Origin of the sequence: Microseira sp. BLCC-F43 (assembly GCF_041929235.1) — a bacterium.
Lineage (GTDB): Bacteria > Cyanobacteriota > Cyanobacteriia > Cyanobacteriales > Aerosakkonemataceae > Microseira.
In genome coordinates this window covers 1-57,671 of the sequence record NZ_JBHFNP010000302.1, presented here as the reverse complement: position 1 = coordinate 57,671, position 57,671 = coordinate 1, and the positions used below count along the sequence as shown (strand labels likewise).

The following is a 57,671-nucleotide window of genomic DNA, read 5'->3' as shown; positions in this document are numbered from 1 at the left end:
TAATTCGCGCATTCATTTTGGTATTTTCCCCAAGCTTTATGGCAATTTACTTTCTCATTTTGCCCGTTGGCTTTCTCATTTCAGTAATTCGCGCATAGGCCACATTCCTCACCATCAACTGTCACATAGACAGTCGCAGCTAGTAAAAGTGAATGATTGGGCAGACTTTTAATTATATAAATACTCAGCTATCAGCCTGAGTCTGAGAATCAAACTTTGGCATAACGCTGGATATGCCCTCTGAAAATCTCCATTTTGAATCAGTAAAAATTGCGGAAAAAATCCGATTGTTTGAACGGCATTTATAGGGATAAAATACAATATTAGGCATGGGTAAAGTTTTGGATTGGGGTTATGTTTGTTGGTTTATACTTTTCGCCAAATCGCCAATTGTTAAATATTCTTGCTGTGAAACCTGACTTGAACCTTTAATCAAATCGGCTGGCTTTTCCCCAATCATAATTGTGGGTGCATTCGTGTTTCCCGAAGTCAGGGTTGGCACCTGACTCACGGTATTGCGCCAAATTTTCTGGGTCGCCGTGGGAGCAATTTGGGATAATGTACCATCAGCCGCCACCGCAAAACAGAAAGCCGCAACATTCCCGGTGTTCATGGGAATGGCAGTTCATGCAATATAAAGATCGTAGGTGCAGAAAGCCGGTTTTTCTCGCTCAATAATATCTCTAACTAACCGTTCGTCTATTTGCTGACCTGGGTCGTGACGCAGGCGGACAATAAAGTGAAACGGACGCCCACCCCCTAGCATCGAATCAACGCCGGTAATAGTTTTTCCTAACACAAACCCTTGAGTAAAAATCTCTTCTATGCTTATGTGCTTTTCGGCTTCCGGTAAATCTTCATCTAACGGTAAACCCGTGTAAAGATGCAGGTAAAAACGCAGACCTCGGCGCGTTCCGTGCCAGCGATAAAGTTCTACGGCATTGCGAATGAGACGGCGTTGATGTTTGGTTTCCCAACGAGGATCGATGGGCCAAGCGACCCAATGTGCTAGAAAAGGTAACAGGGTTTCGGGTGCGGTTAAAGGGTCTAAATATGCCCATAAAACGTCTATTGTTTGAACGGCAGGGTCGAATGCTTGCTCGAAAATATTGAGAAAGCGGGCTAAAAAGTCGATTTCGCGGTAAATTCCGGGTAAAAAATTGACGTAGGAACTGCTGGGACGAACGAAGAGGTTAAAAACTGGACAGGCTAGGAGTTGCCGCTGGTTTTCTACTTCTGCGTAAACATACAATTGGGTTTCGTACTTAAGATTTAAGCGCGATCGCGTTTGATTCAAAGCAGATTGATTCTCAAAAAAATCTTCAGGAATTTGGAAGTACAGCGTTTTATCTACTTTTTGATTTGGGGCAATTTCTTCGGCTTCTTCCTGATACCAACTGCACCAAGATTGGGGAAAATCTCCCTCAATTTCTAGCCGCCACCGCAGCGGATGACCTGCCTTATTTTCCAACTGTACTAACATTTCCCCTGGTTCTCCTGGAAAAACCACCAGGTTGTTGGTAATTTGTTCTTCTTTACTATTCCCGGCAAAGCTTGCTATTGCAGAGGTGTCTGTTGCCTGGGGGGGTTGCATCGAGGCAAGTTTTATTGCTAAGGTTGGACGGTAATTGGATTGGGTCATTGCTAATTGCTAATTGCTAATTGCTAATTGCTAATTGCTAATAGGGGACTGGTGATTGGTATTTTCCATTACCGATTACCGATTACCGATTAGCAATTACCTATTACCTATTAATCAAAAAATTGGATGTTATGACCTGAATTTAGTTGACTATTTTCTGGTTTAGCCCAAGAACAGAGCAATCCTAAAGAACCTGGATTAATTATCGATTGGGGCGTGTCTTCGCGAAACCATTCTTCGCCGTATTTCCGCAAGTCAAATAGTTCTACCATGCCTAAATATCGCACCCCTGGAATTTTCTGGCACAAGGCAACAATATCGGAAGGATAGACGGGACGACCTAAATCCCAACCTTTTCCTTCGATTCCGCCAGTAAGAGGATTGAGAAAGCGATATAAAGTAACTAGCAATTGATTGCGGATTTGTTCTTGAGCGCGCGGGTTGTTATAGTTTCGATCGATGATAACTTCAGTTCTGACGCTGACGCCGATATATTCGGGTTCTTGTAATTTTACCTGCACTCCCAATGGTTTGCGGTCTTGCATGTATTCCATAATTGCTGTTTCCAATTGAGAGTTAAGTTTAAAATACTGCTCCGGGTTCATTCCTTGGCGAAAATCAATTGTATCGGTATTGAATTGGGGAACAATTAGGAGCGTGACTCGACCGGGTGCGGCATTAATTGGATCGGTGAGACAATGAGCGCGAGCGACGGATCTGGATGCTTTTTTGGCGACGTTCTCAAAGTCTTCTGGGGTGACGGCAGATTCGCGAGTCCGCAATATTTGCGGCACTCTAATTACTGCTTGATCTAACGATTCGGGGTCGATTCCTCCGATGGCGGCGTGATAATTTATAACGCTTTTAACGTAAGGAATTGCTTGTTTAATCACCGTTAGTTTTTCTGCTTGAACGTTGCCGCGACTTCCCCCACCTGTGCGGTAAGCAACCATATAAATTTCTGCTCCTGGTGGGGGAACTTTGCCGTATTGTCGTTCTAGTGCTTCGTTGAAGTTATCGGTGGCGTAGGGTTGGATATTGGATAAGTTTCGCGTTTCTGTGCTATCTCGCCGGACGATTCTTCCGGCGGGTTGGATTTGCGATCGCTCTCTAGTTCTCTGCTTTAATTGTGCCGGTTCTCGAATCAACGGGCCAAATTGAATCGTACCAGTTTGCGAATCTATAGTATAGTGTTCGTCCTCCGGACCAGAGTCGGCAAAATCGGCAACTTCTTTCCAATCTTTGGGTTGACCGTTAATCGGTATTACCCGAATATGTTCGCCTGATTTTCGCTCTAAAACAGGTTTCCCTTGCAATTGAAAAGATTGTCCCGGTTTTCCATCGCTGACTCCCAGGAATTCCTCTTCAATACGTATACATTCGCTGGCATTTACTGCACCGCCAATCGAACGAATGTTGATCCCAACAATACTGGGAGAACTGCTATAACTTGGCTGTAATTCTTTAGGACTTGTGTAAACGCAACGTATCCAATGACCCTGATATTCAGTGCCGAAATTGGTGCTAGGCCATTGTTGGGGTAAGTGTAGCACAACATCGGCGCCGTCGATTAAAGGATTGGTGCCAAGCTGTCCTACTTCACTAAAACTGAATCCTTTTGTTTTATCGTCTTCTCTTTTTCTTAATAAAATATTTGGTTGCCATTTTTCACCGTTCCAAGCTTCCCACCTCAAAGGAGGGTCATCGGGATCAATCCCAGTTGTTCTAGCAGCTTCGCCTCTAAAAGTAATAGCGATTACATTTCCTATAATTGGGCTTTCTGGGTCTTCTTGCAAGACTAAATAAAAGCAGTTACCGGGAGTGGATTGCTCGAATAGCAGGGTTTCTTCTAGAGTCCACCATTGATTGTTTAAGGGGGTGCGATTTCGCAAATTTTGCGGTCTATCTTCTTCGGTATAACCTGTCAGAAAGTGGCTAATTTTAGGATTGCCAATAACCAATTCCCGCTCTGTACTGAAAATAATTGCTTCTTGGGTTTCGGTTCGCACCGTCGCGACTTCAGTCGAGTCAGGAATTCTCATCGGTTCCCGTTGAGCTTGAGTGAGATAAAATGTCAGTTCGCACCAAGCAGGTGCGGGAGGTTGCAGGCGAATTCCCAACAATTCTAGAAACGCGACGTAATTGCGACGGGGAACTTGATTGAACCGCATTAACATTTGGTCGGTTAACCAAGAAAACAGTTCAATTAAAGTTATTCCCGGATCGCCTGGGTTATGATTTGTCCATTCCGGACAGTAGCGAGGAATGCGAAGGATGCATTCTTCTACTAAATCATCAAAACTGCGGTCGTCGAGATCGGATTTCGGTAATTTGGGTAAAAAATCAAAGTCCATAATTTATATCATCCACTATAAAACTTCTCCGCCTCCCCGCGTCTCCCCATCCCCCCGTCAGTTACTTTTCTTCTGGTGCTAAATAAAAGGGATAAACCAAACTTCGAGTATCGGGACTATTTTTAGGTTGATAAACGATCTCAATATCTACTTTACCCCTGATTGGGTCGGGGTCGGCACGCACTTCTTTGAGGATGATGCGCGGTTCCCACATTTCCAAAGCTTCTTCTACGTACAGGCGGATTAGCATCAGGGTTTGAACGTTCATCGGTTCAAATACTAATTCTGACAGACGAGAGCCAAAGTTGGGGCGATACACCCGTTCCCCCAAATCAGTTCGCAGGATAATGATGATAGATTCTTCGATATTTGGCGTACTCGCACTGAGTTGGATGCCACCCTGTACGTTGACTTGTATGGGAAATGCTAACCCGGCACCAATGTAGTCTTCCTGCTGATCGTAATAATCGTCTTCAGGCATAGGAGTTCGTTTTTTTTGCCTGGTGTATATTTTACTACAATGTTGCGTCTATGGCTAGTTGCTGGGGATTGGTTTTTGCGATCGCGTGCGGGGGGAGCTTTGTTTGTACAGGACTGACGCAAAAAAACAAAGGTGATAGGAAAGAAACCGGGTTTTTGGGTCCGCGTGCGTCAGTCCTGTTGTAGAAAAACTAGAACATCCTAAAGGTTGCCGCTACTGCGAATTAAGCTCTCCAATTCGTTTCTTTTTGGCGATGCCTCTAAGACAGTCTTTTTGGTAATTTTACCTGACTTATACAGGTTGTAAATCGATTGATTCATCGTACACATGCCGGAGAAACTACCTTCTTTCATCGGTGCTTCAGTTTCCTCAACTTCCCCGCGGCGGATAAAGTCTTTGATCGTATCTGTATTGAGCAAAATTTCGTGGATGGCGGCGCGTTTGCTATCAGTAGTTCGGACTAGAGATTGAGCGAGCGCAGCTACGAGGGACTCTGCGAGTTGAACGAGCAAAAGTTTTTGCTCATATGGTTCAAACATATTCAAGATCCGATCTATAGTTTTGACGGCACTGTTGGTATGGAGCGTACCAAATACCAGATGTCCGGTTTGAGCAGCTTGGAGGGCAGTGTTGACGGTGTGGCGCGCGCATTTCTCCCATTAAGATTACATCTGGATCTTCTCGCAATGCTGCCTTCAACCCCCGATTGAAATCCAGCGTGTGAATGCCTACTTCCCGCTGACTAAGAACTGATTTGTGGTCTTGATGGACAAATTCAATTGGGTCTTCGATGGTAATGATATGCTTGGGCATGTGTTTGTTAATGTAGTCCACCATTGCAGCTAAAGTTGTAGATTTGCCCGACCCAGTGGGACCTGTAACCAGAACCAAACCTTTTTGATAATGGCAGATATGTTGAAATACTTTAGGTAACCCCAGTGACGCAATGGTAGGAATTTTTAACGGAATCAACCGCAGCACCATTGCCGCTCCTTTCAGGGTATTGAATAGATTCAACCTCACCCGTGCAAATTCATAGCTGGCAGATCCATCAAAATCAAAAATCTCTTGAAACTGTTTCATTTCTGTTTCTGTTAAAACTTCTCGCACCCAGCTAAAAAACGTCGCTTCATCAGTTTTGGGATAAGAACTAACTTCAATTTCTCCTCGATTGCGAAAGCAGGGAACTTTACCCACACCCAAAGGTCGGTCAGAAAACCCTTTTTCATAAGCTTCTCGCACCAATTGTTCCAGGGTAGGTACGTTAGATTGAGGTTTTGCTGCAACTACCTGAATTGCCAGGTCTACCCGGTCACTATCCAGCATAATTGACAGATGGTAGCTTCCGGGCTGCTGTAAGGCGAGATCGATGCGCCAATTGCCTTCGCTGGTAACAGAGGGAGCAGTTACTTTGATTTGGTTGTCTATTGCCAGGATTGGGTGAGTGCCAGCATAGATCGGATCGGCACATCCAACCACAGAAAACCTCTGGAGTGCTTGAATCGGCAGAGTTGGAGCTTCGAGGATTTTGAGCATATTGGTTAATAGTTTGACGTTGCTATCTGTTTATATGTCTGAGAGTCGAGCAGATATGCAATCTCGCTGGCACAAAAGCTGGAAAATGCGTCAGACTGGGGTGTGTGTGTTCTGGGGGAGTTCTGGGAATACCGATCAAAACGCGAGTCAGGTGGAATAATTCAGGACTTACGCTCTTCGGAACCTATCACCAAAGTTTCTTGCTGCGATCTCTAGTTTCATAGAAACTTTGGTGTTTGCGTAAGTCCTATAATTCTGATTCGCTGTTCTCGATTCAAGTTGCGTGTACGGTTCGTGTGTCGTCGTTCGTAGTTCGCGATCGCTTAAACTAACCGCTTCGTTTTTTCACCAGATCGTCTCGCTTTTAACTTCTAGAGGTTATGACAGAACCCAACGTTACGCACAAATCCAGTTCTGAATATATGAGGGCAGAAAATATGCTGGATAAACTCCCTCCCGCCGCGAGACAATGGGCTGAAAGTTTGCCTTGGCATCAACGCCGCTACGTTTTATCTTTGTGTCATTTAATTTGTGCAGCAACTCCTGAAGTCCAAGCAGAATTTTTAGATTATTATACCGCCGATGGCTTGGTTGCCAGAACCCTGCGCGATCGCGATACTCAACACCGAGTCCAATGCTATCTAAAAGCCTTTCACATTCAAACCGAACTCAGCGAATCCCTGTTAAAAACCTATGTTAGACAGTTTTATATCCATTCGGCTCAAGATACGCGCCGCCAGCCAGAGCGATATTTAGAATCCGCGTTGCGCTTATCCAGCAATACCGAAGAACGAAATAGCGTTTTTAATTATATTTTGGGTTTTGAACTCTTTAAGATGATGTTTAAAATGAGTTGGTCGCAGCACGAAAGATTAGCTTCCCTGCAAAAATCTCCATCCCGATTTATTCAAGAATATATCAAACCCATTCAACTCGCTCATAAACTCAACAAAATAGTGATTCCCAAAAATGAAAAAGTATTTTTTGATAAACACTGTTATTTTATTCAAAAACCCAACGTCACCGATAAAAAGCTGACCGAGATAGTCATCGCTACCTTCACAACAGATACGGTGATTGATTTTGGTTTTTCTATTATTCGTCACCTCAAATCTTTAGTCTTCGACTACGAATATATTTTTCAAGCCGAACAAGAAAGCATTTTTACCTAATAGGTAATTGGTCAATTGGTAATAGGTAATTGGTAATGGATAATTGTCTGGTGATTCCACAGCCAAATAATCCACAGGACTGCCGCTCATATTCCGGGTTTCTATGAAATAAAACTTACGCAAGCGCGTTCCTATCACCAAAGTTTCTGCGTAGATCTCTGGTGACAAAGCGACGATTTTTCAGAGAAACTTTGGTGTTTGCGTCAGTCCTGATAACTTAACGCTCCGGCAAAAAACCGCCCTGAATTTCTATTCCTCGACTTTGCATTACCTGTTCAAACAAATCGGTTGGCAATGCTTGTTCCACTGCCCAAACACCGGGTTTGTTCAGTTTTCCATCGAGGATTAACTGAGCCAGCGTACCCGTGCCGCAACCTGCTGCTGCGGCTGCATTTTCATGGACTAAAGTTGAGCAATAACACGCCGGTTGACCGTTTTTAATCCCCGTGACTTGAGAGCGAATGGCGACGCCTATGCCGGTGAAGCGATCGCTTACTCCGGTCATCTTATAGCTAACATTGGCTAAAAACTCGATAACGGGGGGATTTTTCAGCCAGCTAGCGGGCCAAGTTTTAGCCACCCACCAGGTGAGATAATTGTAAAAATCGGGAACCGAACCGAATTTAGTAATAACCGTTTTGACCGGAAACGTATCTGGAAGCGTAAAAGTTTCCGGCATATCGTACCAGTAAACGCCAGTTTTCCCGTAGGGGGGAGGGAAGGTAACCGTTTCGCGCTCGCTATAAGGTTTCACTACTTGCCATTTGCTATCGCTCCAACATTCAAAGGGATTTTGCAACCCCAAAAATGTCGTCCGCATCACCGTAAGACCAGCCCCGCCAGACCCGGATACCACATAACTTAAATGGATGCGTTCCGCACTATCCAATTGCTCAACGTCGTGCCGCACCATACTATTAGAAATACCGGGGAAAATCCCCGTATTTACAATAGCCGTCACCCCGGCTTTTTCTGCCTCAGATTGATAGTTTAGTGCCTTGACAGTAAAAGAGCGGTGGTCGCTGACATCGAGGTAATGTACGCCATTTTCGATGCAAGTTTTGAGGACGATAGCATCGCGGTAGTGAAATGGACCAGCACAGTGGATGACGATTTGGGATTGGGCGATCGCTTCTTGCAACAATTCCTTATCTGCCAAATCCAACGCCAGAAACTGTACTTGCGACCCCAGATTAGAACTGACCGCATTTCCCGTTACTGGGTTTCTTCCAGTAATCGTAATTTCTGCCTGTGTATGATCGACCAAATCCGCCGCCACACTGCTGCCAATTCTGCCGCTTCCCCCAATAATTAAAACGCGATTTTTCATTGCTAATTGGTAATTGCTAATTGCTAATTGCTAATTGCTAATTGGTAATTGGTAATTGGTAATTTAATATTTCAGATTTTCAACTTAATTATTCAATGTGAAATCTTAAATTTGCCATCTGCTATTACCCATTACCCATTACCGATTACCGATTACCGATTACCCATTACATAATTCTAAACACCGATTCTACCGTCGATTTAATCGAATCGCGTGCATCCTTTAAAGCTTGGGCAATTGGTTGTTGCGCGTGCAAGAATACCCTAGCACAATTGCGTCCCGGCATTCCAGAAACCGAACCACCTGGATGCGTTCCAGCACCCGTGAGGAACAGTCCATCAATCGGCGTTTTGTAATTAGCAATTTCCGGCAATGGACGGAAGAATACCATCTGATCGAGAGTCATATCGATGTGATAGTAATTTCCGTTATAAGCGCCTAAACGCGCTCCTAATTCTGCCGGACTTTCGACGCGACGCGCAAAGGTTGCTGTCTTGACATTTGGCGCATATTCTGCTATTTTTTCAATCGCGCGATCGGCGACTTTATTTTTCAGTTCATCAGTCCAACCCGTGCCATATTGACCCGTTCCTTCTAAACCAGCAATTCGATAAGGGGCAAAAAATTCGATCCAAACTGTATGTTTGCCATCGGGTGCCATTGACGGATCTAACATCGTCGGTTGCACTAGATACATCGAAGGATCTTCGATGGGAATTTTACCAACTGCCGGGTCGCTGTGAGCAATTTCAACTTGCCGCACTGAGTCAGCAATTAACACCGAACCAATCAAATATTCATCTTTGTGTTCGTGATGCTCAAACCGCAGCGGTTCGTTCATTGCTAAGTCGATTTTGAGGATCGTCTCGTTATTATTAACAATGCGACGATCTAACCTTTCTCGCAAATCTGGATCGGCAGCATCCACATCGCTTTCATCCACCAATTGTAAGAACAAACGTCTGGCATCGATATTAGAAATTACGCCTTTTTCTGCGCGGTATTCCGTGCCATTTGCCACCCGAACGCCGACAGCTTTGCCATTATCAATTAAGACGCGTTCGACATGTTGGTCGGTGAGGATTTCTCCACCCAAGCTTTTAATTAATCTGACCAATGCTTCTACCAAAGCACCCGTCCCGCCTCTCGGTCTTGCCATACCGGGGTTGTGACGCATTGCCATCATAATTGCACCGATTCCCAGGGTTTTTTGGGAGGGAGGCGCGCCTAATTCAGCAGCTAATCTCGCTAGCGGTGCTTTGACAAATTCCTCATCAAACCACTCGTTAAGCATATCCTCGGCGCTGGTTAACATCGTGCGAACAAAGTCTAATGTTTTGTTGGGCGAACCGATGACCGAGAATAAATCTTTCAGCTTTTGAATGTCGTAATTGCCTGCAATATCGATAATCGATTTTGGCGGCGCGTTAAACATGGGAATCATTGCCCCTAACGCGCGCTGCCAAAATAGGGTGAACTCTTTGTATTTTTTGGCGTCGCGATCGCTATATCTGGCAATTTCCGCACAAGTTTTGTCCAGGTCGCGATGGGCTAAGAAATATTTTCCGTCTGGATGGGGACAAAAAACAACCGGGTCGCAGAAAAGATATTCTAATCCGTATTTTTCCAGTTCTAATTCTTCAACAACTGGTCCCAGGTGAATAAATTCGTGGTCGATGGCGCAGAGGTTGAATTTAAAACCGGGTGCTGACTCCGGCATGATTTCTTCAGTTGTAGCCGCCCCACCGGGAACCGAACGTTTTTCTAGTAATAAAACGCTATATCCGGCTTTGAGCAAATAAGCGGCGCAGACTAATCCATTATGGCCTGCACCAATAATTACAACGTCATAGGTTTGCATTTGTGTTGCTCCAGAGGATATTGTCTTTACTAGATCTTAAGAAGATCGAGAAAAGTAAAGGCTCTGTCGAATTGCAGAGATCGTTAATCAGACAATATCTATTTTCGCCCAATCTAAATTTTTTTTCCTACGCCCTACGTCCTATTTTCATGTGCCAAAGGGATGATATCGCGCCTGTAATGCCATCGCAAGCCAAGCAACCATTTTACCATCCCCGCCGCAGCTTGCGATCGCATACACTACCCCCTTCTACCCTATCCCAAGGATGCGCCGCCGCCCTTCTAACAAAAATTTTAAATTTATAATGAAGGTATTTGGCGCATGTAAGCTTCCACTTCCAGGGTTAAACTACCTTCTCCCACCACCATATTCTTGATCCTAAACGCCGAGCCTTCATATTCAAAATAAGGTAAATTCATCAGTTCTTTTGCCTTTTCCATGAAAGCTGCCGCTAATTCCAGTGTAATACCTTTTCCTTTGGTGCAGTAAAGCCCTTGCAGCAATACGGGATGTTCATCTGTACGTGGTATAGCACTTGCAGTGAAGGCAAGTTCTTCAGTTTTTCCCTCAGTTTGTAGCAGAAAGTCGCCGCTAAACATTATTTGGTTGTTACCTCGTAATTGCATCTCCATCTGTTGCGGTTTCAAAGTCACCAATTCATCATCCACATGCAAATCTATTGATGGCATCTTGCGGCGAACAAAGTCTGAATTCATCGCCCGGTTAAGATCGGCTTCTTTTAAGACAACGCGAATACTAGCATCAGTTGGGTGGTCTAATTCAACTTCGCCGCCAAAAAGAGAACCTAAAACATCGATGCCAATATTACTGGTGTGCAGTTCCATCTCCTGCACGCGGATATCTTTTTGTACGACTAAACCTTGTCCCACAACCGAAACCGAATCAGCCTTTCCCTGAACCATTTTCAGCAAATCGGTGCGGACACTTACATTAATATCCTCGACTCCCTCAAGTTGGCTAGTGATTCCTATCTCCGCTGCCTGAGAAAGCGCTTGCTCTTCTATTTTTAAATTGTTGTCTGTCATAATATTGATTTGAGATTTCAGATTTGAGATTTGAGATTTTGTATTTGGGAACCCCCCCTTATAAAGGGGGGGCAGGGGGGGATCGGATTTTGAATTCATGACTTACGCAAAGAAACCGGGTTTCTACAAAAAATCGTTGGTTTGGCAATCAGAGATTGTAGCAAGAAACCCGGTTTCTAAGAGCGCCGCGAGTTTTAGTTGTGTTCGTAGTAAGGACTTTAGTCCTGATTTATTAGGCTTTGAGGACTAAAGTCCTTACTACAAACAAATCTGAAATTACGATGATGGGAACTGCGTCACCAAAGCTTCTGCTTGCAGCGTTAGCTTACCTGGTTGCACGTCTAAATGCTTCAGGCGCAGCGACATGCCTTGTAGTTCAAAGTTTCGCAGATCTAACAATTCGCTAGATTGCTCTAACAAAGCTTGGGTAAGTTCTGGGGAGATTTCTTCGCCTTCGGCATATTGAACTTCTTCCAGGGATAGGCGATTTCCACCTTCGCGCATACGCGGAACTGCGGTAAAATAAACTTGCTTTGTTTCGCCGGTTTCTTGCATAAAAACATCGGCTTTTAGCGCAAATTTTCCTTCACCTGGTAAGCGAAATTCCACCTGTTTTGTGTCAAGGGTAATCGGTTGACCGTTGACATGTACCTTTTGGTTTTGCAGTTTTTCGCTGAGGAATTCTGAATTAAAGGCGCGGTCGATATCTGCTTCGGTTAAAACCACATAAGTTTCGGCTTCAGTGGGATGATTCAGTTCAATTTTGCCAAAAGCAGCGCTGAGGGGATTAATGGCAATATTATCGATATTTACCTTTAATTCTTCGGCGCGCAGGTCTTGTTGCATCACCAGACCTTTGCCTTCAATTGAAACTGATTCTAATTCCCCTTGAATTAGCTTAATCGGATTAGTCCGAATATCTACATTCAGTTCTTCGACTTCATCCAATTGACTGGCTAATCCAATTTCTGCGGCTTTTGAGATCGCCTGCTCTCCTAAATCTGGCATAAGTGCGTTATCTGCCCTATAAATACGTTGCCCTGATTGTTACTGTAAGTTGTCAGATAGGGACAGAGTATCTGTATAGGGACAGAATAAATTATTTGAGCGACAATCTATCTATCGAGGGGGGAATATGACAGCGTAAATAGGTAATCGGGCTTCAGGAGCAGAGGAGCAGAGGAGCAGAGGAGAAAAATTTTTTTAACAATAAAGTAGGGGCGGGTTTTACCAATAACCTTTGGCACTAACAGATAACTCGGTACTTACGCAACTTCTCTATATGTAGAGTGCGTTAACCCAGTGTAACGCACCATGTCCACTATATCTGGAGTTCCTGCGTAAGTCCTGTAACTGTAATAAACCCGCCCCCCGACTTGATATGAAATAGTACAACAAACAGAACTTATGCAGAAACCCGGTTTCTTAAAGAAACCGGGTTTCTTTCTTAAACTTGCACCGGAATTTTGACTGCTTTTCGCTGACGTGTTACAACCATTTTTAGACTGGTAGGCGGTGCTAAAGTGACGCCACGGCGGACGGGACGCACCGGACGGTTATCGGCGAGTGCGAGTTCCCAGGTAGACAAAATAGTTGCTAATACCAGTTTCATTTCATATTGGGCAAATGCCATGCCGATGCAGCGGCGATCGCTACCCCCAAAGGGAAAATATTCATAAGGTGAAAATTGCCGTTCTAAAAAGCGTTCGGGTTTGAAACGCTTTGGTTCTGGGTAGATATCTTCGCGATGGTGCGTTAAATAAACGCAGGGAGAAATCACCGTACCCGGTGCAAATTCATATCCCATTAGTTGGAATGGGGATTTCACAATTCTAGGGAAAATCACCATTGCGACTGGGTAAATTCGCAGCGTTTCTTGACAAACTGCGTTCAGGTAAGGCAGTTTGGTAACGGCATTGGGGTCTAACTCACCACCGAGGGTATCCAACTCTTTGTTCAGTTTGTCGCGAACTTCTGGTAAATTGTGAATCCAGTACAATGCCCATGCTAGGGAAGAAGCAGTGGTTTCGTGTCCGGCAAATAGCAGCGTCATCAACTCATCGCGCAACTCTTCATCGGTCATTGGCTGACCTTCTGCATCGCGAGCAGACATTAACAATGTCAGAATATCAGTTCGAGATGGATTTGGTTGCGCTCTGCGTTCCTCAATTTCAGCATAAAGTAGTTGGTCAATTTGTTGCTGTCTGCGGACAAAGTGTCCCCAAGGACTCCAAGCACCTAAATCTACTTGAAGCGACTCAAAAAACAGCAAGCTGGAACTGAGGGGAGAACTCACTGCATCTAGCAGCGATGTAAAAAGGTCTTTTAGTTGTTGATAACGCTGCCCCTGATTCATGCCAAATACGGCATTTAAAATTACCTGGAGGGAGATTTCTTGCATGGCAAAACGGACGGGGAAGGGTTCGCCGTTACGCTGCTGACCGATTAATTGTTCAGTCAGGTCACACATCAGCTTGCCGTAAGCTTTCATGCGTTCCCCGTGAAACGGAGGTGTCAACAATTGGCGCTGGCGTTGGTGGGTTTCTCCATCCAGCAATACGATTGAGTTATTTCCCACAATCGGTTGTAAGATGTAATTGCCCACACCAGATTCAAATAGTCTTGGATCTGCGGTCAAAAGCTCCTGAATTGCTTTTGGGTTGCTCAATAGCACGTAAGGTGGAATATTGCCCCAGCGCGCTGTAAACATCTCACCGTAGCGCGCAGCAGAGGTTTCGAGTTAATTTAAGGGGTTAGCGATCCACTGGAGTAGCTGTATAAATCGCGGCGTTGTTGGCCCATCGGGTAGTTTCATTGGTTTTGTTAAAAATCGTTACTTTCCTGAAACTAACCTAGCAAACGTGGTAGTGCGATCGCTCTTTTGTCAATATGTTTGAGCCAAGACAGGCTTCCCTGTAGATATTGCCTGTTCGATAATATCGGCGGCGCGGCTCACCCCGCCTGCTTGGCGAATGGCTTGTTGTAATCGGACTGCGTTGTTTTTATAAGAGTCTTCTTTTAGCTAAAACCGACAGAAGCCCCACGTCTGACCCGATAGGGCAGCGTGGGATGAATGGCGGGTGAGTTGACGACAGTCCTCTGACCAATGCCGGAGGCGAGGTCAGAGGACAGGTCGGAAACGAGCAAATCTTGTGTTATATTGTTTTATAGCAAACGCCGTATACTCTAATATGTTAAGAGTCGTCAAGGTCAGGTTGTATCCAAATAGCCAGCAACAACAGTTACTAGCGCAAGCTTTTGGCTCTTGTCGCTGGCTTTGGAATTATTGCTTGAATTTGATAAATCAAACATATAAAGAGACAGGTAAAGGGTTATCTGGATACGAAGTCAAAAAGATAATTCCCCAACTAAAAAAAGAGTATGAGTGGCTGTCGCTGACTTACTCGCAATGCTTACAGCAAGTTTGCTTAAATCTGGGAGTAGCTTTTAATAACTTCTTTGAAAAAAGAGCTAAATACCCTAGATTCAAATCTAAACACGGTAAGCAGTCAATTCAATATCCTCAAAACGTTAAAGTTGCTGATAGTTATGTATCCTTACCAAAAATAGGAGATGTATCGGCAATTATCCATAGACCAATTGAGGGTAAAGTCAAAACTGTAACCATTTCTAAAAACTGTTATAATCAATACTTCGCAGCCATTCTATTTGATGATGGTCAAGATAAACCGTTATCAAATGCAGAAGGTAAAGCAATAGGTATTGACCTGGGGTTAACTCACTTTGCTATTACAAGTAATGGGTCTAAGTTTGATAATCCTAGAATAATTACCAAACATGAGAAGAATTTAAAACTCAAACAGCAGCAGTTATCTAGAAAACAAAAAGGTTCTAAGAACCGGATTAAATCTAGAAAGAAAGTCGCTAGAGTTCACAGAAAGATTGCTAACTGCCGTGAGGATTTTCTCCACAAGCTATCTCGTAGGATAGTTAACGAAAATCAAGTTGTTGTTGTGGAAAATCTCAATGTGTTAGGTATGATGCAGAATCATAAACTAGCAAAATCCATCCACCAAGTCGGATGGGGGATGTTCTGCACCATGTTGAAGTATAAAGCAGAAGCAGAAGGGAAAGTTTATCAAGAAGTTGATAGATTTTTCCCTAGCTCAAAAACCTGTCATGTATGCCTCAATCAAGTTGGCAGTTTACCGCTCGATATCAGGAATTGGACTTGCGAAAGTTGTCAAACCAAACACGACAGGGATATTAACGCAGCTATCAACCTTCGTAATGAAGGACTACGAATTTTGACCTCTGGAACGGGGGATAAAGCCTGTTGTCCAGATGTAAGACGCAGCAGGGGAGGACGCAAGAAATCTACTACCGCGCTTTCTGTTGGGCAGGAAGCCCACACTTACCCGTAGGGAAGTGTGGGTAGTTCACCACTTGCTTGATGGCACTTTGGAGTGCGGCAACGTTTAAGCGTTTCAAAGGTATCACTTCTCCGGCGCCAGTTCTGGCAAGACGAGCGGCGATTCCAGGTTGTTCGTTAGTAATTGGAATCGCTACGATCGGCACGCCGCTGCTTAATGCCCCCACTGTGGTATTCATGCCCGCATGGGTGATAATCAGCCTCGAGCGTTCAATTAATTGCTGGTGGGGTGCAAACGAAACTACCAGCGGCTCTCCGGGTAGCTTTAAGTCTGATGCCTCAATGTTGGGATTTCCCAAAGAAATTACCAGTTGCACGTCTAATCCGATGCAAGCCTCAGCAATAGTATGAAAAATTTCCCATTTCCGGTTTTGTAAAGTCCCCAGTGAAGCGTAAATTAGCGGTTGACCCGTCAATTTTTCCAACGGAAAAGAAAGAGATCCGAAAGAAACGGGTTCTAAGCCAGATGCATCTTGAAACGGCCCGGTGTAATGGAAGCACCGAGATAAACCAACTCGCGGGAAATCAAACTCTGCTGGGATCTGGCAGATTTGAGCCAGTTCGGAGTAACCATTCTCGCGGCTGGAATAGGGGGGTAAGTTCCATTGCTGCCGCTGCCGGACAACTATATCCCAAACGGATTGCGTCAAGCGGTCGATCAGCAAGTTCCCTGCTTGGTTACGCAGACGCGCCCACCATGCTTCGCTGTAACTCCAATGGGTAAAAAATGGGGGAACTCCAGCTTCCTGGTTCACCAACAGCGCATTACAAACGGTGATGTAGGGAAGATTGAGGAAATCGGCAACCGTTCCACCTGCACGGGTGACCTGATCGATTAGCAACGCTTCCACACCGGCAGCTTTAACGGCTTCTGGCAATTCGAGGAAAAGCATCGCTGTTTCTTTTTGGATCGCACTGACTGTAAATTTCAACCCAGCCAGTCCGCTCATTTCACCCAACTGTTTATATTTTTGCTCCAAGGTTCCGGCAGGAATTGCATCTTTTCCAATTGTCGAGAAGTTTAATCCCGATTTCATCACCTTTGGTTGAACGTCGGGTATGCCAAATAGGGTGACGCAATGACCGCGTTTTTGTAATTCTCGACCCAAGACGCACATCGGGTTGAGGTGACCGATTGCTGGAGGACAGATAATACCAAAATGAGTCATAAACACCTCCCCACCATGAAAGTTTGGGTTAGGGAACAGCCTAGCAAAAAGGGGCGCGATCGCGCTTACTTTAGCTTCCCCAGCAGAAGCCTCTCGCTCACCCGAAGGGGAGCTACAGTGCGATCGCTTTGCCCCCAGATATAGCCGTTTTCATTCCGATAGCGATCGAGGTTCGAGGTAGGTTGGGTAACGCTTGCGCTCTACCCAACCTACATTTTTGCCGTGTTACGCTACCTTTCCGGCGGCTCAAACACAATCTCAAACACCGCCTGGGGAACATACCGCCGCAACGTTCGCACCTGGTCGTCCGCGTCTTGGCGATGGAAAAAACGAGCAATTTGGTGCGTTTTAGCACCCGGTAACAACCGCACAATTACCCAAGGTCGATGCAGTCTTTCTTGATTTCTGATGGTATTGAGATAGCCAGCAAGCACATATCCCTTGAGGTTCGCACTGACCTGCTCAATAAGCAAAGCAGCAATGCGCTGTGCTTCCTGTGCCTTCAGACACAACCCGGTTGCGTTAAAATCACCATCCGAGTAATTACTGATACAGCATAACAGTTGCGTAATGCAAAAGTCATGTAATGCTTGCTGATACTCGGAGGAGCGTTCGCACCAGCGATCGCCAATCGGTTCTACCATTATTAATGCCTCCTTTTTTAAGAGAGCCAGAAGCCAGCGTTAGCTCTAGGAAAGTTGGGCGCTGGCTTTTGACCTTTTAGCTTTAATAGCCATAATAGCATTAATTCTATCAATGTCATCAATGTTATTAAAAAACCGACGCAAAAGTGGCTCATAATAGGGATGAGGTTCACTGATGCTATCAATGCCAGGAAAAGACACAAATACAGTAATGCTGCGGGTGGAAGTACCCGAAACACTGCGAAATCGGCTGAAAGCGCAATCAGCCCGAATGCAAATTACGATGGGCGAGTTAGTCGAAAAGCTGATAGATGAGCCAATAACCCTCAGAGAGCTAGAGATAGAAACACTAAAAAGGCTGCAAAAGCAAGAATAAAGCGGAAATCACCTTTTTGATCCAGAAGACGCCAAGACAAATCTCAAGACGGATGGCAATCGCCAAGATCCCAGAAACCCGGTTTCTTTAAGAAACCGGGTTTCTGGGCTTTCCGAATCATTGAGGATGGCTATAGCCTAAGCTTAACCAGAAACGGCCTCAAGAGTTCGCGACTTCACCGGACGCTCGCCTTTTACCACCATCTGAATGCTACGATTCGGTGCTGAAACTAAGCCCCGGCGCGTCGGTAGAATCTCGCGATTATCTGCCAGTTCCAGTTCATAACGCGAGAGTATTTTAGCCAGTGCCACTTTCATTTCAAACAAGGCAAAGGCATAACCGATGCACCGCCTCGCACCACCGCCAAAAGGCAAGTACTCATAAGGTGAATATTGCCGTTCTAGGAAGCGTTCTGGCTTAAATTGTTTGGGTTCTGGATATAAATCTTCCCGCTGGTGAGTTAAATAAATCGAACCCATCAAAATCGTACCCGGTTCCAGGTCGTAGCCGCCGAGGGTGACAGGTACTTTCGGCACTCTGGGGAAGGTTAGCATCCCAACCGGATAAATCCGCAATGTTTCGCTACAAACAGCATTGAGATAGGGCAGTTTGAAAATAGCGCCTGGGTCTGGATTGTCGCCCAAACTATCGAGTTCTTGCAGTAATTTTTCCCGTACCGATGGTAGTTTATCAATCCAGTACAATGCCCAAGCGATCGCAGTTGCTGTGGTTTCGTGACCTGCCACCAACAGCGTCATCAACTCATCGCGCAATTCCTCATCGGTCATCGGTTCTCCCGCTTCATCCCGCGCCGCCATTAATAAGCTGAGGATGTCTGTGCGATTGGGATCGGGTTGCTCTCGACGTTGTTGCATTTCCTCGTAAAGCAGATTGTCAGTTTGCTGCTGACGGCGCAGAAAATTTCCCCAAGGAGTCAGCGGGCCTAAATCTCTTTGCAAAGCTGGAAAATAAAGCATCGCGGCGCTCAAGGGAACGCTCATCCCCTCCATCATTCCCACCAAAAGATGTTCGATCTGTTCGCCTCGCGCATCTTCATTCAGACCAAACACCGCTTTCATCATCACCCGCAGGGTAATCGCTTGGGTGGAACTCCGGACGCAGAAAGGTTTGCCTTGCTGCCACTGGTTCATCACTTGTTCGGTAACATCGCCAATCGTCTCACCGTAGGTTCGCATCCTTTCGCCGTGAAACGGAGGCATCATCAACTGGCGCTGGCGACGGTGGCGATCGCCACTCAATGCAATCACTGATTGTTTCCCCAGCAAGGGTTCCATAATCTCATTCAATTCGCCGGGGGCTTCAAACTCCTTAGTATCCTTTGTCAATATCTCTTGCAGCGCTTGGGGGTTGCTGACAAACACGACAGGTATCAAGCCGCCGCCAACCCGTGCCGTGAAGATGTCGCCGTAGCGTTTGGCACATTCTTCCATAAACTGCATCGGGCGCGCGATCCACTCGATCATTTGTAGCAGCGCTGGGGTTTTCGGGCCGGGTGGTAGTTTCATGGGTAAATTTAACCTAAATCAGAGCGGTTTTGCCTTAAATCTGGCACTATTATCTTCTGTCGTGCCACACCCAACCGGGTGGGGCTTTCCTCTGGGTCTGGAGCGGTAAAAAAATACTTATTTGCTCCTTACCATAATAATGCACAATTTCACCTTTAACTTAATTTATCTTTGTATTACTTATCAGTCATCAACTTTTGCAACATAAAAGTTGTAAAATTTTTGTTAAATTAATCGAGCAGCTACAGTTCTCTAGAGAGAGATTAAGGTAATAAGCATGACAGCAACAACACCAAAGGCAACGTCGGCGACTCCGAGTTTTTGCGAGGGAATTCAGTATTTTGGTGAAGCGATCGCAGATTTTGAGACGTATGGAAAAACACCAGTAATAGCAGAGGGCAGTGTAGCGATCGCAGACCCCACAGATGCATCTGCCGTTTACCAAACTTTACTTTATGCCGACGCCTTGCGCTATTTGACGCTGCAAATTACGGGAAGTAAAGCTTCTGGACACCCAGGGGGTTTTGCTTCGCAAGCGGAAGCTTACGCGGCGTTAGTCATGCTGGGTTACAAGAACATTATTACGGAAGTGGGACACCACGCACCGGGGTTTTATAGTGCGATGTTCTTGGATCGGTCGCTGGAGGACATGGGGATAAATACGGTGCAACAGTTGCGCGATCGCTTCCGGGAAAAACACGGACTCTTAGGACACCTCTCCGGTTACATTCCCGGTATTCTCGCACCCGCAGGCCCCCTGGGACAAGGGGAACACTTTGCCATGGCAGCTGCGTTACTCCACAAAGATAAGTTATTCCCCTTCACCGTCGGCGATGGTGGGTTAGGCGAACCCTATATTATGAGCGGTATGGCACATTTCCACACCGCCTATCCAGGAGTGACAAATTTCTTACCCGTGTTGGTTTGGAATGGATATTCTCAGGAACACCACAGCATGGTATCGCTCAAAACCAATGAAGAAATGATCGCCTATTGGCAAGGTAACGGTTTTGAAGAAGTTGTATTAGTCAATGCCAAAGATTTTGACGACCAAAATCAACCCGGCGATTACGTCGATAGTACTGCTTTTTCTTTCCAGCAACGCCTCGCTTTTACTAAAGCAGTTCTTGTCGGAATTAACCAAGGGGCGCGTTCTGCACTCAGCGGCAAATTAACCGCATTTATTATTAAACAACTCAAAGGTGCGGGTGTCCACGCACGGGGAGCAAAATCCCACAACCTTTATGCCAAAGATACCCTCGATAGTCCCCACATGATCGGCGCTTTGAAAACCCGTGCCTTGCCTGAATCAGCTTGGCAGTTAGTGCGGACAAATTGCGAACGCGCAGGTGGTGGACCAGCGGCGAAAACCGTCGTCACAGAATTTGAATTAACTCTGCCAGAATTAGGCCAATTGCCTTTAGAAGAATACGCCATTGGCGAAGAACATCCCAAAGTTTCCACCACAGCAATGGGGCGTTTGGTGGCACATGTAGGACAAACAGATCCTGGCTATTTAGTCACCAACGCCGACGGTAATGAAGCATCTGGAATTGCCAATATTAACCAAGCGCTGAAGATTATCCACCCGACAACTGATGACTTGTACAACCAAGCACCAAGGGGACAAGTTTACGAACCTTTGAGCGAAGATGCTTGTGCGGGGTTAGCAGCAGGTTTGGCGTTAATGGGTAGCCGTACTTTGTGGTGTTCTTACGAATCTTTTGCGATCAACGGGTTACCAATTTGGCAAACGGTAACGCAAGCAATGGCAGAATTGCGCCGTGCTACTCCGTCTACAATTACTTTATTTACTGCCGGGGCATTGGAACAAGGGCGCAACGGATGGACGCACCAACGTCCGGAAATTGAAGCGTATTTCGCGGCGATGATGCGGAACGGAAATGTATTTCCTTTATTCCCAACCGATGCAAATAGCATTCAAGTTTGTTACGAATGGGGTTTGAGTACAAAGAATAAGGGAGTTGTGATTACTGCGAGCAAATCTCCCCTGCCAATTCACACTACTTTTGAACAAACACGCCAAGCATTGCGCGACGGGGCCGTAATTTTGCAAGAAATCGATCCGCCACAACCGAATGGTGGAGTTGGCAAGAAAGTTGTATTTGCCGTCGTTGGAGATATGACACTGCTGCCAGTATTTGAAGCTGCCGCTTATCTGGAAACAGAAGAGATTGGCGTGCGAATTGTTTCTGTTGTCAATCCTCGGCGCTTATATCGTCCCAGCGATGTAGCTTGGGATACTTGTTCCGAACCCGATGGCGGCTTTTTAGATGATGCTAAATTTGAAGCATTGTTCGGCGGAGATGCCTTAATTGGCGTTACAGGTGGCGCTGCTGGAATGCTCGAACCTATCATGTTGCGGAGTACTTGCAAGCGCGATACTTTCGCTTGGAAGCGAGGAGAAACAACAGCAAGTGCTGGTGAATTGATGGCGTTTAATGGATTAACTGCTGAAGCGTTAACAAAACGCGCAATTGAGTTAGTGCATTAAACTGTTTAGGAATTGTCGCATTGTCGGCTGTATCTAATTTTATGCCCCTGCCTAGTTTCTTCTGGGTGGGGGCTGACTAAAAATTAGAGTGGAGTGCAGCTATGCGTCCTGATTTAGAGGAACTAGAAATTACTCGCGGAGAACTAAAAAAACTAACTGGTGTAGACGTAGAGGGAGATGGATGCGTGTGGTTAGTTTTTATTTTCCTGGTATTTGTTGCAATACAGCTTCTTTTGATTAATATTGGCTACTTTATTCAAATACCACCCCTACTATCAACAGTACTTGGATTTGCTATGTTTTCTTTGTTTTTGTGGGGGATTGTTTCTGCCTATAAGCAAACTCAAGGAAGTTTAAACAATTTACTCAAACAAGTTGAGAGGTATAATGCGGTCGTTAAAGTTATAGACGTTAGCGACCAGCTAGAAGAGGCGGGAAATTTAATAGAGCTTAGAAGCAACAGAGAAAAAGTGGTTGAATTACTTAAAATAGTCAGGGGACGATTGGTAAAATCTTTAAAAACCGAACGAATTATTCGCGAGAATAAGAATTTAGTTGAAAATAGTGAATTGTTTTTAGCTCAATTTACGGATTTAGAATCGGTGGATGCAACTGACGTTTCTAGTAGGGATGGTAAGTTAGTTAATGAGGTATTACAAATTTCAGCAAATGTACAATCGGAAATGAGGAAGTTACAGAAGCGAAGTTAAAACCAACACATCCGGGATTATAGAATTCGCGGCGACTGCAAGCAAGCTTTTGAAACCTGCTACGCCTTGTTGTGAATGCAATAGCCGCGACTTTATTCGTTAGGCACAGGAAGCGCGATCGCTATCTTCTCCACTGGAGTTATTGTAAGCGATCGCATTTGGGATACTTGTTCCGAACCCGATGGCGGCTTTTTAGATGATGCGAAATTTGAAGCATTGTTCGGCGGAGATGCCTTAATTGGCGTTACAGGTGGCGCTGCTGGAATGCTCGAACCTATCATGTTGCGGAGTAATTGCAAGCGCGATACTTTCGCTTGGAAGCGAGGAGAAACAACAGCAAGTGCTGGTGAATTGATGGCGTTTAATGGATTAACTGCTGAAGCGTTAACAAAACGCGCAATTGAGTTAGTGCATTAAGGTTGAGATAATGCCCCTACCTGGGTAAAACTAGGTAGGGGCTGACAATAATCAAAAAAGTAGATAAAATTTAGTTGTAAATATTTGATTTAATTTCCCAGGATAGGATTGTTGAGAAACGCGATCGCAAGCATAATGTCCAAAAGCAAGAGGTAAGAGAAGTTTTAAACAATTCTCCAACTATCCGATTTGTTGAAAAAGGAACCCGCAAAAATGAAAACGTTTATGCTGCATTGGGTCGGAGAAACTACAAGAGGAGATAGTTTGAATGGCACTAACAAAATTAACTAACTCTGGAGAAGTGGCGATTCCTCCAGAAATTATAGAATGGCTTAACCTAAAACCGGGCGACTCGATTGATTTTGCGATCGCGTCAGATGGCAAGGTTTATTTACAACCTGCCAAGATTGATGTAAAAGAATTATCTGGGATGCTGTATGAAGAAGGTAGAAAAGCTGTTTCTCTAGAAGAAATGGATGCGGCGATCGCTGAGTGTGCAGGAGAGTCAGCTTGAAAGGATTAGATACTAACGTAGTCCTGCGCTTTTTGGTGCGGGATGACGAACAGCAATGGCAAATTGCCGATCGCTACATCAATGAAGCTTTGCAAGCTAATGAACCTTGCTTGATTAACAATATTGTTCTGTGTGAAGTGGTTTGGGTTTTGCGAAGCAGATATAAACTAAGTCGAGAAAAACTCATTGACACGCTGGAGAATATATTAAAAGGTAATATTTTCGTGTTTGAGAATCGAGAAGCTATAGAATGGGTAATCGGGCAGATGAAATCTGGTAATGCAGATTTTTCTGACTACCTAATTACCAGAACCAACCAAATAGCTGGATGCCAGGAAACCGCCTCTTTTGATACTAAACTGGGTCAGGTAGAAGGGGTTAAATTGCTATGAGCTAAGGCGTTGATGAAAGGTGCGATCAAGTTAGTGCATTAAGGTTGAGGTGATGCCCATGCCTGGGTTATACTAGGTCGGGGCTAAATCAAAATAAGCATTTTTCATATTGAAAGGATAACGCTATGGATGGAGAAAATATCAAGAAAAAAGTTGAGGATTTAAAAAAGACGATAGAATATGGTATTGAATCTGGTAAAGAATTTATATCTTCGTCTTTCGGAGAATTGTTAGCTTCATTAATAGAAAAGCTACAGTTATCCCGTGATAAAAAGTTCGTCTTTCTTTTGGTTGGCAGAACAGGTGTAGGTAAATCTAGTACCGTAAATTCCTTGATGGGTAAGGAGATTGCCCAAGTAGGTAGTTACGATCCAACTACAATGGGAGTTGAATCTTACGATTCAGAAATAAACGGTATTGAGTTTACGATAATTGATACACCAGGTCTTTGCGATGATATCCCCGAAAAGGGAAATGACCAAAAGTATATAGAAAAGATCCGAAACAAAGTATCAGAAATTGATTTAATTTGGTTTGTAACCCGCCTTGATGACACAAGAGTTACTGCCGATGAAATGCGAGGAATAAAAGTGATTTCAGAAGTATTTACTCCAAAAGCATGGGAACACGCTGTTATTATTTTTACACGCGCAAACAAAGCAGATGATTATTTAGTAGATTTACGTGAGAGAACAAAGCGTATCCGAGATGAAATAGCTAAGTACACAGGTGCTGAGGTAGCAAGTAATATTCCATCAGTTGCAGTAGATAATAAAAGTACAACTACTCCCGATGGGAAGAAATGGCTAGAGGAACTTTATACAAAAGTCTTTGTAAGAATGTCAGAAAGAGGTACTATTCCATTCTTACTAGCAACGGCTTCAAGAATAAATATAGTATCGAATTATAGTGCTGCGTTAGCACAAGCTCCTAACTGGACTTTTTATGGTCAAGAAACGCAGAATGAACCAGTCGGAAGTAATGAAAAATCTTCATTTGAACAAGATGACTCTACAGGCAAAAAAAATAATTTCAACGAAGAACAAAAGCAAAAAGTTAAAAAAAAGATTTTTGATGTCGTTCCTATTCTGAAAGAAATAGGTGAAAAAATTGGTTACATAGTGGGGAAAATAGGTGGCGAAGTAAGTGCAGAGATTGGTGCTGTAGTTGGTAAAGAAATTGGTGGTGCAGTTGGTCATGCAGTAAATTTCATTTTATCGCTGTTTAGCTGATTTAAACAAAACATACCTGGTCAATACCATAGAAATTGGCTTGTCTAGTTGGGATAGATATTTGCTCATTACCTGGGCTGGGCAAACTAAAGCTATAATAAACAGAGTAAACCCTATCAATTACTTAAAAAATAGGTATGGATTTTGAAAAAACTTTTGGAACACCTGAAGCTAGGTATAAACATTGAGTGAAAATGATGAAATTTTAGTAACAGTCCTGAAAGGACATCTTGTTGTTGAAGCTTGACTTGTTAAAATTATTCAACTTAAGCTCTCTAACGCTCAACCCTGGAAATGGAGTTTTCCTAAAAAAGTGGAATGGTGTGTTGGCGAAGGATATTTATCAGATAAGGAGGGTGATGCTCTCAAAGATTTTAATGATATCCGTAATGATTTTGCACACATTCTTGGTCATCAACTGACGTTCGATAGAGTATTCACACTTGCTGAGAAGCTTGGTGATGCCGGATTTGATTTTTCGGATGAAACTATCTATTCTAACCGCCAGCTATCTGAAGAGTGGTATGGGATTGATGGTGCCATGATTGATATTCTGAACACTATTTTCTTTGACTTAGCTTGGTTGCTTGCAGAAAATGGTGGAACAGATTATAGCTGCGGATGAGGGATAACAACCCCAATGCACCGGAACTAAGTATACTTTGTTGCAATTGCGATCGCATTCCTGGAATACAACTGGAAAACTGGATTTTGTCTTAAAATCATTGAGGTTTGGGGTAGAGCGATCGCTCTCTTCTCCACTAGAGTTATTGTAAGCGATCGCTAGCCACAAGCTATGATAGAGCTAATATTTTACCCACACATAAGGATGGAACCATGAGTAACGCTCAAGAGATGGTTCGCGTCAGTCTAGAGATGCCTCCCGAACTTAACGAGGTATTGGAAGAACTTGCTAGTAAAATGGGTGGCAGTAAAAGCGATGTATTGCGGCAAGCGATCGCTTTAATCCTTCAGAAATTATAGAATGGCTTAACCTAAAACCGGGCAACTCGATTGATGCAAGCGATCGCGTCAGATGGCAAGGTTTATTTACAACCCGCCAAGATTGATGTAAGAGAATTATCTGGAATGCTGTAATTAATCACCCGTGCATTCTCAGCAATTTTCGTGCTAATAAACAGAGGAAATAATTAAATAAATTGAGGGACAAGTTAATTAAAATTAACATGCTGTGCCAGGGGTGGGGGATGCGCTCCGATTCAGAAACCGCCAGTTAAACAACCGAATTTACCAAAGCTTGTTACAATGAATGCATTTGAGTGGTGTCCTAACCGAAGGAGTGTTGATGCGTATTGCGATAGTTGGCTGCGGCTTTGTTGCTGACTATTACCTGAAAACGCTGCCAAACCATCCGCAGCTAAAGTTAGCGGGAGTAATGGATCGCAATAGCGATCGCGCCTCTAAGTTTTCCGCTTACCATTCGGTTCCCGTCTACGATTCCTTAGAAAAACTGCTTGCAGATGGCAGCGTTGATATTGTATTAAACTTAACAAACCCCAGGAGCCACTTTTCCGTATCTAAAGCTTGCTTAGAAGCGGGTAAGCACGTCTATTCCGAAAAGCCTCTGGCGATGGAATTTTCCGAGGCAGAGGAACTCGTCAACTTGGCAGAGCAAAAAGGTTTGCTGATTTCCTCAGCACCGTGCAGCATTTTGAGCGAAACGGCGCAGACGATTTGGCAGGCGCTGCGAGAAAATGTCATCGGAAAAGTTCGACTCGTTTATGCCGAAATGGACGACGGACTCGTTCACAGAATGCCTTACAAACAATGGCTCAGCGAATCGGGTACTCCTTGGCCTTATAAAGATGAATTTGAAGTCGGTTGTACCTTAGAACATGCAGGTTATTACGTCAATTGGCTGACTGCATTCTTTGGCCCAGCAGAAACAGTTACGGCTTTCTCATCATGCTTAATTCCAGATAAAGAAACCGATGTACCCTTGGACGTTAATGCTCCAGATTTTTCCGTTGCTTGCATTAAGTTTGCATCAGGAGTAGTGGCAAGATTGACGTGCAGTATCGTTGCTCCCCACGACCATGCGTTGAAGATTATCGGCGATGAAGGCATACTGGGGATCGATGATTGCTGGTACTATGGCGCTCCGGTTTACATTAAACGGATGATCGCCATCCGGCGGAAAACTTTTATCACCCCGTGGAAGCAAAAATATCCCCTGGTGAGAAAAGCGCCCAAATTTGGATATAAGGGGTCCCAACAAATGGACTTTTGTAGGGGCGTGGCAGAAATGGCAGAAGCTATTACCGAAAAACGCCCCTGTAGGCTTTCCCCTAGATATTGCCTGCACAACAATGAAATAGTGCTGGCAATTCAAAACGCTCTGGAAACAGGCGCGCCTTACAAACTTTCATCGTCTTTTGACCCGATTGCGCCCATGCCTTGGGCAAAATCTTAATTTAATTCACCTCATAATTTGGCGATTCAGGCTATGGTATCTACCTCAAAAATTATTCGCTGGGGAATTCTGGGCACGGGCAAAATTGCTAGAGATTTTGCCCAAGGACTAAAGTTTTTGCCAGATGCTCAATCGCTAGCGGTGGGATCGCGAACATTATCCACAGCTCAAGAGTTTTCCCGCCAATTGAACGTACCAAAAGCATACGGCAGCTATGAAGACTTAGTGAAAGACCCAGAAATTGATGTTGTTTATATCGCGACACCCCAGATCAGGCATAAACAAGACAGCATCCTCTGTCTGGAAGCAGGCAAAGCCATCCTTTGCGAAAAACCCTTTACAATTAATGCCCAAGAAGCTCGCGAAGTCATTACTCTTGCTCGCCAAAAGCAATTGTTTTGCATGGAAGCAATGTGGATGCGCTTCATGCCCTTAATCCAAAAAGTTCGCGAGCTAATTAATAGCGGGGAAATTGGCGAAGTTACCACGTTAACGGCTGACTTTGGCTATGGTGTCGAGTTCGATCCAAACAACCGCTTTTTCGATTTAAAATCAGGCGGAGGCGCTTTGCTGGATCGCGGTATCTATCCGCTTTCTTTAGCCTTTTTCCTATTCGGTTTTACCGATAAAATTGTCAGTCAAGCGACGATGGGCGAAACAAGCGTCGATGAACAATGCGCGATGGTTTTAAGCTACTCCAAAGGACAGATCGCCATGCTTTCTGCAAATCTGCGTGCCACAACTTCCAACGAAGTGATTATTAGTGGAACTCACGGACAAATTCGGATTCACGCCCCATTTTACCGCCCGCATCAAATATCGATTACCAAGTTTTCCCCGGCTCCTTTATTTACTGCAAAATCAGCCAATTCCAGTGTCAAACAAAAAATTATATATTCGTTAAAACAAAATAAGTTTGTGCAGCGTTTGTACCTGGAATTTGGCAGTTATCTCAAGCAACCGAAAAAAATCGTGCAACCCTTTGAAGCGAATGGCTATAACTACGAAGCGGCGGAGGTGATGCGTTGTCTTGTCAGCGGTGAAAAGGAAAGTAAAATTATGCCGCTTGACGAGACATTAAGCATTATGGAAACGATGGATGCGATTCGCCGTCAGTGGAATTTGCAATATCCACAAGAATTTTAGATTTGTGAAAAAGAGCGCAGGTTGGGTCATTGACAACGAAACCCAACCTACTAGAACATTATTACCAATTAGCAATTACCAATTAGCAATTACCAATTAGCAATTACCAATTAGCAATTACCAATTAGCCATTTTCCAAATAAGTCTGAAATAGGGTGACCAATTTGCTTGCTTCTTGAGCTGCATCATGATATAATGCCACAGATTCAGCACCAAAAGTGCCCATTTTTGCTAATTCTTCGACAGGTGTCTGCAATACTGTACGCATAGCTGCGGCTAAGGCAGAAGCAGATCCGGAAGGGACTAACCAGCCGCATTTTCCAGGTTCAACTAATTCTGGAATACCGGCAATATACGTACCGATAACGGGACGAGAAAGTGCCAGCGCTTCCATGACTACAACTGGCAAACCTTCGGCAAAACTGGGAAGCACCATTACTTGAGCCGCCAAAATTTGTTGCTGAACTTGTGCATTAGTTGCCCAACCTGTAATTTCGATATAGTCTTCTAGATGCATCTGTGAAATTAAGGTTTCAATCTCGTTTCGCAGGGGGCCATCGCCGACAAAAATGACCTTAAACTTGAATCCCTCAGCAGCTAATTGGCTGACGGCTTCGATCAAGATTAGGTGACCTTTTTGTTCGCCTAAACGGCCCACGCAAACAAATCGCGGTTGGTTTGGCAGGGGGACGTAAGGTTGAGATAAAAACATTTTGTCTACACCGCAGCGAATCACGTGAATTTTTGACCACTGCTTGTAGTCGCACCAACGAAATAGCTGGCTTTTGCCATAGGAACAAACGGCGGCGACAAAGGCGGCGCGTTTAATTTTTTCCGGTAAAGCGATCGCTTCCGGTTTATCAAATTCGTGGGGGCCGTGGATTGTAAAGCTGTATTGGGGGCCTCCCATCAAGTTGCACAGCATGGCAACGGTGGTGCCGTTGGTGGCGAAGTGTGCGTGGACATGTTCGATCCCCAACTCCAACAGCCATTGCAGCAAAACGCAGGCTTCCAGCAAGTAAATCAGATTGATTAAAACGCCTCGATCCGATCCCCAGCCGATTTTGAGGGTTAACTGTAGCGCCTTCCACAAACGCAGCGGTCGCTTAAACGCAACGCGGAGTAAACCCAGGAGCAAACCAACCGCCCCCACCCCCAGAATATACCGAGTTTTTTCTGGCTCTTGCTTATCCGCTTCATCAGCCAGATCTTTGTCTGGAAGGCGAATGGAAAACCGGGCGACTGGAATTCCAGCCGCTTCAATTGCTGCTATTTCTCTGCGAATGAAAGTACAGCTGGGGTAAGGATGCTGATTAATTAGATAAGCAATTTTCATGGCGTTGGTGCAATCTGTTTATCAAGTGATATTCTAGTTGGCTCGGTTGACATCCTGCCCAAGAAAGCTGACGCGCTCTCTTGGGGATTCCCGTCATCACTGACGGGGTTGCCTGGCTCTTACCCGGTTGGGTTTCTCCATCCCAGCAGTGGAGTGTCTTATCCTTTTAGCGATCAATAATACTTGCCACTGGGATCGCGTTGACGCCATGCTGCGCGAACGCATCACCGGATTACAACTGGAAAACTCGACTTTATCTGAGGGATGAAGAAGCTTCGCTAACCTTTGCGAATGAATCTCAGGAGTTACGCAAGGGCGTTGCCAGAAACAAAGGTGAGACCGTCGTTCGCGTTCGCGCAGCGGCGCGCCAGCGCTCAGCTAGGGTATGCATATCTCTCGCCACCAAACCAACGATTTTTCCTAGAAACCGGGAACTTGCGCGTAAGTCCTGAATCTAATACAAAAATTTTTTTCATATCAATAAAATTACGGAGTTTACGCGATCGCCTACGGCAAGCTATCCTTCGGGAATTCATTCGCACCAAGGCGATAGTTTCTCCGTAACTCCCTCTTTTATCCGAAGAATTACATATACTATAGGTTAGTTACAAACACGGTTTTCCTTACTGCATCTTGGCTGAGTAACTTTAGATAAAAAACATCTAATTTTTACATAAAATTTATCGTAAAAAATATTATAAATGCGATAATTTACGCAGGTATAGTTTATGGTGGGATGCAAGATAATTAAAGAGCAACTATCCTATATATCCAGAATAAACAGGTTACTAAAACCCAAGAAAACCTGAAAAAGTCTAAGCTAAATGTGAATTTAACCATGGCTTATACAAACAATTTTAGCAATTCCCACAAGGGTGTCGTAAAGATGATAGAAGAAACTACCCATAAGTTTATAACTGACTCTAAGATTGAAGAAGTCGCCCAATCGTTTAAGCTCAACGATCCGACCCAAGAACAAAAGTATAGACCGCTGGTTTCATTAATTGTTCCTGCTTACAACGAAGCGGCGATTGTTGAGAAAAATTTAGCTATACTCTGCGATTACATGACATCCCTGGAAGGTGAATACCGCTGGGAGATGCTGGTGATTAATGACGGGAGTAAAGATGATACTGGCGAAAAAGCTGAGGCTTTTGCTAGAACTAGAGAGAACGTTAGGGTTTTGCACCATATCGTTAACTTTGGTTTGGGTCAAGCTTTAAAATTAGCCTTCAATCACAGCCGAGGCGATTATGTTATAACGGTGGATATAGACCTGAGTTATTCGGTGGCTCACATCGAAAGACTTCTGACTAAAATCAAAGAAACTCAAGCAAAAATTGTGATTGCTTCCCCTTATATGAAAGGGGGAAAAGTTTCAAACGTTCCCTGGATGAGAAAAGTTTTGAGCGTTTGGGCTAATAGATTTTTGTCCGCTACTTCCCACGGCGACTTGACGACATTGACCGGATTGGTAAGAGTTTATGACGGCAAGTTTGTCAGGTCGCTAAACTTGCGGGCGATGAGTATGGATATTAACCCGGAGGTGATCTACAAAGCCAGGATGTTACGCGCCCGAATAGAAGAGATACCGGCGCATTTATGCTGGAGCGATCGGAAAGCAGTAAAAGTAGGCAAGAAGAAGAAGGCACAACGCCGCTCAAGTATGAGAATACTGCGACAGATTTGGGCGGTTGCTTTTTTAGGATTTATTTTCAGACCAGTGATGTTTTTTTTCATTCCTGGGGTGCTGCTTTTCCTGCTTTCTATGTACGCTAATATTTGGGTGCTGATTCATTGCTTCTGGCAATATGAAATCCTGGCACAATACACCAAGTTTCCCGCTCCGACAGAAGCAGTTGCGGCTGCGTTTTACCAAGCTCCCCATGCGTTTATAATTGGCGGAATTACCTTGATTATGGCAATTCAGCTAATGAGTTTAGGTATCCTAGCTATGCAAAGCAAGAGCTACTTTGAAGAGATTTTTTACTTGGGTAGTTCTATTTACAGATCGAATCAGGAAAAATAGGAGATAAACCAATGAGCAATTCAGTTTTGACCGAAAAAAAGCTGTTAACATTGCCTTCGGATCAAGAAGCTTCTGGTCGCACGCTGGGGGCGGAAGAAATTGCCCTAATAACTGAGGCGATACAAAGCGGAACTCTGACTAGCACGAAAGGGAATTTTGTTAAGACTTTAGAAAAGTTATTCGCCGAATTGGTGGGGGTTAAACACGCTTATGGTTGCGCCTCGGGATCGGCAGCAGTTCACGTAGCGATCGCAGCGATCGATCCGGAACCAGGTGATGAAATTATCACCACTTCAATCACCGATATGGGGGCGCTAACGCCAATCATTTATCAGGGTGCAATTCCAGTATTTGCCGATGTCGATCCCAAAACTTGGAACGTGACGGCGGAAACAATTGAACCGTGCATTAGCGATCGCACCAAAGCCATCATCGTCACCCATCTGTTTGGCAATCCCTGCAACATGACCGAGATAATGGAACTAGCGCGATCGCGCAATATTCCCGTTATCGAAGACTGCGCCCAAGCTTACGGTGCTAAGCATAACGGACAACAGGTAGGTAGCATTGGCGATATCGGTTGTTTCAGCTTACAACAAGGCAAGCACATCACCACGGGCGAAGGCGGATTAGTTGCTACTAACAACGACGCTTTAGCACGGCGGATGTACTTATTTATTAACAAAGCTTGGGGATACGGCGATCCCAACCCAGACCACTATTTCTTAGCCTTGAATTATCGCATGTGCGAGTTACAAGGCGCAGTCGCAGTGGGACAATTATCCAAATTAGAATCCGTCGTACACAGTCGCGTTACCAGCGCCAACAAACTGAGGGAAAAATTACAAGGAATAGCGGGAATTACTACGCCTTGGGTTGACCCGCGAAATATCCACACTTACTGGAAATATTGTCTGAGCGTGGATGGTAATATTATCCCCAACGGCCCCGTCGGAATGGCGCAAAAATTGAAAACCAAAGGCATTTTCTCCGCGCCGCGATACATTCAAAAACCTGCCTTCATGTGCGAAATTTTCCAAAAACAAAATACCTTTGGAAAATCGCGTTTCCCCTTCACATTAGCGCGTCTTGAAGCCGTGGATTATAGCCGCGAGCGCTTCACGGGAACCTACGCCGGATTAGAAAGCGTTTTAGTCTTGCCTTGGAACGAACGCTACACCGACGAACACATCGACTATATCGCCGACTCGATCCGCGAAGCAGTTGCCGAATAGGGCAATTTTAGATTTTAGATTGCAGATTGCAGATTGTAGATTCAGAGGCTAGAAACCGGGTTTCTGAGTAGATCTCTGGTTGACAAAGCGATGATTTTTCATATAAACCCGGTTTCTTTGCGTAATTCCCGAGATTGAAATTAAATCGGCAATCTAAAATCTGCCATCTTCAATTTCTTTTTGGTAATGAGGATATAAGACTATGGAACCCAAAATTAATTTTGGTTTGGTTGGTGCAGGCAGTATTGCCCAAGCTTACGTGCAAGCCTTTGGTACTTGCAAAAATGCCCAGTTAGTAGCCGTTGCAGATATTCGATTTGATGCGGCTAAAACTTTAGCAGCCAAATTAGGATGCCAAAGCTACGACTCTTACCAAGCGATGGCTGAAAGCGAAAAACTTGATGCAGTTATTATTTGCACCCCGCCAATCACCCATCCAGAAATCAGCCTGTATTTTATCGACCGGAAAATTCACGTACTCTCCGAAAAACCTTTCAGCATTGACTCGAAAAGTGCCAAAACAATGCTTGATTCTGCGAAAAAAGCTGGTGTCAAGCTAACAATGGCCTCAAAATTCCGCTACGTCGAGGACGTAATTAAAGCCAGAAATATCGTCAATTCGGGAATTTTGGGAGAAATTGTTTTATTTGAAAATGCCTTTACCGCCCGGGTTGATATGACATGCCGCTGGAATTCTAACCCCAAAGTTAGCGGCGGCGGCGTGTTAATTGATAACGGCACCCACTCGGTTGATATCATGCGCTATTTTCTCGGCCCCCTGGCAGAAGTCCATGTGGTAGAAGGCAAGCGCATTCAAGGATTACCAGTAGAAGATACGGTGCGGATTTTTGTCACAAGCACCAGGGGAGTGACGGGCAATATCGACCTATCTTGGAGTATTAATAAAGATCTAGATTACTACATCCGCATTTACGGATCTTTAGGCACGATTTCCATCGGCTGGAAAGAATCGAAATATCGTCAATCTACCAGTTCGGATTGGATTGTCTTCGGCAAAGGCTACGACAAAGTCCAAGCATTTGGCAGCCAAATCGAGAACTTCGCGAAAGCCATCCAAGGAGAAGAATCGCTGTTAATTACCTCGCAAGATGCGTTGGCTTCCGTAGAAGTAATTGAAGCAGCTTATGCGGCAATGAACCAAAATCATTGGATGGCGGTTGCCCAAGAAACCAACGCCAGCCAACGATTAAACGGAGCGAAACAATTGTTAGAATTGAGCAAAGTATGAGCGTTCGCATTCATCCCACAGCCATTGTTGAAAAAGACGTAGAAATTGGGGCTGGTTCGTCAGTTTGGGATAGCGTTCACATTCGGCATTCAACCAATATTGGCGAAGAGTGCATTGTGGGCGAAAAAACATACATCGCCTACGGTGTAAAAATTGGCAACCGGGTCAAAATTAACGCCTTTGTCTATATTTGTACGGCGGTGAAAATTGAAGATGGGGTGATGATTAGTGCCGGAACAGTCTTCACCAACGATCGCTTTCCCAGAGCAACGACTTCCGACTTGAAACAGTTGCGGACTTCCGATCCGGACGAACATACCTTGCCGACCCTGGTGCGAGAAGGCGCTACGATTGGCGCTCATTGCACAATTGGGAACGATTTGGTCATCGGACGCTTTGCCATGATTGGCATGGGTGCGCTCGTTACCAAGTCCGTGCCGGATTTTCATTTAGCAATTGGACATCCGGCGAGGTCCGTGGGGTGCGTTTGTCGCTGCGGAGAACCGTTGGTGAGGTTTTCTGATGATACGCCGCCGGATTTCGACGAGATAACCTGTTCCGCTTGCGGACTCAAGTATGCGATCAAAAATCGCATGGTAATTGAGTTGACACCCCCAGTTTAAGAATTGCAAATTTTAGATTGCAGATTTGAGATTTAATTTAATCTGAAATCTCAGGACTTACGCAAAGAAACCCGGTTTCTTGCTACGATCTCTGGTTCCCAAACCAAGGATTTTTCATAGAAACCCGCTTTCTTGCTACGATCTCTGGTTCCCAAACCAAGGATTTTTCATAGAAACTTTGGTGTTTGCCTAAGTCATGAATCTGCAATCTGAAATTTAAAATTCCCTCAATGCGATTGACCCGCCTCGACATTCTAGTTCTGGCAACCGTTGTTCTGATCGGATTGATTCACGTGCCTTACCCGTTTGAAGGCGATCAGGCATTGTTTACCATAGGTGCATGGAAAATGAGCCAAGGAGGGATTCTATATCGAGATTTCTGGGACTTGAAGCAGCCTGGGATTTATGCCTTTTACCTGTTAGCCGGATCGATGTTTGGCTTCCATGAGGTGGGCATTCATAGCTTTGAATTGCTTTATATGCTTGCTTTTTCCGCCGTGCTAATAATTACTTTAAAAGATTATTACAGCCAGCGCGCGATCGCCAGTTTAACCCCGCTGCTGACAGTCGGTATTTACTATGGCGTTTCAGGTGCTTGGCATCTGACGCAGTTGGAAGCTTTGGTTGGCTTTCCGATGTTTCTTGCCCTTTATTTTGCTGTTAAAGCTTACCAAGCTCAAAAATATCAGTTTGGATTGCTGTTCCTCTCCGGTGTGATGGGGGGAATTGTGCTGCTATTTAAGCTCATTTTCCTGCCCATCCTGCTGGTTTTTTGGGCTTTGGCGCTGATTGATACTGTGGGGGTGAAAGGGTTTTTTAAGAGGTTGATAGCGATTGGCGTACCCGTCGTTTTGGGAACTTTATTACCATTGGCGATCGCTGGGATATACTTCGCCCAGTTCGACTTGTTGCCCCGGCTTTATCAAAATTTTTTTGAACGTCCGATCCAAATATTTAATCAATCGCCATTTTCGACAAACGAGCGTTTCATCAAGTCAGTCATGTGGTTTATTTCTAGATTTGCGCCGCTGATAGTTTTTGGCTCCATCGGGGCTTATACATTTAAAAGACAGCCAAGAGATTTGATGACGCTTTACCTTGTTTTATGGTTAATATCCGGACTGGGTGTCATCTTGCTCCAGTACAAACTTGGTTGGGAATACTATTTCATGTTAATCGTTGTGCCCCTGGGTATTCTAGCTGGTAAAGGCTTAGAGTTCTTGTGGCAGATAATTAGACAAAATCCAGGTTTAAATTTACCTTGGCAAAAAATAAGCGTGGCAGCGTTTAGTCTAATCTTTCTATTTTCAACTGCATTAATATCTTTAGCTAGGAAGAGTTTTTTCTTAGTGCTAGAAGGCTTCGCGCTCAAACAAGAGCAACAGCGAGGATACCAAAGTTATTTAGCTCCCGATTATCCGACGATTTTAAAGGAAGTGGCATGGCTGAAAAAACCCGAAAGGTTACCTGGAGATATCTATGTTTTTGGCGATCCGCGTTATTATTTATTATCAGGTCGTAAAAGAGCTATCGCATTCCATCTTTGGACTCCCCTAGTACCCGCTCAATGGATGCAGTTACGCGAGCAATTGCAGCAAGATCGACCAGTTTATATTTTCGTCGAAACTAGATTTAGCTTTATACTGCAAAAACACCCCCAAATTGCCAGTTTCATTGCATCTAACTATAACATTTTGCAACAAAGTAATGCCGGGGTTTGGTACGTTTTAAATCGCGAGTAGAGCGGAAAGTATTTTAGATTTAATCTCAATCTTCAATTTGGACTATGTTACCAAAAACAGAAAACTGGGCAATTGTAGGAGGCGGTATTTTGGGCATGACCCTTGCCCATCGACTGGCTCAACAAGGAAAAAACGTTACCCTATTTGAGGGAGCTAACGAGCTGGGTGGATTGGCAAGTGCTTGGCAGTTGGGGGATATAGTGTGGGATCGGCATTACCACGTGACGTTGCTCTCGGATACCCGCTTGAGATCGCTGCTTGGCGAACTCGGTTTAGAACGAGAAATCGAATGGGTAGAAACCAAAACGGGTTTGTATGCCGATGGCAAACTTTATTCTATCTCTAATTCTATCGAATTCTTGCGCTTTTTCCCTTTGGGAATAATCGACAAGCTGCGGTTTGCTTTCACGATTATCTACGGTTCTAAAATCAACGATTGGAAAAAACTAGAAAAAATACCCGTCACCGATTGGCTGAAAAAATGGTCGGGAAAACGCGCTTTTGAAAAAATCTGGCTACCCCTGTTGCGCGCCAAGTTAGGTGACAATTACAAAAAAGCCTCAGCCGCATTTATTTGGGCAATTATTGCCCGACTATATGCCGCGCGTCGCACCGGATTAAAAAAAGAAATGTTTGGCTACGTTCCCGGTGGATCTGCCCGCGTTTTGGAACGATTTGGTCAAGTTTTGGCTGGAGAACACGTCAAAATAAAACTCGGTCATCGAGTCACAAAAGTTGAGCCTATCGGCAGGGGTAAAGTCAGCATCGAGTTTCAAAACCGAGAGCAAGAAACCTTCGATCGCGTCATTTTAACAACCGCCGCCCCCATCGCCGCTCAAGTTTGTTCCGGACTTTCTGAAGCGGAAATTTCCCAGCTTAAAGGCATTGAATATCAAGGAATCATTTGTGCTTCCCTGTTGTTGAAAAAACCCCTTTCCAACTTTTATGTAACGAACATTACCGACACCTGGGTTCCCTTTACCGGCGTCATCGAAATGTCAGCGTTAGTTGACCGCAAATATTTGGGTGGAAATGCCTTAGTTTACCTGCCCAAATACGTACCATCAGACGCCCCGGCATTTTCCCTATCCGACAAAGAGTTGGAGGAAAAATTCGTCCAAGCACTGCTCCAAATGTACCCTCGGTTTGATCGCAGCGACTTGCTTTGCTTTCAAGTTTCGCGAGTCAGGTACGTGCTGGCAATTTCAACGGTGAATTACTCGGAAAAATTACCGCCGATGCCAACTTCCATACCAGGAGTTTATATTATCAATTCAGCCCATATCGTTAACGGAACGCTGAATGTCAACGAAACAATTCAGCTAGCCGAAAAAGTAGCCGAACAGTTTTTAGAATTGCCCAATAACATGGGGTTGGAGGTGCGGGTGTAATACCAATGGAGAGGTAGCAGGTGAGTGCATAAAAATTGCTTTTAGCATTGAACCACCGCTCAAGCATCAAATCGTTCTCATAATCCCACCTGCTAAATTACCAATTACCAATTACCAATTACCAATTACCAATTACCAATTATGAACTGTCCAATTTGCGATGCACCCACGCGCCGTTTGTTTAAAAAGTATGGCTATTGGATCAGAGTTTGCGAAACTTGCTTTCACCAATTCGCCGAACTCAGCCCAACTTTAGCCCATGCGGAACAAGTTTACGGCGACGAATACTTTGAAGGGGGGGGTGCGGGTTATCCCAACTACTTAGGCGAAGCAAAAATTCTTAGATCTCATAGCCGTCGCTACAGCAAAATTTTGGCACGTTACATGCAACCCGGAACGATGCTGGATGTCGGCGCCGCAGCGGGTTTTATCCTTCAAGGGTTCACAGACGGCGGATGGACGGGTAGAGGCATCGAACCGAACCCGCGCATGGCAGAATACGGACGGATGCATCTGGGGTTACCCATCGAGACGGGGACGCTGGAAGAGTTTAAAACCAGCGATTGCTACGACCTCATCACCATGATCCAAGTTATTCCTCACTTTTTCGATCTCAAAAGTGCTTTGCAGACAGCTGAAAAAGTTACTAAACCCAACGGGTATTGGCTGATTGAAACTTGGAATCGAGAAAGCTTGATGGCGCGAATTTTTGGTAAAAATTGGCACGAATACAGTCCCCCTAGCGTCCTCCACTGGTTCTCCCCTTCTGGACTGCAAAACCTCACCACACAGTTTGGCTTTCGCCAAATTGCCAGAGGAAGACCCTCAAAATGGATTCAAGCTTCCCACGGGAAATCTCTACTTGGTTACAAGCTAAAAGGATCGACCTTGGGAAAACTGGCGATGAAGGTAGTTAATTTGATCCCCGACGAGCTATCCATCCCTTACCCGTCAGAGGATCTTTTCTGGGCGCTGTATCAAAAACAATAGTTAATTGATTGGAAATTTCAGATTTTAGATTTAAGATTTCAGATTTCAAATTATAAGATTTGTTGCTGATGCGGGCATCCCAGACAAAATCAATCTAAAATCTAAAATTACTGTAAGCTGTTTGGCGATCAAATGGTTCGATAAATTATCGATCGTGACGTGCATAGATCGCGAACAGAAACAGACAGGTATTACCCAAAAACCAGGGGGCTATAATGAAAATGCCTCGTAACAACTTGACGTTAACCAGAAACCCGGTTACTTCGGTTTTTGGCATCATTCCTAACAGAATTAAGCTGCTCCTTTTTGGCCTATTCATTCTGGGTGCTGTTTTAAGAACCTTAGATATAGGACAGCCAATCGGCGTAGACAACCTCCTATCTTGGCGGGAAACGGATATTAGCGGCATCGCCAGAAATTTTTATCGCGAAGTGATGAATTTGTTCTACCCCAGAATTGATTGGCGAGGAGATGGCCCCGCCTATGTAGAAATGGAATTTCCCCTCTATCCTTGGTTAATTTCAGGACTTACGCACGACGAGAAAAGAAACAAAGGTGAGACCGTCGTTCGCGAAGCGGAAGGGAGGCATATCTCTCGCCACCAAACCAACGATTTTTCGTAGAAACCGGGAACTTGCGCGTAAGTCCTGAATTTCTGACTTGCGTCGAACATTTCCTGCAATTCGAGAATGCCAACAAGCCGTTGTGTTTGAATTAACTCCCAAGCTCAAAAAATAAACCTATGAACGCGAAAATATCCCAGGGGCTATCTACATCAGCGCTAAAATTCCTAGTTATCGCTTTGTTAGCGCTAGGCATATTTTGTCGATTCGTTAACCTTGACCAAAAAGCTTACTGGCTGGATGAAGCTTTTACCTCGCTGCATCTTTCTGGTTATTCAGATCGAGAAGTAGAGAATCAAATTGTTAACGGTGGGATCGTTAGCGTTGCAGAGTTACTCAAGTATCAGTATCCCAGTCCTGAAAAAACAGTTTTTGATACGGTCGATCGGATTGCGGAAACAGCACCGGAATTGCCACCGCTGTATTTTGCGATCGCTAGATTTTGGCTCCAGTTATTCGGCAATTCCATCACCGCGCTCCGCAGTCTGTCTGCCATAATTAGCTTGCTAGTTTTTCCCAGCATTTATTGGCTGTGTCTGGAACTCTTTAAATCCCCATCAGTCGGGTGGATAGCGCTCGCTTTAATAGCCGTTTCACCGTTTCACGTCCTCTTCGCCCAAGAAGCGCGACCTTATAGTTTGTGGACGGTAATAATTTTACTATCTAATGCTTCGCTGCTGCGAGCAATGCGGCTACAAACAAAGCTCAGTTGGAACGCTTATGCAGTCACTGTAATCTTGGGGTTGTATACTCATCTATTTTCGGCTTTACTGTTTTTCACTCAAGGGGTTTATGCAGTCTTAAGCCAACGCTTTCGATTGACTAAAACTCTAATTTGCTATGGAATTGCCTCGGTAATATCGCTAATAGCTTTTGCCCCTTGGCTTTACCCAGCTATAATTACCATATCTCGATATCCAAAGCAACCTGTAGAAGCAGCAACAACCGCGTATACCATCACCTTAGTTAAACGTTGGATTCGCGGGGTTGGCTTGTTTTTTGCCGATTTTAGCATCGATGAAACCAGTGGTTTAATTGCCGTAATTTTATTTTCTATTTTGCTATTATTTATTTTAGCATTAGTCGGTTATTCGATTTATTATTTATTTATAAATAACACTCCAAATGTTGGTTTATTTGTTTTGATATCAATCGCAATACCTCCGCTAGTAATAATTTTATTAGATTTAATGCAAGGGCAAATCAGATCGACGATATCTCGTTATTTCGTATCTAGCGGTTTGTTCGTGCAGCTAACAGTTGCTTACCTGTTGGCAAATAAACTGGGCAAAACTTACGAGCGACCGTTAAAACATCAACAATGGAAAATTGCCGCGATCGCTTTACTTTCCGTAGGCGTGTTATCCTGCGTAACTATCTCCCAATCCCCAGTTTGGTGGACGAAAGCTGAAGATAAAAATAATCATAAAGTGGCTGAGATTATTAACAAAGCCAAGAAACCACTAATTGTCAGCGATGCTTTTTTTGTGAAAATGTTCCCCCTCAGCCATGTTTTAGATGAAAAAGTGAAAATTCAGTTATTACCTAGCCCAAAGAACGCCAAAATTACTCAAGGTTTTAGCGATGTGTTTTTGTACAAAAGTTCTCAAAAATTCATCGATGAATTAAAACAAAAACATAAGCTTAAAGTAGAACCAGTTTACCCCCAGTATCTATGGCAAGTAAAGCAGAAAAATTGACGTTAACCGGCTGCTTTAACAAAGAAAAACGACCATTACCAATTCCCAATTACCCATTACCAATTTATGATGAACGCAAACAAGAAACCAATTGCTAGCCTATCCCTAGATCTGGATAACAAGTGGTCTTACATGAAAACCCACGGAGATCCGGGTTGGGAAACTTTTCCCTCTTACTTGGATATTGTAGTGCCGCGTTTTATAGACTTTCTTGGGGATAAAAAATTAACAATCACCGTTTTTATCGTCGGTCAGGATGCGGCATTAGAAAAGAACCATGCAGCACTCAGATCGATTGCTGAGGCGGGACACGAAATCGGAAATCACTCGTTTAAGCACGAACCTTGGTTACACCTTTACTCTGAAGAAGAGATAGAAAAAGAGATTGCGAGCGCAGAATACCATATCGAACAAGCCACTGGCAAAAAACCCATTGGCTTTCGCGGCCCAGGATTCAGCATTTCCCGCAGCACATTGCAAGTTTTAGCACGACGCGGCTATCAGTACGAGGCTTCCACATTTCCCACCTTCCTCGGCCCACTGGCAAGAGCTTACTACTTTATGACCAGTAAATTGAGCCAGGAAGAAATGGAACAGCGGAAAGTTCTTTTTGGCACGTTAGATGAAGGATTTCGACCCCTCAAACCCTACCAGTGGCAGTTAAATACCGGCGGAATCATAGAAATTCCAGTAACAACGCTGCCGATTTTTAAAGTGCCGATTCATTTCAGCTATTTGCTTTATTTAAGCGTATTTTCTGCCCCCCTGGCGCGGCTTTATTTCCATATCGCTTTGAAACTCTGCCGCTTAACAGGAACCCAACCTTCCTTGCTATTGCACCCGCTCGATTTTCTCGGCGGCGATGACATTCCAGAACTATCTTTTTTCCCAGCAATGAACCTTCCCGGTGGCAAAAAATTAGCCTTGCTCAGTAAGTTAGTTGGCCTGCTATCCGAGCAATTTACGATAGTAACAATGCAGCAACACGCTGAGTTAGCAACTGAACGGGTCAAACTTCCCAGGGTAGAACCCCGCTTCCGTCAGGTAGGAGTTTAAAAGACTCAGAACTTACGCTCATATTCCCGGTTTCTACGAAAAATCCTTGGTTTGGGAACCAGAGATCGACGGTCTCACCAAAGTTTCTTTTCTCGTCGTGGGTAAGTCCTGAGACTTTTAGGTGGCGATATCGATTGGCAATTTTGACGCTGGATTGCTCCGAAAAGCTGGCTACGATCAAAACTTCAATTCTTCCTGAATCTCCATCAGCGTTCCACTAGGTCTTAGCAGTACATTTGTCCTATATCGGGGCTGTGCTTGCAAGTCCCTTCAAGTCCCTCTCCTAGTAAGACGCCATCGGCGGCGCTTTTGGCGTCAGCAGGCTAGAATGCAGAGGATGGGGGACTTGCAAGCAAGACCCTAGAGTGCGGTCAAAAACAGTTGGTGATATGAAGTCCGGTCAATTGCCCGTAATAAAAATTGTTTGTAGTCAGGACTTCAGTCCTTACTAGGATGACGGATAAGGACTAAAGTCCTGACTACGAACTTATTAAGGTCATAGGACCGGATATGATATCACCAATAATGCACCTCGATTTATACTATGGGTGAAAAGCCGCACATCATATGATAGAGAGAACGCGCCACTATGCAAAAGGATTTACAAGGTTTAGAAATTACTAAAGGAGAACTCAAACGCTTAAGTGGTGTGAGTGTAAATGCTGTGTTCAAACCCGCTTCACCGCGTAAGTTTTTAGCGGAAATTCTCAAAACAGTTGGCCTCATCGGGATACTTTCGGTCAGCTGTATTTTTCTATTTCAAGTTTTTCCTACCCATCGTATACTTTTAATTATAGTGCATTTGCTGCTAGCAGTTTGGTTAGTTATTGAGGATGCCATAAAGATATATTTAAGTCAAAAACACCGTCATTTTATCAGTATTATAGAAGATGTAGAACGCTATAACGCCGTGATTCAAAGTATCGATATTAATGACCAAATCGAAGCCGCCGGAAACCCCGGAGTCCGATTACAGCAAAGATCGCGGGTGATTCAAGCCCTTAAACTAACGCGGGAAGATTTAATCCGCGCTTTAAAGACTGAGAGGATTTTAAGGGAAAACGAGCATTTTATCAAACTGAATCCCGAACTATTTGCTAATAATTTAACCGCGTTAGCAGCCTTGCAAGTAGGCGAAAAAGCCAGCGAGTACGGGCGGCTTTTAAATGAAGCGTTTGAAATTGGCATGAGCATCCAAGACGAAATGAGACAATTGCAAAATCGGCAGTTATGAAAGAGGAGAATTGGCATTCCATGCAACCAGATTTAGTCGGGTTAGAAATTACCAAGGGAGAACTAAAACGTCTGATTGGAGTCGATCCAGATGATGTTTTCAGAACCTCGATTTTGCGAAATGCCCAAAAGCGCTGGAGTTTGTTCTTAAATGAAATACTAATAGGTTTGGCACTCACCCCCATTATCGTCGGGGTAATTTACACATTTGTTATCTTTCCTATTCTGGGGTCATCTATTCCCACTGCGATCGCATTGCTAATTATAGTCCCAATTCTGGTGGCGACGGGTCGGTGGTTTTTGAGTCAAAAAAACCGTTCTAAGTTGCTCGTCAGCCTGCTGGATGAAGTCGATAAATATCATGCAGTTATCAACGCTATCCATATAAACGACCAGTTGGAAGCAGCGGGAACAGCAGGGACAAGTTTAAGCGATCGCGCAAAAGTTATTGAAGGATTGCAACTCACCAGAGACGATCTAGTTCGCGCGTTGAAAACCGAAAGAATTTTAAGAGAAAACAAGCAAGTAATATCTACCAATCCAGAACTATTTGCCAATAATTTGAGAACCTTGCAAGCAATGCAAACTAGCAGCGACCAAGCCAGCGAGTACGGACGGCTACTCAACGATGCATTGCAGATTGCAGTAGACGTTCAAGCAGAAATGAGAAAATTGCAACAGAAAAGAATTGGGTAATTGGTAATTGGTAATTGCTCATTGCTCATTGCTCATTGCTCATGGGAATATTTTCTATATCTACCATTAGCTTTTAGCCATTAGCAAATATGAAATCTGAAATCTGAAATCTGAAATTTGCAATTATCCTGAGACAATGAGGACTGAAGTCCTCACTACGAACTTACAAGAAGATGGCAACCAAACCCAAAATTATTGTATTAGATGACGACCCGACCGGCTCTCAAACCGTCCACAGCTGCTTGCTGCTGACGCGCTGGGATGTGGAAACGTTGCGCTTGGGATTGGCTGATGAATCGCCCATTTTCTTCGTGCTGACGAATACGAGGGCGCTAACTCCAGAACAAGCTACCGCCGTTACCAAAGAAGTATGCCAGAACTTAAAACAGGCGATCGCCGGATCCCCCCCAACCCCCCCTTCTCAAGGGGGGGCTACGGGGGGGATCCCCCCTTCTCAAGGGGGGGCTACGGGGGGGATCCTGATTGTCAGTCGTTCCGATTCCACGCTGCGGGGACATTATCCGATTGAAACCGACGTTATCGCCCAAGAACTTGGCCCATTTGATGCCCATTTTCTCGTTCCGGCATTTTTCGAGGGCGGACGCCTCACCAAAGATAGCGTGCATTATCTCATAGTTAACGGCGTCGAAACGCCCGTACACGAAACCGAATTTGCCCGCGATTCGGTTTTTGGATATCGTCACAGTTACTTACCTGACTATGTAGAAGAAAAAACCGGGGGTAAGATTAAAGCCGATGCTGTAGAGCGATTTTTACTCGCAGATATTCGCGCCGGAAGTTTGGAACGACTGATGAAATTAACTAACAATACTTGTGGCGTCGTAGATGGAGAAACTCAAGCAGATTTAAACCAATTTGCCGCCGATATTCTCGCCGCCGCAAGTCAAGGAAAGCGCTTTCTATTCCGCAGTGCTGCCAGCATTTTAACTTCCCTGGCGAATTTAGGCGCTCAACCTGTTGCCGCAGACGATATGGCGCAGTACGTGCGCCAGGGAAAACCGGGTGCAGTTATTGTCGGTTCACACGTCAAAAAGACGACCGAACAATTGGGACGCTTGCTGCAAGAATCCGGTATCGTTGGTGTTGAAATTGATGTATCTCATTTGCTAGATGACTCGCCACAACAACAAGACCAACTTTTGCATCAAATTCTCCAACAAGTTCGAGATGCTCACAATAGGGGGAAAACGCCGGTAGTATATACCAGCCGTCAGGAACTTACATTTAACGACGTAGAAACTCGTCTGGCATTTGGGGCAGCGGTTTCGGCTTTGTTAATGGATGTGGTGCGCGGTTTACCTGCCGATATTGGGTTTTTGATTAGTAAAGGGGGAATTACTTCTAATGATGTTTTAAGCACGGGTTTGGCTTTAACTGCGGCGCGATTGCTGGGACAAATTTTAGCCGGATGTTCGATGGTACGCACCCCTGCTGACCATCCTTTGTTTCCGAATTTGCCCGTAGTTTTGTTTCCGGGAAATGTGGGAGATGCGGATGCGTTGGCGACAATTTATCGGCGACTAACTCGGTAATGTGAATGCGATCGCCCGATGAAGGCGATCGCACCAGATAGCAACGACGATCCTATCACCTTTGTTTCTGCCTCAATCTCTAGTTGCCAAACCAACAATTTTTCCCAGAAACCCGGTTTCTTTGCGGTCATGTCTACGCTATAGCAATCTTATTCGATCTTAGATGCGTTTTCCCTGATGTGGTTCGATACCCATGAGGCAGTCTTTCCACCAGTGTGTCAAAATAGAAAAGCTAACAACTCAAGCGAAACGATTGAGGGATATTTATGAATTTGCTAAAATCTCCAAAAATTTCCACTTTTTTTGCAAATATTTTTGGGAGAAGCAACAGGGAATTTACCACATTATTAGTTTTATCCGTCGCCATAATTATTTCGAGTATTTATGGAGCAAATAGAGGATTAAACTGGTCAGATTATGGTCAAATATTTCACTTCGGAAATCGCATCCTAAATGGCGACTTCCCCTATCGAGATTTTTCTTATCAAACTGGCTTGATCGCCATTTTCGTCAATGCTTTATTTCAAAAATTGCTCGGACAGTATTACTTTTCAAGTCTAGTAGTTGGATTGTTAGTAAAACTATTTACCTTACTGGCTTTATATTTTACACTTAGACAATTCACCTCTAGATTTATATCGATTAACATTTGTATCGGATTATCCCTGCTCGCTCCCGAATTGATTAGTTCAGGACATGAGTATTGGGTCAATCTGTTTTTAACAATTGCCGGAATATTTATAGTTATAGGCTGCAAAAACCTAGAATCACAAAATGCATACTTATACATTTTGCTAGCGGGAATTTATCTAGGTTTAACTGTAGGATTGCGCCAAAGTAATGGCATACTTTGCATATTAGTTACCTCAGTGGTTATTCTGTGTCATTCTCTCAAATATGGGAAAGCATATATTCAAAAAGTCACCCTTCCCTTAATCGCAGGTGTGTGTGTAAGCTTGGTAGCGATCGCTTCCTTTCTTCTGCTCAATCAAGCAATGTCAGCAGCGATTTATGAACTCTTTATCGCCGCAGGCGAAAAAAAGAATTTTAGTGCCTTCTCTGGAGCGTTAGATGCTTTATCAGGAGGGGCATTCTTTGGTTCTTCTGTCACCAACGCCATCATAAAAACTATTTTATACAATGTTATTCCATTGTTGATAATCGGAGGAATTTTTATTTTAATTAAATCTGCTTCAAATTCGCCAAAACAGCAAGCCTTAAACCAGAAAATTGGCGTTTTAATTCCTGTTTTAGCAATCTTGGGGATAGCTATCCAAGAAATTGCTCGGCTTGGCACAACTGGAAATCATAGTATAGGTCAAATTATTTCGGAAATATTTATTTATGATATTCCGAGAATTTCTTTGAGTATAATTTTTTTAATGGGTTGTTTGTTGCCAACAAAGACCGAAGCTTTTTTAGGCTTATCAGCGCCAATTTTTTCAATTTTGGTAGCGTTGACATTGGGAACAGTTTGGTCGATGCAAATGTCGTGGGTGGGGCGCAGCTATGTCAGCACAAGGATGTTGATTGCGCTAGTTATGCTAGTAGCGATCGCGTCTACTCAAATTCCAAATGCCTGGAAAAAAAGACTATCAACGGCATTTTTATTAGTAGCAATCGGTGTATTTTATAGTCAGGTTATTAGTCATTCTCTTGGACAAGAAGGGATTTATGTCGGGTTTTACAAAAATAACTATAGCCTGAACCACCCGATGACAAAATTTATTACAGTACATCAGGAAAAAGCGAAGGCTTTCTCGATGCTGCGTCAATATATTAAGCCGGGAGACTCTTGCTTTATATACGGTTCCGCCCCAGTATTATATACTTTACTAGATTGCAAAAATCCGACCAGGAACGATGTAGCATATGCCGATGCCGTGACACTAAATGATGCGCGCAAAGCAGTTGCTGCGTTAAAAGCAAACCCACCTGAGTGGATAATAGAAACACCTCTAGCTCCAGCAATTGAAAAGGAATCGAAAAATCCACCGTCTTTTTATGACTTTGCTGGGCAACCAGGGCCGATTGAACTCCGCGCGGGATTAAAAGATAAAATCAAAAATTATCGATTAGTAACTACTGTGAAAGATCTGTTTCCAGAAGGAGAAAAATTAGAAACAAGAGATTTCGATCAAGTGCTTAAATATCGGTTGTACAAGCTTGAACCATAACCACATACAAATCTGCTCTTGTTCTTGGCGTCCTACTCAACGAGTGCGCCTCTGAAAGCGTCTATGGCTTCTTGGCGGTTCGTTTAAAGGACAGTCCCCGATTGAGAAACATGGTTTCTGACTGATAGAGGTTTCTTCACCGAAAAATTGGGTCTTTTGCCCCGTCCTTCTAGGACGGCTTTTATCAACGCAAGTTTTTCCCATTATGTTAGTATAATAGCGAGTAGACGCGCAAGTAGAGCAAAGAGGGCTGTCCGGGGTATCCCGGTTGTAGAAAAAACATCTGGAGTCCAAGCATACGCAAGATCCTGGTGGGAACCCAGAATGCAAGCCAGCCTGGAGGCTCGTGGTACATCTTAAATGCTCCCCAATTAGAGACTAGAGGTGTATTGCAGGGCTAGTGAAAAAGACCGCAGTGAAGATGGTGGCGAAAGCTCCCGTGCTTGGGCCGGGAGTAAGCTTACAATTGGACTGGCTCGTAATATAGTTAATTTGTCAGTAGCCGCAGAGGCAGATCGTCCCATGACTGTTGATTCTTCAGTTCCATCAAGGGTGGAGACAGTTACCACTAGCCCCCAGGAAGTAGACCCACGCCTCTCTGTCCAGCTTAAAAGCGAGGAAGGACGCTTGGTGTTGATATTGCCACCCGACACCGATCCAAAAGATTCTGCTTGCGCTTGGTCAGAAATTTGGCAACAACTCAAACAGCGTCTCGGTGGTGGCGATCGTTTTTGGCAACCGAACACCCCTGTGGATCTAATGGCGCAAAATCGCTTGTTGGATGGACGGCAATTGCAAGAAGTTGCCGACGCCTTGGGCGAATACCAACTGACTCTGGCAAAAGTTCATACCAGTCGCCGCCAAACCGCCGTAGCAGCAGCAACTGCGGGGTACTGCGTCGAACAACACTCAGCGATCGCATCCCTCAATCAACCGATCGCCACCCCCGGACAGGCAATGGCAGAACCGCTATACTTAGAAACTACCCTCCGCTCTGGCATGGAAATTCGCCATCCCGGCACCGTAGTCATCTTGGGCGACCTCAACCCCGGCAGTATGGTCGTCGCCGATGGCGATATTCTAGTCTGGGGCAGGCTGCGGGGCGTCGCCCACGCCGGTGCTAAAGGCAATACCGGGTGTTTAATTATGGCGCTGCAAATGGAACCGACTCAACTGCGAATTGCAGATTACCTGGCGAGGGCACCGGAAAAACCACCCGCCCAATTTTTCCCAGAAGTCGCTTACGTAACCCCAACGGGTATTCGCATCGCCAAAGCAGCAGGTTTTACCAGACCCCAATAATTGGCAGGTGGGCAGGTGGGCAGGTGGGCAGGTGAGAATTAGCAATTAGCAATTAGCAATTAGCAATTACCCATTACCAATTACCAATTACCAATTACCAATTACCAAAATCCGCTATGGGTCGTATTATTGTCATCGCATCTGGCAAAGGAGGAGTGGGTAAGACCACCTGTACCGCCAATATTGGCATGGCGCTTGCTCAACAAGGTCGTACCGTAGTTGTTGTAGATGCCGATTTTGGTCTGAGAAATTTAGACTTACTGCTGGGTTTGGAAAACCGCATCGTCTACACCGCAGTCGAAGTGATTACCGGCGAGTGCAAGCTAGACCAAGCTTTGGTAAAAGATAAACGGCAACCCCGACTGGCACTGTTACCAGCAGCGCAAACTCGCACCAAGGAAGCAGTTAATCCCGACCAGATGAAAAACTTGGTCGGCGAGTTGGCAAAATCCTATGAATACGTTTTAATCGACTCTCCTGCCGGAATTGAGATGGGTTTTCGCAATGCGATCGCGGGCGCACAAGAAGCTTTGATCGTCACCACCCCCGAAATTGCCGCCGTCCGCGACGCCGACAGAGTGATTGGCATGTTGGAAACCCACAGCGTCAAGCGGATGCACTTGATCGTCAACCGCATCCGCCCCAAAATGGTGCAAGCCAATGAAATGATGTCGGTGCAAGACGTTCAGGAAATTTTGGCAATTCCCCTCATCGGCATTGTCCCCGATGACGAGCGCATTATCGTCTCTAGCAACCGTGGCGAACCTCTATCACTGGCAACCGAGCTTTCTTTACCAGGAAACGCTTATCATAACATCGCTCGCCGTTTGGCAGGCGAAAAAGTCGAATTCCTCGACCTGGAACTACCCCCCGACGGCTTCTTGACCCGCCTCCGTCGCCTGTTTCAGAATTAGTCGTAATTTTTGCCATAGCGAACAACCATGATTAACCAACTGCTAGAACGGCTTTTTCCTTGGACAGGCGCTAAAAACAGCCGCGAGGATGTCAAGCGTCGCCTCAAACTTGTGATCGCCCACGATCGCACGGGACTTTCCCCGGAGGCGATGGAGTCAATGCGACAGGAAATCTTGGAAGTTGTTTCTCGTTACGTCGAACTCGACGGCGAGGGGTTAGAGTTTTCCATTGAAAGCCAAGAACGCGCTACGGCATTAATTGCCAATTTGCCCATTCGACGGGTGAAGGAAGATTCTTAGGGGTAGGCGATACAAAAGCGGCAACGCTGCCCGATCGCGATCCGGTGAGTAGACTCGATCGTCAGCAGGCGAACCCTTGCGATCTTTCCCAATCTCAGCAGTAATACCAGCATTTACGGCAAATTTAGGCTTAAATTTTCGGTAAATTATCTGGAAGGAAAATAGCTCGGGACTTACCCACGACGATCGTAGAAACCGGGTTTCTTGCTACGATCTCTAATTCCAAAGCGACGATTTTGCATAGAAACTTTGGTGTTTGCGTAAGTCCTATAGCTGATAAATAATTTAAGGAAAAATAACTATTGAACTGCTACCACCAACTCAAGTTGCTAGTAATTGGTAATCACGCAAGTTGCTAGTTATCGGCTTTGCTAATTGCTAATTGCTAATTGCTAATATAGGATTTTTACCAATCTCGCCATTAGCCTCGTTCCCCAGGCGGTCGCCTGGGAACGCCATTAGCCGCTCCCAGAGAGATAACTAGCAACTTGAGTTAATAGCTAATTGGTAATTTGATTAAAATCCTTTTGCCATCTTGACAATTACCGATTACCAATTACCTATTACCTATCACCTTATTAGATCAAATCCGTCTACAGAGGTATTGTTAGTTTCTCCCCTTTGCACCTGGACCTCTGCTCCTGGAGCGGTCGTAATAATTCAGATGATCTCGGGAGACGATATTATATCATGTCTGGGAAATCACCCATAATTAAAACTCAGAGCGTCAGTCCTAACTATGGGTAATCAAACGCACATGATATTACTCCTCCTATTGTTGCAGCAGCTACCTCAAGGTTCTGGACAAACCATAACTTAACCTTAACATTTATTTAACCGAAGAATGTATATACTACAAAAAGTTTGATGGAATAAAATAGCGGTTTACGCTCAGATGAGGGAGAGCGGGGATCTCGGAAAGACAAGGAAGATACAAAAGAATTCTTCCATCTCTTCCCCACTCTTGCAAATGCTTTAGCTCACTGAATATTGAAAAGCCCTATCAATATATTAATCGCGACTTACGCAAACACCAAAGTTTCTCTGAAAAATCGTTGGTTTGGCAACTAGAGATATACGTAGAAACCCGGTTTCTACGATCTTCGTGCGTAAGTACTTTTAATGGTAGTAATTTTTTAAAAAAAGTAGTTGAAAATACATAGATGTATAAAAATGTAAATTTAACAACAGGTTTGACAAAATTTTGCAGTCAGATATAATAGAGAAACAAAGAAAAAAAAGAGGCATTATGTCAAGTGTATTAGAGCTGCAACTAATTCAAAAAGTCACTCATGACGGGAGTGTTCTGGGAATCATCATATCTGCCAATTTCAGAGAACCAGGGATTCACTTTTTTACACCAAGTAACTTATCGCAACAAGTTGCTTACATGCGGCATAGTAAGGGAAAAGTGATTCAACCTCACGTTCATAATCCCGTGGCTCGAGAAGTATACTATACTCAAGAAGTTATTCTAATTAAACAGGGTAAGCTGCGAGTAGACTTTTATACGGAACAGCAAGAATACCTGGAAAGCCACATTCTTTATGCTGGGGATACAATATTGCTGATTCAAGGTGGGCATGGCTTCGAGGTGATTGAAGAGGTGGAAATGATTGAAATTAAACAGGGTCCTTATGTTGGAGAGCATGATAAGACGCGGTTTGTGCCTCACCAGAGAGGTGGGAAATATATCTCACAGCCATCACGCGCGGTTAGCTCCTGCATAGTATAAAATTGGCAAGGCTAGCCGATTGATCCACGATTGATCCAAAAACATAGAACGCAACTTTATGGCAGATTTCATTCCGGTTAATCAGCCACTTTTGGATGGCAAAGAAAAGCAATACCTCAACGAATGCATTGATACGGGCTGGATTTCTTCAGAAGGTCCGTTTGTGCAAAAGTTTGAGGAAGAATTGGCGGCACGGGTTAACCGCAAGCACGGTATTGCTGTCACAAATGGTTCGGCTGCTTTGGATGCGGCGATTGCTGCGTTGGAAATTGGGCCGGGAGATGAGGTAATTCTCCCCACTTTTACGATTATTTCCTGTGCAGCAGCTGTAGTGAGAGCAGGAGCGAAACCTGTTGTGGTAGACTCAGATCCGCGCACGTGGAACATGGACGTGTCGGCAATCGCTGAAAAAATAACTCCGCGCACAAAAGCCATTCTGATCGTCCATATATATGGATTAACCGTCGATGTAGACCCCATCCTGCAACTTGCCCAGCAGCACGGGTTGTCGATAATAGAAGATGCTGCTGAAATGCACGGACAAACCTATAAGGGTAAACCCTGCGGCAGCTTTGGCGACCTGAGTACTTTCAGCTTCTACCCCAACAAGCACATCACTACGGGCGAAGGAGGCATGATTGTCACCAATGACGATCGTCTAGCAGCTCGTTGTCGCTCTCTCCGTAACCTCTGTTTTCAGCCGCAACAGCGATTTGTCCACGAAGAGTTAGGCTGGAACTTGAGGATGACAAACCTGCAAGCAGCGTTAGGTTTAGCTCAGCTAGAAAGGCTAGATGAGTTTGTCGCCCGCAAGCGTCGCATGGGGCAGTACTATACTCAGTTATTATCCGATGTTCCGGGATTGGAACTCCCCCTAGCTGCTACTGCTTACTCAGATAATATTTATTGGGTTTACGGTGTAGTTTTGAACGAGGAAGTACCTTTCGATGCAGCTTACGCAATGAAGTGTTTGGGACAGCACCAAATTGGTACCCGTCCATTTTTCTGGGGAATGCACGAACAACCCGTATTCAAAAAAATGGGCTTGTTTGAAGGCGAGTCGTATCCGGTGGCAGAACGTCTAGCGCGGCGAGGGTTTTACGTACCCAGTGGAATGGCACTTACAACGACGCAGATTGAGCTTGTCGCATCTGCATTGAAGGAAATTTTAAAGTAGGAGGAGTAATGGAACCGACTCAGTTGATGCGATCGCTCTACTGGTATCTCCGCTTTCCAGGAGCTTATGGCAGCTATCGGGGCATTTTTGCCACGACCGAACAAGCGATCGCATCAGCACCAAAAAACCGCAAGATAGGCTATAACCACGCCGATTTAGCCAAAGAGTATCAAAGCAACTTTTATAAAGCAATTGGTTCCTACGACTATCCAATCCTGTTTTGGCTCAAGGATCTGCTGCAAGAAGGATCTACAGTCTTTGACTTTGGTGGAAATATGGGTAACCATTTTTATGGGTATGAGAAATACATCAAATATCCACAAAAGTTTAAATGGATTGTTTGCGAATTACCAGAAATTATTAAGGCAGGAGAAGAAATAGCCGCACAAGAAAAAAGGACATAAATTGTCTTCACCAGTCAGTTTGAAGAGGCAGAAAAAGCCAATATACTGATGGGATAAGGCTCAATTCAATACCTGGGAACAACCTTCGTGGAATTACTGTCAAAGCTTAACCGCAAACCCAACCATTTACTGCTGATCAGATTACCGCTGTGTGAAGGAAAGTCGTTTGTCACATTGCAAAATGGAGGGCTGGTATTTTATCCCGTCAATGTCATGAATCGGAATGAATTCATCGAGTCTATCTGTGGATTGGGCTATAAATTAATCGACAGTTGGAAAGATCGCGCTGAACCTTGTTCCGTTCCCTTTCACCCAGAGTTCACATCCCTAGTTTTAACGGTTTGTACTTGAAGTTGAGCTAAAAAAATGCAGGTTTTTGGCAATTACGCTAGCTATTACGATTTACTGTACCGGGATAAGGACTACGTCGGCGAAGCAAACCACGTCCATACCCTAATACAAAGGTATATGCCGGAGGCAGAAACTATTCTGGAACTGGGTTGTGGTACGGGAATTCATGCTTCCTTATTGGCAGATAAAGGGTATCAAATTTGTGGTGTAGACCGCAGTAAAGAAATGCTGGAGTCGGCACAGCAACGGTTATTAACTCTTAGCCAGGAGCAAGCATCTAAGTTGCAGTTCGTGCTAGGTGATATGCAAACTGTGCGGTTGGATAAAAAATTTGATGTCGTCATCTCGTTGTTTCACGTGGTGAGTTATCAGACAACAAATCAGGCGTTACAAGCTGCGTTTGCAACTGCCAAAGAGCATCTGAAACCAGGAGGGATATTTCTGTTTGACTGTTGGTACGGACCAGCAGTATTGAGCGATCGCCCGATGGTGCGAGTCAAGCGCCTAGAGGATGAAAAAATTATGGTGACTCGAATTGCTGAACCCGTACTGCAGCCAAATCAAAATACTGTGGATGTCAAATATCAAGTATTAATACGCGATCGCACCACCGATGCCGTAGAAGAACTGCGAGAGGTTCACGCAATGCGATACTTATTTAAGCCAGAAGTCGATTGGCTGTTTTCCCAGCACGAATTTGACTCGATTGCCACTGGTGAGTGGATGACGGATAGAGAGCCAGGGTGTAACACTTGGAATGTCTATTTTATCGGCAGATATCAAACCAGATCCGCATAGATATATTGCAAAGGAGACCAATATGAGATATCACTTGGCTCTAGGCAGCCAACTCAATTTAGAAAACATCAACCGAGAAGCTCAACAGGGAAAGCGCCCAAGGCATGTGATGTGGACGCTTAGCCAAGAGTTGGGCGCAACAATTCATACACCAGGAAACGATTCCATCCTGTTTGTAGATAGGTTGCGATCGCATCTGATCAGTAAGCCCGAACAGTGGGCATTAGCCCGCAGCTTAGCAGAAACACTCGATGGAGATGATGTTATCTATTGCACAGGGGAAGACATCGGCATCCCGATCCTAGCCCTCTGCGGTGCTAAACCAAACCGCCCGAAGATAGTTGTATTTTTCCATACTGTAAATCGCCTACGTGTCCGTGCAAGCTTAAAACTTTTTCGTGCCTGGGAACGAATTGATTTGTTTGTCTCCAACACCCAGCCTCAAATCGATTTAATCCTGCGCTACTTGCAAGTACCCAAAAATCGCGTCTATAAATTGCCCGAACAAATTGATACTCGTTTTTTCTCACCCGGTCCAGTCTCAGCCGATAAACAGCGACCCATAATTGCCAGCGTCGGGTTAGAAAAGCGGAATTATAAAATTCTAGCAGATGCCACGGCTGACCTAGATGTAGATGTGAAAATCAGTGGCTTTTCACGAGATGTAAAGCCCCTGGTAAAATCATTTCCTAAAACTATGCCAGCGAATATGTCTCGGAGGTTCTATGAGTGGAATGAATTGGTGCAGCTTTATCGAGACGCTGACATTGTAGTAGTCAGCTTATTTGAAAGTATAGATTCGGCTGGAGTGACAGCTCTCATCGAAGCAATGGCATGTTGCCGACCTGTGATTTGTACTCTAACTAAAGGATTAAAAGATTATCTCCAAACGCCGGGAACCGTGACAGTTGTAGAACCAGAAGATTTGAACGGACTCAGACAGGCAATTATCCACCTACTCGATAACCCCAACGAAGCGCAAGCTCAAGCAAAACGCGGTTATGAGCTAGTATCCCAGCACCACAACAGCGAAGATTTCGTCGAAAATCTTGCTAAGCTGCTGCAATCGGTAAAATAGCTACTCCCTTCGCCAAGGTAGTGCAAGTGTTTTTGACGGGAGTAGGGGCGGGTTTTACCAATCAGTCGGCGGAACGGCGAGAGATCTCGTTATATCATGTCCGCTGGCGAAGGTAGCGTTAGGCTAGCGGGTGAGCAGGTGGGCAGGTGAGTAGGTGGGAGGGAAAAAACAGCTTTTCGCACAATTAACTATATACAACTGATGCAAACGGACATGATATTAGACCCGCCCCGCTCGTGCAGCACCCGAACGGACATAATATTATGGGATGCCCAATTAGGATGTTGTTATTTCCCCCCCGGTAACCACCCCCGATGCAGTACGCCTTTCCGTACCGCTTCACCCTAAGTTTTAAGCTTTAATCAAATATATACACATGCAAAAAATATCGAAGAAATATTTCTATTTAATCAAAAATATGAAAGCAAAGCTAAAAATTTAAACCAGTCTGGTTCGCTTCTTCTTATTCAGGAAAATAGTTAGAATAATACCAGATAGAAATCAATCTGTCAAACTTGGGGGAAAGCAGCAGCCATGACGGAACTAGCTGATAAAATTCCAATTTACCGCAATGCCATTGAACCGTTAGTCGCTGAAGAATTAGAGCAGCAGCTACACCGCCTACCAAAGCAGATAGTACAATATCTCAATCCGGCACAAGTCATGGCTTACGCCCTCAATCGTTTGCCTGCCTTGTATGCTACCAGTGAAGAAGGATGGCGTCGGCAACAGCTACGTGCAAAACAGCAGCTCAAGGAGCAAATTGTTACAGCGGTGCGGCAGGGATTGGCGGCGGTGCAAAAAGACCCCTTAAAAAGTTCAACCCCGCTCAAAGGAGAAGCAACAGTCGAGCAAAAAGACATTTTGAAGGGTTCAATTCGCAGACAACAATGGGCATCTTACGTGCAAAAATCTGCCTATAAATCAGCTTATCTGCGGTTATAAATATTTCACCAAAGAAATGGGTCTTTTGCCCCGTCCTTCTAGGACGGCTTTTCTTGATTTCTGATGTACTGTTTGAGAACTTCGAGTGGTGCGCCGACTACAGATATAGCAAAGTAGCTGGGACTCCAAAGCGCTTCTTTATGA

General features: G+C 44.6%; 53 protein-coding genes and 3 pseudogenes (1 of these 56 running past the window's edge). 38 read left to right on the top strand and 18 right to left on the bottom strand.

Annotation, left to right across the window (positions count from 1 at the left end; all coding sequences use genetic code 11):
• Positions 1-172, top strand: partial view of a hypothetical protein gene (locus tag ACE1CM_RS40195; protein WP_374884670.1) — the 3' portion only. 164 nt of this gene lie to the left of the window's left edge; only the last 172 of its 336 coding nucleotides appear in the window; the start codon falls outside the window, past its left edge; its stop codon occupies positions 170-172.
• 180 nt (positions 173-352) lie between these two features.
• Here ACE1CM_RS40195 and ACE1CM_RS40190 read toward each other — a convergent pair whose 3' ends face one another.
• The 6 genes from ACE1CM_RS40190 to ACE1CM_RS40165 all read right to left on the bottom strand — a co-directional run bounded on the left by ACE1CM_RS40190 (position 353) and on the right by ACE1CM_RS40165 (position 6,013).
• On the bottom strand, positions 353-613 hold the full coding sequence (locus ACE1CM_RS40190) for a hypothetical protein (RefSeq protein WP_374884669.1): 261 nt from the start codon (positions 611-613) through the stop codon (positions 353-355).
• A gap of 12 nt (positions 614-625) precedes the next feature.
• A complete protein-coding gene (locus ACE1CM_RS40185; protein ID WP_374884668.1) occupies positions 626-1,642 on the bottom strand; it encodes a phage tail protein in 1,017 nt (338 codons plus the stop codon).
• A gap of 110 nt (positions 1,643-1,752) precedes the next feature.
• Positions 1,753-3,996, bottom strand: a complete 2,244-nt coding sequence (locus ACE1CM_RS40180) for a putative baseplate assembly protein (protein WP_374884667.1) — start codon at positions 3,994-3,996, stop codon at positions 1,753-1,755.
• Positions 3,997-4,057: 61 nt separating this feature from the next.
• The gene (locus ACE1CM_RS40175; protein ID WP_374884665.1) at positions 4,058-4,477 is read right to left on the bottom strand and encodes a GPW/gp25 family protein; all 420 of its coding nucleotides are present in this window, start codon (positions 4,475-4,477) and stop codon (positions 4,058-4,060) included.
• 200 nt (positions 4,478-4,677) lie between these two features.
• Entirely contained in the window at positions 4,678-5,076 is a 399-nt protein-coding gene (locus ACE1CM_RS40170) for a hypothetical protein (RefSeq protein WP_374884678.1), read from the bottom strand.
• A complete protein-coding gene (locus ACE1CM_RS40165; protein ID WP_374884663.1) occupies positions 5,009-6,013 on the bottom strand; it encodes a type IV pilus twitching motility protein PilT in 1,005 nt (334 codons plus the stop codon). Before ACE1CM_RS40165 ends, ACE1CM_RS40170 begins: the two co-directional genes overlap by 68 nt.
• Before the next feature lie 380 nt (positions 6,014-6,393).
• On the opposite strand from ACE1CM_RS40165, the gene ACE1CM_RS40160 reads away from it, so the two are divergent.
• Entirely contained in the window at positions 6,394-7,185 is a 792-nt protein-coding gene (locus ACE1CM_RS40160) for a cobyrinic acid a,c-diamide synthase (protein WP_374884662.1), read from the top strand.
• 217 nt (positions 7,186-7,402) lie between these two features.
• Here ACE1CM_RS40160 and ACE1CM_RS40155 read toward each other — a convergent pair whose 3' ends face one another.
• From ACE1CM_RS40155 to ACE1CM_RS40135, 5 genes and pseudogenes are all read right to left on the bottom strand, one after another.
• Positions 7,403-8,536 (bottom strand): saccharopine dehydrogenase NADP-binding domain-containing protein, encoded by a 1,134-nt coding sequence (locus ACE1CM_RS40155; protein WP_374884677.1) that lies wholly within the window; start codon positions 8,534-8,536, stop codon positions 7,403-7,405.
• A gap of 145 nt (positions 8,537-8,681) precedes the next feature.
• Positions 8,682-10,376 (bottom strand): beta-carotene ketolase CrtO, encoded by a 1,695-nt coding sequence (crtO, locus tag ACE1CM_RS40150; protein WP_374884661.1) that lies wholly within the window; start codon positions 10,374-10,376, stop codon positions 8,682-8,684.
• 299 nt (positions 10,377-10,675) lie between these two features.
• Positions 10,676-11,422: a DUF2993 domain-containing protein gene (locus tag ACE1CM_RS40145; RefSeq protein ID WP_374884660.1), complete on the bottom strand. Its 747-nt coding sequence runs from the start codon at positions 11,420-11,422 to the stop codon at positions 10,676-10,678.
• 276 nt (positions 11,423-11,698) lie between these two features.
• Positions 11,699-12,430 (bottom strand): DUF2993 domain-containing protein, encoded by a 732-nt coding sequence (locus ACE1CM_RS40140; RefSeq protein ID WP_374884658.1) that lies wholly within the window; start codon positions 12,428-12,430, stop codon positions 11,699-11,701.
• A 439-nt stretch (positions 12,431-12,869) separates the two neighbouring features.
• Positions 12,870-14,138 (bottom strand): annotated as a pseudogene (locus ACE1CM_RS40135) (cytochrome P450); the annotation flags it as partial.
• 475 nt (positions 14,139-14,613) lie between these two features.
• Here ACE1CM_RS40135 and ACE1CM_RS40130 point away from each other — a divergent pair.
• Positions 14,614-15,807: an RNA-guided endonuclease InsQ/TnpB family protein gene (locus ACE1CM_RS40130; RefSeq protein WP_374884656.1), complete on the top strand. Its 1,194-nt coding sequence runs from the start codon at positions 14,614-14,616 to the stop codon at positions 15,805-15,807.
• Here the strand turns inward: ACE1CM_RS40130 and ACE1CM_RS40125 are convergent.
• Both ACE1CM_RS40125 and ACE1CM_RS40120 read right to left on the bottom strand, forming a co-directional pair.
• Positions 15,764-16,984, bottom strand: a complete 1,221-nt coding sequence (locus tag ACE1CM_RS40125) for a glycosyltransferase (RefSeq protein WP_374884654.1) — start codon at positions 16,982-16,984, stop codon at positions 15,764-15,766. The genes ACE1CM_RS40130 and ACE1CM_RS40125 overlap by 44 nt on opposite strands.
• A 230-nt stretch (positions 16,985-17,214) precedes the next feature.
• Positions 17,215-17,628, bottom strand: coding sequence for a hypothetical protein (locus ACE1CM_RS40120; protein WP_374884653.1), 414 nt, complete (start codon positions 17,626-17,628; stop codon positions 17,215-17,217).
• 175 nt (positions 17,629-17,803) lie between these two features.
• On the opposite strand from ACE1CM_RS40120, the gene ACE1CM_RS40115 reads away from it, so the two are divergent.
• Positions 17,804-18,004, top strand: a complete 201-nt coding sequence (locus tag ACE1CM_RS40115) for a hypothetical protein (protein ID WP_374884651.1) — start codon at positions 17,804-17,806, stop codon at positions 18,002-18,004.
• A 143-nt stretch (positions 18,005-18,147) separates the two neighbouring features.
• On the opposite strand, the gene ACE1CM_RS40110 is transcribed toward ACE1CM_RS40115, so the two are convergent.
• Positions 18,148-19,530, bottom strand: a complete 1,383-nt coding sequence (locus ACE1CM_RS40110) for a cytochrome P450 (protein WP_374884649.1) — start codon at positions 19,528-19,530, stop codon at positions 18,148-18,150.
• Between the two features lie 277 nt (positions 19,531-19,807).
• Between ACE1CM_RS40110 and ACE1CM_RS40105 the strand changes: the two genes are divergently transcribed.
• From ACE1CM_RS40105 to ACE1CM_RS40060, 10 genes and pseudogenes are all read left to right on the top strand, one after another.
• Positions 19,808-22,045, top strand: coding sequence for a phosphoketolase (locus ACE1CM_RS40105; protein WP_374884648.1), 2,238 nt, complete (start codon positions 19,808-19,810; stop codon positions 22,043-22,045).
• A 101-nt stretch (positions 22,046-22,146) separates the two neighbouring features.
• A complete protein-coding gene (locus ACE1CM_RS40100) occupies positions 22,147-22,755 on the top strand; it encodes a hypothetical protein (RefSeq protein WP_374884646.1) in 609 nt (202 codons plus the stop codon).
• A 147-nt stretch (positions 22,756-22,902) separates the two neighbouring features.
• Positions 22,903-23,172, top strand: a pseudogene (locus ACE1CM_RS40095) (phosphoketolase); the annotation flags it as partial.
• Between the two features lie 268 nt (positions 23,173-23,440).
• On the top strand, positions 23,441-23,686 hold the full coding sequence (locus ACE1CM_RS40090) for an AbrB/MazE/SpoVT family DNA-binding domain-containing protein (protein ID WP_374884644.1): 246 nt from the start codon (positions 23,441-23,443) through the stop codon (positions 23,684-23,686).
• A complete protein-coding gene (locus tag ACE1CM_RS40085) occupies positions 23,683-24,078 on the top strand; it encodes a PIN domain-containing protein (RefSeq protein WP_374884643.1) in 396 nt (131 codons plus the stop codon). Before ACE1CM_RS40090 ends, ACE1CM_RS40085 begins: the two co-directional genes overlap by 4 nt.
• Positions 24,079-24,203: 125 nt before the next feature.
• Positions 24,204-25,310, top strand: coding sequence for a GTPase (locus tag ACE1CM_RS40080; protein WP_374884641.1), 1,107 nt, complete (start codon positions 24,204-24,206; stop codon positions 25,308-25,310).
• A gap of 313 nt (positions 25,311-25,623) precedes the next feature.
• Complete coding sequence (locus ACE1CM_RS40075) at positions 25,624-25,935, top strand: hypothetical protein (RefSeq protein ID WP_374884640.1); 312 nt, start codon at positions 25,624-25,626, stop codon at positions 25,933-25,935.
• A gap of 212 nt (positions 25,936-26,147) precedes the next feature.
• Positions 26,148-26,294, top strand: a complete 147-nt coding sequence (locus ACE1CM_RS40070) for a ribbon-helix-helix protein, CopG family (RefSeq protein ID WP_374884638.1) — start codon at positions 26,148-26,150, stop codon at positions 26,292-26,294.
• A gap of 322 nt (positions 26,295-26,616) precedes the next feature.
• Positions 26,617-27,744, top strand: a complete 1,128-nt coding sequence (locus ACE1CM_RS40065) for a Gfo/Idh/MocA family protein (RefSeq protein WP_374884636.1) — start codon at positions 26,617-26,619, stop codon at positions 27,742-27,744.
• Positions 27,745-27,777: 33 nt separating this feature from the next.
• Complete coding sequence (locus ACE1CM_RS40060) at positions 27,778-28,890, top strand: Gfo/Idh/MocA family protein (protein WP_374884635.1); 1,113 nt, start codon at positions 27,778-27,780, stop codon at positions 28,888-28,890.
• 124 nt (positions 28,891-29,014) lie between these two features.
• Here ACE1CM_RS40060 and ACE1CM_RS40055 read toward each other — a convergent pair whose 3' ends face one another.
• A complete protein-coding gene (locus ACE1CM_RS40055) occupies positions 29,015-30,226 on the bottom strand; it encodes a glycosyltransferase (protein ID WP_374884634.1) in 1,212 nt (403 codons plus the stop codon).
• Positions 30,227-31,064: 838 nt separating this feature from the next.
• Here ACE1CM_RS40055 and ACE1CM_RS40050 point away from each other — a divergent pair.
• From ACE1CM_RS40050 to ACE1CM_RS39990, 13 genes are all read left to right on the top strand, one after another.
• Positions 31,065-32,255 carry a glycosyltransferase family 2 protein gene (locus ACE1CM_RS40050; RefSeq protein WP_374884633.1) on the top strand — a complete coding sequence of 397 codons (1,191 nt, stop codon included), beginning with the start codon at positions 31,065-31,067 and terminating at the stop codon, positions 32,253-32,255.
• Positions 32,256-32,266: 11 nt separating this feature from the next.
• Entirely contained in the window at positions 32,267-33,490 is a 1,224-nt protein-coding gene (locus ACE1CM_RS40045) for a DegT/DnrJ/EryC1/StrS family aminotransferase (protein WP_374884632.1), read from the top strand.
• Between the two features lie 202 nt (positions 33,491-33,692).
• Positions 33,693-34,739 carry a Gfo/Idh/MocA family protein gene (locus ACE1CM_RS40040; protein WP_374884630.1) on the top strand — a complete coding sequence of 349 codons (1,047 nt, stop codon included), beginning with the start codon at positions 33,693-33,695 and terminating at the stop codon, positions 34,737-34,739.
• Positions 34,736-35,362, top strand: coding sequence for an acyltransferase (locus ACE1CM_RS40035; RefSeq protein ID WP_374884629.1), 627 nt, complete (start codon positions 34,736-34,738; stop codon positions 35,360-35,362). Before ACE1CM_RS40040 ends, ACE1CM_RS40035 begins: the two co-directional genes overlap by 4 nt.
• A gap of 230 nt (positions 35,363-35,592) precedes the next feature.
• Positions 35,593-37,104 (top strand): ArnT family glycosyltransferase, encoded by a 1,512-nt coding sequence (locus ACE1CM_RS40030; protein WP_374884628.1) that lies wholly within the window; start codon positions 35,593-35,595, stop codon positions 37,102-37,104.
• 44 nt (positions 37,105-37,148) lie between these two features.
• On the top strand, positions 37,149-38,495 hold the full coding sequence (locus ACE1CM_RS40025) for an NAD(P)/FAD-dependent oxidoreductase (RefSeq protein WP_374884626.1): 1,347 nt from the start codon (positions 37,149-37,151) through the stop codon (positions 38,493-38,495).
• Between the two features lie 141 nt (positions 38,496-38,636).
• Positions 38,637-39,485, top strand: coding sequence for a methyltransferase domain-containing protein (locus ACE1CM_RS40020; RefSeq protein ID WP_374884625.1), 849 nt, complete (start codon positions 38,637-38,639; stop codon positions 39,483-39,485).
• A 215-nt stretch (positions 39,486-39,700) separates the two neighbouring features.
• A complete protein-coding gene (locus ACE1CM_RS40015) occupies positions 39,701-40,108 on the top strand; it encodes a hypothetical protein (protein WP_374884624.1) in 408 nt (135 codons plus the stop codon).
• Between the two features lie 119 nt (positions 40,109-40,227).
• Positions 40,228-41,808 carry a glycosyltransferase family 39 protein gene (locus tag ACE1CM_RS40010; RefSeq protein ID WP_374884622.1) on the top strand — a complete coding sequence of 527 codons (1,581 nt, stop codon included), beginning with the start codon at positions 40,228-40,230 and terminating at the stop codon, positions 41,806-41,808.
• Positions 41,809-41,874: 66 nt separating this feature from the next.
• On the top strand, positions 41,875-42,864 hold the full coding sequence (locus ACE1CM_RS40005) for a polysaccharide deacetylase family protein (protein ID WP_374884621.1): 990 nt from the start codon (positions 41,875-41,877) through the stop codon (positions 42,862-42,864).
• A 589-nt stretch (positions 42,865-43,453) separates the two neighbouring features.
• The gene (locus ACE1CM_RS40000; RefSeq protein WP_374884619.1) at positions 43,454-44,098 is read left to right on the top strand and encodes a hypothetical protein; all 645 of its coding nucleotides are present in this window, start codon (positions 43,454-43,456) and stop codon (positions 44,096-44,098) included.
• Positions 44,095-44,793, top strand: coding sequence for a hypothetical protein (locus tag ACE1CM_RS39995; protein ID WP_374884617.1), 699 nt, complete (start codon positions 44,095-44,097; stop codon positions 44,791-44,793). Before ACE1CM_RS40000 ends, ACE1CM_RS39995 begins: the two co-directional genes overlap by 4 nt.
• A gap of 173 nt (positions 44,794-44,966) precedes the next feature.
• A complete protein-coding gene (locus ACE1CM_RS39990) occupies positions 44,967-46,346 on the top strand; it encodes a four-carbon acid sugar kinase family protein (protein ID WP_374884616.1) in 1,380 nt (459 codons plus the stop codon).
• Here ACE1CM_RS39990 and ACE1CM_RS39985 read toward each other — a convergent pair.
• Positions 46,325-46,477, bottom strand: a complete 153-nt coding sequence (locus ACE1CM_RS39985) for a hypothetical protein (RefSeq protein ID WP_374884614.1) — start codon at positions 46,475-46,477, stop codon at positions 46,325-46,327. The genes ACE1CM_RS39990 and ACE1CM_RS39985 overlap by 22 nt on opposite strands.
• A gap of 135 nt (positions 46,478-46,612) precedes the next feature.
• Between ACE1CM_RS39985 and ACE1CM_RS39980 the strand changes: the two genes are divergently transcribed.
• The 11 genes and pseudogenes from ACE1CM_RS39980 to ACE1CM_RS39930 form a co-directional block, all read left to right on the top strand.
• On the top strand, positions 46,613-48,523 hold the full coding sequence (locus ACE1CM_RS39980; RefSeq protein WP_374884613.1) for a hypothetical protein: 1,911 nt from the start codon (positions 46,613-46,615) through the stop codon (positions 48,521-48,523).
• A gap of 522 nt (positions 48,524-49,045) precedes the next feature.
• Positions 49,046-49,825, top strand: coding sequence for a septum site-determining protein MinC (gene minC, locus ACE1CM_RS39975; RefSeq protein ID WP_374884676.1), 780 nt, complete (start codon positions 49,046-49,048; stop codon positions 49,823-49,825).
• Positions 49,826-49,941: 116 nt separating this feature from the next.
• The gene (gene minD, locus ACE1CM_RS39970; protein ID WP_374884612.1) at positions 49,942-50,739 is read left to right on the top strand and encodes a septum site-determining protein MinD; all 798 of its coding nucleotides are present in this window, start codon (positions 49,942-49,944) and stop codon (positions 50,737-50,739) included.
• Positions 50,740-50,766: 27 nt separating this feature from the next.
• Positions 50,767-51,039: a cell division topological specificity factor MinE gene (gene minE / locus ACE1CM_RS39965; RefSeq protein ID WP_226574225.1), complete on the top strand. Its 273-nt coding sequence runs from the start codon at positions 50,767-50,769 to the stop codon at positions 51,037-51,039.
• Between the two features lie 1,249 nt (positions 51,040-52,288).
• Positions 52,289-52,774 carry a hypothetical protein gene (locus ACE1CM_RS39960; protein WP_374884610.1) on the top strand — a complete coding sequence of 162 codons (486 nt, stop codon included), beginning with the start codon at positions 52,289-52,291 and terminating at the stop codon, positions 52,772-52,774.
• A 58-nt stretch (positions 52,775-52,832) separates the two neighbouring features.
• A complete protein-coding gene (locus ACE1CM_RS39955; RefSeq protein ID WP_374884609.1) occupies positions 52,833-53,951 on the top strand; it encodes a DegT/DnrJ/EryC1/StrS family aminotransferase in 1,119 nt (372 codons plus the stop codon).
• A gap of 8 nt (positions 53,952-53,959) precedes the next feature.
• Complete coding sequence (locus ACE1CM_RS39950) at positions 53,960-54,355, top strand: methyltransferase, TIGR04325 family (RefSeq protein ID WP_374884608.1); 396 nt, start codon at positions 53,960-53,962, stop codon at positions 54,353-54,355.
• Positions 54,356-54,442: 87 nt separating this feature from the next.
• The gene (locus ACE1CM_RS39945) at positions 54,443-54,706 is read left to right on the top strand and encodes a hypothetical protein (protein ID WP_374884606.1); all 264 of its coding nucleotides are present in this window, start codon (positions 54,443-54,445) and stop codon (positions 54,704-54,706) included.
• A gap of 15 nt (positions 54,707-54,721) precedes the next feature.
• Positions 54,722-55,504 (top strand): class I SAM-dependent DNA methyltransferase, encoded by a 783-nt coding sequence (locus ACE1CM_RS39940; protein ID WP_374884604.1) that lies wholly within the window; start codon positions 54,722-54,724, stop codon positions 55,502-55,504.
• 22 nt (positions 55,505-55,526) lie between these two features.
• Positions 55,527-56,582, top strand: coding sequence for a glycosyltransferase family 4 protein (locus tag ACE1CM_RS39935; protein WP_374884602.1), 1,056 nt, complete (start codon positions 55,527-55,529; stop codon positions 56,580-56,582).
• 534 nt (positions 56,583-57,116) lie between these two features.
• Positions 57,117-57,380, top strand: a pseudogene (locus ACE1CM_RS39930) (late competence development ComFB family protein); the annotation flags it as partial.
• Positions 57,381-57,411: 31 nt separating this feature from the next.
• Here the strand turns inward: ACE1CM_RS39930 and ACE1CM_RS39925 are convergent.
• Together ACE1CM_RS39925 and ACE1CM_RS39920 are read right to left on the bottom strand one after the other, a co-directional pair.
• Positions 57,412-57,585: a hypothetical protein gene (locus tag ACE1CM_RS39925; protein ID WP_374884675.1), complete on the bottom strand. Its 174-nt coding sequence runs from the start codon at positions 57,583-57,585 to the stop codon at positions 57,412-57,414.
• Positions 57,566-57,671, bottom strand: a 106-nt coding sequence (locus ACE1CM_RS39920) for a transposase (protein ID WP_374875749.1), incomplete at its 5' end; no start/stop codon positions are given. The genes ACE1CM_RS39920 and ACE1CM_RS39925, both read right to left, overlap by 20 nt.

Excerpts from the sequence above, each read along its gene's own strand:
- ACE1CM_RS40015 (WP_374884624.1), top strand. The coding sequence starts at position 39,701 with ATGAAAATGCCTCGTAACAACTTGACGTTAACCAGAAACCCGGTTACT.
- ACE1CM_RS39935 (WP_374884602.1), top strand. The coding sequence starts at position 55,527 with ATGAGATATCACTTGGCTCTAGGCAGCCAACTCAATTTAGAAAACATC.
- ACE1CM_RS40100 (WP_374884646.1), top strand. The coding sequence starts at position 22,147 with ATGCGTCCTGATTTAGAGGAACTAGAAATTACTCGCGGAGAACTAAAA.
- ACE1CM_RS40025 (WP_374884626.1), top strand. The coding sequence starts at position 37,149 with ATGTTACCAAAAACAGAAAACTGGGCAATTGTAGGAGGCGGTATTTTG.
- ACE1CM_RS40110 (WP_374884649.1), bottom strand. The coding sequence starts at position 19,530 with ATGAAACTACCACCCGGCCCGAAAACCCCAGCGCTGCTACAAATGATC.
- ACE1CM_RS40185 (WP_374884668.1), bottom strand. The coding sequence starts at position 1,642 with ATGACCCAATCCAATTACCGTCCAACCTTAGCAATAAAACTTGCCTCG.
- ACE1CM_RS39950 (WP_374884608.1), top strand. The coding sequence starts at position 53,960 with ATGGAACCGACTCAGTTGATGCGATCGCTCTACTGGTATCTCCGCTTT.
- ACE1CM_RS40125 (WP_374884654.1), bottom strand. The coding sequence starts at position 16,984 with ATGACTCATTTTGGTATTATCTGTCCTCCAGCAATCGGTCACCTCAAC.
- ACE1CM_RS40120 (WP_374884653.1), bottom strand. The coding sequence starts at position 17,628 with ATGGTAGAACCGATTGGCGATCGCTGGTGCGAACGCTCCTCCGAGTAT.
- ACE1CM_RS39960 (WP_374884610.1), top strand. The coding sequence starts at position 52,289 with ATGTCAAGTGTATTAGAGCTGCAACTAATTCAAAAAGTCACTCATGAC.
- ACE1CM_RS40020 (WP_374884625.1), top strand. The coding sequence starts at position 38,637 with ATGAACTGTCCAATTTGCGATGCACCCACGCGCCGTTTGTTTAAAAAG.
- ACE1CM_RS40010 (WP_374884622.1), top strand. The coding sequence starts at position 40,228 with ATGAACGCGAAAATATCCCAGGGGCTATCTACATCAGCGCTAAAATTC.
- ACE1CM_RS40055 (WP_374884634.1), bottom strand. The coding sequence starts at position 30,226 with ATGAAAATTGCTTATCTAATTAATCAGCATCCTTACCCCAGCTGTACT.
- ACE1CM_RS40070 (WP_374884638.1), top strand. The coding sequence starts at position 26,148 with ATGAGTAACGCTCAAGAGATGGTTCGCGTCAGTCTAGAGATGCCTCCC.
- minC (WP_374884676.1), top strand. The coding sequence starts at position 49,046 with ATGACTGTTGATTCTTCAGTTCCATCAAGGGTGGAGACAGTTACCACT.
- ACE1CM_RS40130 (WP_374884656.1), top strand. The coding sequence starts at position 14,614 with ATGTTAAGAGTCGTCAAGGTCAGGTTGTATCCAAATAGCCAGCAACAA.
- ACE1CM_RS40050 (WP_374884633.1), top strand. The coding sequence starts at position 31,065 with ATGGCTTATACAAACAATTTTAGCAATTCCCACAAGGGTGTCGTAAAG.
- ACE1CM_RS40000 (WP_374884619.1), top strand. The coding sequence starts at position 43,454 with ATGCAAAAGGATTTACAAGGTTTAGAAATTACTAAAGGAGAACTCAAA.
- ACE1CM_RS40160 (WP_374884662.1), top strand. The coding sequence starts at position 6,394 with ATGACAGAACCCAACGTTACGCACAAATCCAGTTCTGAATATATGAGG.
- ACE1CM_RS40045 (WP_374884632.1), top strand. The coding sequence starts at position 32,267 with ATGAGCAATTCAGTTTTGACCGAAAAAAAGCTGTTAACATTGCCTTCG.
- ACE1CM_RS40115 (WP_374884651.1), top strand. The coding sequence starts at position 17,804 with ATGCTATCAATGCCAGGAAAAGACACAAATACAGTAATGCTGCGGGTG.
- minE (WP_226574225.1), top strand. The coding sequence starts at position 50,767 with ATGATTAACCAACTGCTAGAACGGCTTTTTCCTTGGACAGGCGCTAAA.
- ACE1CM_RS40105 (WP_374884648.1), top strand. The coding sequence starts at position 19,808 with ATGACAGCAACAACACCAAAGGCAACGTCGGCGACTCCGAGTTTTTGC.
- ACE1CM_RS39940 (WP_374884604.1), top strand. The coding sequence starts at position 54,722 with ATGCAGGTTTTTGGCAATTACGCTAGCTATTACGATTTACTGTACCGG.
- ACE1CM_RS40190 (WP_374884669.1), bottom strand. The coding sequence starts at position 613 with ATGAACACCGGGAATGTTGCGGCTTTCTGTTTTGCGGTGGCGGCTGAT.
- ACE1CM_RS40180 (WP_374884667.1), bottom strand. The coding sequence starts at position 3,996 with ATGGACTTTGATTTTTTACCCAAATTACCGAAATCCGATCTCGACGAC.
- ACE1CM_RS40080 (WP_374884641.1), top strand. The coding sequence starts at position 24,204 with ATGGATGGAGAAAATATCAAGAAAAAAGTTGAGGATTTAAAAAAGACG.
- ACE1CM_RS40145 (WP_374884660.1), bottom strand. The coding sequence starts at position 11,422 with ATGACAGACAACAATTTAAAAATAGAAGAGCAAGCGCTTTCTCAGGCA.
- ACE1CM_RS40030 (WP_374884628.1), top strand. The coding sequence starts at position 35,593 with ATGCGATTGACCCGCCTCGACATTCTAGTTCTGGCAACCGTTGTTCTG.
- ACE1CM_RS40060 (WP_374884635.1), top strand. The coding sequence starts at position 27,778 with ATGGTATCTACCTCAAAAATTATTCGCTGGGGAATTCTGGGCACGGGC.
- ACE1CM_RS40175 (WP_374884665.1), bottom strand. The coding sequence starts at position 4,477 with ATGCCTGAAGACGATTATTACGATCAGCAGGAAGACTACATTGGTGCC.
- ACE1CM_RS40065 (WP_374884636.1), top strand. The coding sequence starts at position 26,617 with ATGCGTATTGCGATAGTTGGCTGCGGCTTTGTTGCTGACTATTACCTG.
- ACE1CM_RS40090 (WP_374884644.1), top strand. The coding sequence starts at position 23,441 with ATGGCACTAACAAAATTAACTAACTCTGGAGAAGTGGCGATTCCTCCA.
- ACE1CM_RS39985 (WP_374884614.1), bottom strand. The coding sequence starts at position 46,477 with ATGACCGCAAAGAAACCGGGTTTCTGGGAAAAATTGTTGGTTTGGCAA.
- ACE1CM_RS40035 (WP_374884629.1), top strand. The coding sequence starts at position 34,736 with ATGAGCGTTCGCATTCATCCCACAGCCATTGTTGAAAAAGACGTAGAA.
- ACE1CM_RS40140 (WP_374884658.1), bottom strand. The coding sequence starts at position 12,430 with ATGCCAGATTTAGGAGAGCAGGCGATCTCAAAAGCCGCAGAAATTGGA.
- ACE1CM_RS39955 (WP_374884609.1), top strand. The coding sequence starts at position 52,833 with ATGGCAGATTTCATTCCGGTTAATCAGCCACTTTTGGATGGCAAAGAA.
- ACE1CM_RS40040 (WP_374884630.1), top strand. The coding sequence starts at position 33,693 with ATGGAACCCAAAATTAATTTTGGTTTGGTTGGTGCAGGCAGTATTGCC.
- crtO (WP_374884661.1), bottom strand. The coding sequence starts at position 10,376 with ATGCAAACCTATGACGTTGTAATTATTGGTGCAGGCCATAATGGATTA.
- ACE1CM_RS39980 (WP_374884613.1), top strand. The coding sequence starts at position 46,613 with ATGAATTTGCTAAAATCTCCAAAAATTTCCACTTTTTTTGCAAATATT.
- minD (WP_374884612.1), top strand. The coding sequence starts at position 49,942 with ATGGGTCGTATTATTGTCATCGCATCTGGCAAAGGAGGAGTGGGTAAG.
- ACE1CM_RS40005 (WP_374884621.1), top strand. The coding sequence starts at position 41,875 with ATGATGAACGCAAACAAGAAACCAATTGCTAGCCTATCCCTAGATCTG.
- ACE1CM_RS40165 (WP_374884663.1), bottom strand. The coding sequence starts at position 6,013 with ATGCTCAAAATCCTCGAAGCTCCAACTCTGCCGATTCAAGCACTCCAG.
- ACE1CM_RS39990 (WP_374884616.1), top strand. The coding sequence starts at position 44,967 with ATGGCAACCAAACCCAAAATTATTGTATTAGATGACGACCCGACCGGC.
- ACE1CM_RS39995 (WP_374884617.1), top strand. The coding sequence starts at position 44,095 with ATGAAAGAGGAGAATTGGCATTCCATGCAACCAGATTTAGTCGGGTTA.